Consider the following 57671-nt stretch of genomic DNA (forward strand, 5'->3'; position numbering starts at 1 on the left):
GAAATGAACAGAATCGTATATTTTTGATTGTTGAATGTAATCGTACGTGATCCGAAGTCACCAGAGTCAAAGAACGCATTTTTCAAGTACTCGATATTATGATCTTTGTCTTCAGACATGATTTTCTCTTTTATATTCAATTCCGTTTCATAGGACTGCATTTCTTTTCTACTATTGTTCTTTCCGATATACTTCCGAGTCCGTTTCCGTCTCACTATGACCACTCCATCTGTGTAGTAAGCTAATTATTAACCTTCCCAATTCAGACATAAATATCCAAATCCATAAACAAAATGGTTGCATCAACATACTATAGGGGGGTATAGTAAATGTAAAGGAAAAACAAAGGGTTTGTTATTGATAAATTACAAATCCACAAATGTAATAAGAGTCTGATGAAAGAGGTGGCATTATGACAGAACATGATTCCCCGATCATTCCAAGAACAGAAGATGAACGGAACCGGATTTTAAATCGGCTGAAGCGGATTGAAGGCCAGGTACGTGGTTTGCACAAAATGGTGGAAGATGATCGCTATTGTATGGATATACTCGTACAGATTTCCGCAATCAATTCGGCTTTGAAGCAGGTTGGCTTTTCGTTGATGGAAAGGCATGCGAATACGTGTGTCAAGCATTCTATCGAATCTGGTAATGGCGATGAATATATGGAGGAATTGATGAAAGTCGTAAGACAGTTTTCAAAGTCTTGATAAAAAGAAGGTGTAGACATGAGTGAAGCACTTGAAAGACAAAAACCTATGAAGGAAGAAAAGATACCTATCACGGGTATGACATGTGCCGCGTGTTCAAGCCGTATCGAAAAAGTTCTGAATAAGATGGACGGTGTAGAGGCTTCCGTCAACATGACCACTGAAGAAGCTACAGTAAAATACGATCAGGATGCTGTGGAGACGAAGGATATCATTGAGCGTATCCAAAAGCTTGGTTATGATGTTCCGACAGAGGGTCTTGAATTAGACATCCATGGTATGACTTGCGCTGCGTGTTCAAACCGCATCGAGAAAGTGGTCGGTAAAATGGATGGGGTCACAAGCATCCATGTCAATTTGACGACGGAGACAGGAAAAGTGGAAATCCAACCTGGTCTTGTGTCTCAACAAGATATCGTTGAAAAAATCGAAAAGCTGGGATACAGTGCCGAAGTCAAACAAGACAGACACGCGAAAGAGGAGAAAAAAGATAAGGAACTGAAGAAAAAGCAACGGATGTTATTGCTTTCGATTCTTCTTTCAGCACCATTATTGTATACGATGGCGGGGCATCTACCATTCAATACAGGTATTCCTGTCCCCCATATCTTGATGAACCCCTGGCTCCAGTTTGCATTAGCAACTCCTGTCCAGTTTTATATCGGTGGTCCGTTTTATGTTGGAGCTTACCGGGCACTCAAAAACAAAAGCGCGAATATGGATGTGCTTGTGGCATTAGGTACGTCAGCAGCATACTTTTATAGCTTGCTCGAAGCTTTGCGATCGGCTTATTGGCCAGGATATGAACCCCAATTGTATTTTGAAACAAGTGCGATTTTGATCACATTGATTTTAGTAGGGAAGTATTTCGAATTCCTTGCGAAAGGACGTACGACTCTTGCGATCAAATCATTGCTGAATCTGCAGGCGAAAGACGCTACGATCATTGAAAACGGAATCGAAAGGAAAGTTGCGGTCGATCAAGTACGGGTAGATGATCATTTACTTGTAAAGCCTGGAGAGAAGATTCCTGTTGATGGTGAAATCGTGAAAGGACGTTCTTCCATTGATGAATCGATGATTACAGGTGAATCGATTCCTGTTGAAAAAAATAGTGGAGATAAAGTGATCGGATCAACCATCAATAAAAATGGCAATTTGACGATAAAAGCTACGAAAGTCGGAAAAGATACAGCACTTGCCGGCATCATCAAAATCGTTGAGGAAGCGCAGGGCTCCAAAGCTCCGATTCAACGGATGGCTGATGTCATTTCTGGGATATTCGTGCCGATCGTCGTTGTGATCAGTGTTATCGTATTTTTCATCTGGTTTGTATTCGCAGCACCAGGAGAATTGACAACAGCTCTGGAGGCAGCAATTGCGGTACTCGTCATTGCGTGTCCTTGTGCTCTTGGTCTCGCAACCCCGACTTCCATCATGGTTGGAACAGGTAAAGGGGCTGAACAGGGGATTCTTTTTAAAGGCGGAGAGTTTTTAGAAGGGACTCATCGGATCGATACGGTTTTGTTTGACAAGACAGGTACGATTACAAAAGGAAAGCCGGAAGTGACAGACTGGATACCATTGAAAGAGGACGATGATTTATTAAGCCTGCTTGTTTCAGCTGAAAAAGGCTCGGAGCATCCTCTTGCAGGCGCGATTGTCGCTTATGGTGAAGAACAAGAGGTTTATATGCTTGAAGCAGATAACTTTGAGGCTGTGCCTGGACATGGAATCATAGCTGACCTTTCAAACAGGAAGGTGTTGGTTGGAACACGGAAGTTGATGGAACAAAACCTCATCCCGACCTCTGAGTATGAAAACAGAATCAAACAGTTGGAGCATGAGGGGAAGACAGTCATGCTGATCGGGATCAACAATGAACTGGTGGCTCTTGTTGCTGTCGCTGATACAATCAAAGAAACCTCTGAAACAGCGATCGGACAATTGAAAAGCATGGGTATAGACGTCTATATGATAACCGGTGATAATGAACGCACTGCCAAAGCAATTGCAGATCAAATCGGAATTGAAGGAGTCTTTGCTGAGGTACTCCCGGAAGATAAGTCGGAGAAAGTACGTGAATTGCAATCGCAAGGCAAGAAGGTGATGATGGTAGGCGATGGAATCAACGATGCGCCTGCACTGGCACTGGCTGATATTGGAGTGGCGATTGGAACAGGTACCGATGTCGCCATCGAAACGGCAGATATCACCCTTGTCGGAGGGGATTTGATCCTTCTAACAAAAGCGATCGTCCTAAGTAAGAAGACGATGAGGAATATCCGTCAAAACTTATTCTGGGCATTGTTTTATAATTCAGCAGGAATTCCCGTCGCAGCCCTCGGCCTGTTGGCACCATGGGTTGCAGGGGTGGCGATGGCCTTCAGCTCAGTTTCAGTCGTAAGTAACTCCCTTCGATTGAAGAGAGTGAAACTATAAAAACCATTATTCAAGGAGGTAATAACATGGAAAAGACACTTGATGTAAAAGGAATGACATGCAACCATTGCAAACAGGCTGTGACGAATGCATTGCAAGAGTTGGATGGAGTGACACGTGTTGAGGTCGATCTAGATAAAGGAAAAGCACGCGTTGATTACGACGAAGGCAAGGTTACAGAAGCGCAAATGAAAGAAGCAGTTGAAGATCAAGGATATGATGTAAAATAAAGATGAGGAAACCGTCCAGCAGGGCGGTTTTTTCTTGTGGTGGGGTGTTATCAATGCAAACTCAGAATATATCGGTGCAAAGTACGGAAATATCGGTGTAAAGTACAAAAGTATCGGTGCAAAGTTCGGAGATAATGATGCAAACTCAAAATATATCGGTAGAAATCCCAATCTGAGCATCTACCAATACTGATCATGGCTAGAAACGTGGATAACCATAAATGAATAGATTGGGTTAAAGGACGGTGAGTCATATGTCTAATTCAGAGTGGGATTATTATGGTGGCTATTCAGGATGGGGGGAATGGGTGCCGCGCTTGCCGATAACAACCCCTCCCAATAATGTAACCCAATTGAAGCATTCCGCGAAAAGTTTCCTGCTTCCCGCAAAGGAACTTCAAGGTTTTTTGGAAACTGTGGTTGAAAAAGAAGGATTTGCAGAGCAATTGAAAAAGTCAGCAGAATTGAACCAGAATGAAAAAGTACGTAACTTGATCAAGTCAACCGGTGTGGTGACTGATTTCACCATAAATTTAAATCCGGACCGTATTCTTATCACCTTTCAACCTGAAGCAGCGGATGCGTGTTTTAATATTAAGCTCTCTTTGTGCTGGTAAAATGCAACTTTAGACCTCGACAACCAAAATAATTTGGGAAAATCCATGATGAAATACACGATTTTTCGGCATGAAATTCATCTTACTTTCCCAATACAAGGGTGCTCTAGGCTGTGGTAGGATAAAAGTACCTTAAAAATAATTGGAAAAGGATGTGGGAATATGTCTAGAATGATTGTAACCGTAAAAAGAGGGAAGAAGTGGGCAAATATTTTAGACGGGAATTACCGATCCTCTAGTACGCACCTTACACAGCAGGACGCAATTGAAGTTGCTAAACACCGTGCGCAGCAAAAAGGGTACGAACATGTCATTTACCGTAAAGATGGCACCATCCGTGAAATCAACAAGTACTTACCTCTTACCATCCAGCAATAATGGGAACACGATCATTGTTACGAATAAAAAGAAAAAAGGAATGATCCAAAGGGAAAACACCTTTTGAAGATCACTCCTTTTTTTGTTTATTTTGGTTTGTCGAATTCCTTCCTGATGCATTTTTATAACAAGGCTTGTTTGTTTAATGATGTTGAATTTTGGCTGAGTTTGATTGATGCAAAATTTGCGCGGAAAATAGAGTCAGGCGAGACCTTGTTACATGGTACTTAGTTAACGGACACCAGAGCCGTTATTTTGGACAAAATCACTGTTTCTGAATTTTAACGGACACCAGAGCCGTTATTTTTGAACAAAGCAGCTGAATTTCCATGATATTTACGAAATAAGGGCCCTGGTGTCCGTTAGGGCTGTAAAATTCCAATATTTTAGTCAAATAAGCATTCCTGTGTCCGTTAACGTGTTGGCCCCTGCAGAAAGGGGGTTCGCAAAAAAACTAGAAAATATAATTGAGCTTACAACAATGGGAAAAGCATAAACAACAGCAAATCGAAAACAAGATGGGATAACAAAGGCAACCAGATGTTTTTCGTTTTCTCATAAAGGATTGCCCACGCAAATCCCGCAAACACTGCTGCCAATACAAGCAAGATGCTCCCAGATCCTAAATGCGCTCCTCCGTACAATAGAACAGATACAATTACCCGAAACCTTGCAGTCCCGTGCAATCGATTTTGGACATATCCTCTCCAAAACCATTCTTCGGCTGGAATGATGATTACAAATACGAGGAGTGTGTGCCACCATGTTTCAGGGGAAATCATCGTATACAAATTTTCCAGTTGTATGAATAATGATGGGATGGAGAGTGTCACCAGCAGCTTACCTACAGCAAAAAAGCAGTAGATGAAAACTCCGCTTCCAACAGCAACCAACACATTTTTTATACTGAGACCGTTCCAGCTGATTTTTCCTTTTAGAATTGAGAAAATCAATAGACCAGCCTGGACGAGAGGAAAGAACACCCAAAATGACTCGCTTGCCTGGAAGGCTGCGCCAAGGCCTATCCATGCCATCAAAACGCTAAGGAATACGGATGTGTTTCTAGTCATTATTCTTTCACGCCTTTTTCAGGTAACAGGTGTGGTTTCTTCTTTCTCTTCAAAAATATATAAATCCCGAAAAGAATGATGGCTCCACCTGTGATTTGCTCGATTCTGACGGATTCAGACAAAATGAAATACGCCAGGATCGAAGCACCGATCGGCTCGCCTAAGATTGACATTGAGACAACGTTCGTACTCACATATTTCAAAGCCCAGTTGAAAATGGTATGACCAAGGAGTGTCGGGAATATTGCCAGGAGCAAGAAATACACCCAATTTTCCGTACTGTATGGCGCGAGCGAGTAACCCAGTGACAAATCATAGATGAATAGAGTGCCAGTCGCCATACCGTATACTAGAAACGTATAGGTCATCAGATGAAGCCGTTTCCGTACAGTCTGCCCGAATAAATAATAGACTGTAACAGCAGCTGCACCTAATAAGGCAAGAAGATCCCCGAACAGAGCCATGCCACTGATCCTGAAATCCCCCCAGCTGATCAGGATGCTGCCGCCGATTGCTAAGGCTCCTCCGATGAATGCTTTTAAGGAAAGCTTCTCTTTGAAAAAGATGTAGGTGCCCACAAAGGCGAAAATAGGCTGAAGTGCCACAAGCACCACAGAGCTTGCGACGGAAGTGTAATTCAATGACTCGAACCATAAGATAAAATGGAAAGCGAGAAAGATTCCTGAGAATAAGCAGAATAGCATATCTTTTTTATGTATTTTCTTGAAATCATCCTTGAAATAGAGAAGGATGAAAGGCAGCATCAGTAATGTTGTGAATAGTAAGCGATATGTAGCGATCACAGGTGCAGGTGCTGTTGATAGCTTGACTAGAATCGCAGAAGTAGAGACAGATAACACACCAATACCTATGGCGATATAAGGATTTATGATCGGTTCTTGTTTCAATGGATGACCTCCGTACCAGTTTTTCTCACTAGTAGTTTATCACTCTCTTTTTCTTATAGAAATACACAATTTGAATGAATACCAAAATACACCTAAAGAGAAGTCGAGAATTGTCGATATAAAGCGTAAAGAAGGTATAAGGTCAATGTTGGGGGCATACGTTTATGACTCTGTCACAAGTTCGGATAGGTGTTGGAACAATCTTGCTCGTCATGTTTTCTCTTTCACTTTTTATTGGAGACTCAACACCTCATTTTACATCTATCATCATAGCTATTTTTGGTATACTTCTTCTTTCGAGCATATGGATATTGTTTCGAGAAGCAGCCCGTAGGAATCAACTCACTAAAGTTCTAATCAATTGTGTTAGTGCAAGTATTGTATTCTATGGTGCATCTGAACTCATAAAGGTTTTCACTGGAAATGATCACCTGGAACCCATTTCAGATACACTTTGGGTCATACATATTTTACTTCTCTCATATGGATTGGTTTTTGTATTGACCAAGGTACGATCCAATTTTCAGATGGGCTATTTGTTGTTTGATCTACACATTACAATAACAGTATTAGGAGCCATTTCTTTTGTGACATATGAAAAACTAGCTGGAAATGGTATGCCTATGCACATGGTCTTTTATCCCTTAGGCGTTCTTTATGTATTATTCATCCTGGCCACATTATTTTTGATTGTCGACAAGCCCATCAATCGAAAGTTTCTGAATGGACTTTTTGTTGGATTGTTGATCTGTCTGGCCGCGGATATCCTTTTGATTTTTGATCTACAGGACGGTTATCAGTTGCGTGAGAACTACTTATTGCTTGATGGTTTAGGTATCTTTATGATCGCATCTGCTTTTTGTCGAAAAGAAAGCCGTTTGCTCAACCAATATCCGGACCGGTTCACCTTATCCTATGCTCACTGGGAACTGATTCGTCCGATCATCCAATACGCCGGTGTCTTTATTCTTTTGTATGAATTTCTTTTTGTCTATCGTGAGAATGATATATTGTTTGGAAGTTTGATTGTCACTTTCATTCTCGTAATTTGTCGGGACATCATCAGTATCATCCAGAATCAATCACTTGTAAAACATCTTAAATTGTTCAATCAGCATCTGGAGAAGAAAATCGGTGAACGTACACAGGAACTGACGGATTCACATAAGGACCTGGAGGATGCTTTTAAACAGATCGATTATATTGCTCGCCATGATACATTCAGCCGACTGCCGAACAGACGCTATCTTGAACAAATGATCGGGTGGAAAATTCTCGACTCCAGTCAATCACGTACGATGGTTTCATTGATATTTCTGGACTTGGATCGTTTGAAGCATGTAAATGATACACTCGGGCATTCGATCGGGGATCAGTTATTGTTACACGTGATTGAAAGAATCAAAAACTGTCTACCGCCTGAAGCATTCATGGCACGACATGGCGGTGATGAGTTCGCTATTTTAATGGATACTCTTTATTACGAAGATGAAATCAAAGAGTTGACTACCGCAATAATGGAGACGATCGAAGTCCCCTTTCATATTAGTGGGAAAGAATTGTCGATCACGTTGAGTATGGGGGTTTCGATCTATCCTGAACATGGTGAATCGGTAGAAGAATTGATGAAACATGCTGATCTCGCTATGTATAAAGCAAAAGAAGACAGAAGGAGAAAAGTGGTTTTTTATTCACCTGAAATGGATCAAGAACTTGTTGGGAAAATGAAGCTTTTGACAGACCTCCATAATGCAATCAAACGTAATGAATTCCTGGTATATTATCAGCCGCAATTTGATATTCACACAGGGGGTCTCTCAGGCATCGAGGCACTTGTACGCTGGGAACATCCGAAACTCGGAATGATATCTCCAGGAGAATTCATCCCGCTGGCTGAGGAGTTTGATTTGATCGTTCAGATTGATGACCTTGTGATGAAAACTGCAATCCACCAGTTCAATGAATGGGAAAAGGAAGGAATTGCTCCGCCGCGACTAAGTGTGAATTTATCTCCAGAGCAATTTACACAAGGAAATCTCTGTTCGAAAATTTCAGTACTTTTAAAGACAGCCGTTTTTCCTGCTGAGAAATTAGTGATTGAGATTACAGAAAGTGTTGCGATGAATAACGAGGAACGTCTAACAGCTCAATTGCAAGAGATTGCAGCAATGGGCATCCAGATTTCGATTGATGATTTCGGAACCGGTTACTCATCATTAAGTTATGTGAAAAATTACCCGCTGAACCAATTGAAGATTGCACGGCCTTTCATCATGGAGGTTCCAGGAAACTTTAATGATACAGCGATGCTGAAAGCAATCATTGATTTATCTCATCACTTCAACCTATCGGTTGTCGTTGAAGGCGTTGAAACATTCGAACAGTTGAATTTCCTGAAATCCATCCATTGTGAAGAAGTACAAGGATTCTATTTTTCACAACCGCTGACAACAAAAGATCTGGAACACAGTTATCTACTACCATTCAAACAAAGTGTATAAAAGGTGAGGGGCAGGACAAATGAAGGCACCGCTTCGTCAACATCCCGTGGCTTTCAGCGGGCACGGCCTCAGCCTCCTCAGAAAGCACAGACCGCTTTCTTCCGGGATCTTCGACCGTGCTGTTCTCGCAGGAGTCTACGGATGTTGACTACGCTTTTCATGTTGTGTTTATTATATTTTATTGTTCGTGGTTTCTGTTGGCAGTTATCGTTTTGTCCCAGCCTCTTCAGGTTATGTTCAGAAACTGAAATTGTCGACGACCTGTCAATTGGGCTGGCATTTGGACGGCTGATGAATACGATATTAAAGGCAATGAAGCACTGTTGATGGTTTTCATCCTCTTTTTCCACAACGAAGAGTAAATAAATGAATTATGGGAATAAAGGAATTAACAAGGTATAAGAAGAGGAAGGATTTATAAGATGGAAAAATCGAAACTTTACGATGTGTTGGATACGATGCGGCTTCCGAATGGTGCCTACCTGGCAAGTCCATCAAAGCATTATTCCTATGTATGGATCCGTGATGTATGTTATGCAGCTCTTCCATTCCTATATAACAATGATGGCCGATTTGAGAAAGCGTATTATGCATTATTGGATCTATTCAAAACGTATGAATGGAAGATTGATATCCACCGGTTCCAGAAACCTGTGCATCGCTATGAGTATATCCACGCCCGCTATTCTACAGATCTCAAGGAACTTCCTGTAGAGTGGGGCCATGCCCAGCATGATGCGATCGGAAGCTTCCTTTGGGGAATCGGTGCTGGTTTAGCCCGTGGGAAAAAAATGATCCGGGATGAAAAAGACCGTGAAATGATCCAGAAACTTGTCGACTATTTAAATTGTGTCCAGTATTGGTCAGATAAGGATAACGGTATGTGGGAGGAATATCAGGAGCTTCATGCTTCCAGTGTAGGAGCATGTGTGGCAGGGTTGAAGCAGGTTCGTATGCTGGTCAATGTTCCAGATGAGCTGATCAAGAAGGGAGAGGAGTCTCTCAAATTCTTGTTGCCCAGGGAAAGCGAAACGAAAGAAACAGATCTTGCGTTATTGTCCTTGATTTATCCTTATCAAATCGTTTCAAGGCAAACAGCTCTTGAAATTTTAGCAAATGTAACTGGACAGCTGGAAAGAAAATATGGTTGTATCCGTTACGCCGGGGATCAATATTTCAATGAAGGTTCAGAAGCGGAATGGTGCTTCGGGTTTCCCTGGCTTGGGTTATGTTATGGACATTTAGGAGATATGGAAAAAGTCGAAGAATATGTAAGGAAAACGGAGTCCATTGTGCCTGCTGATGGTAGAGTTCCTGAACTTTATATCGGCGGCAGTTTCGAAGCGAATGAAAATACACCACTTGCCTGGGCTGTTGCGATGAGCATCCTGTTAATCGAATACGCAGAAGCATTAGGTAATGAAAAATACGATACCAAAGAAACTTCCCTTGGCTAAGGGAGGTTTTTTTATTCCACGAAAAAACAATCACCATCTCCTATAATGATATACTTGTACTAAACGTATTGGGGAGGGGAGCATGATGGCTTGGTTAACCTGGCTTTTCACTTTCATCATTCTATTATTCATTTTTCTATCGCTCGCCTATATGGTCAGAACCTATCAAGTGAACAAACGTTTGAACCAACACATACGTCTGCTTAATTGTGGAGACAGCGGGCAAATCTTTTTCCTCCGCAGTCTTCAAATGGTGCTGCTCATCTTTTTCCCTTTATTCGTCTTGTTTGATGACTTGCCGAATCTTCCGAGTATCCTGTATATCGTCATGCATTTTCTTTTATTTTTAGCGCAGATCTACTCGACGATCTATATTACTGTGGGGACGGACGGATTTAGGTCGGGAATCTTTTCTTACGACTGGGGAGAAGTTGACCGAGTTGATATCATCACCGGTCTTCATGAAGATAATCATAAATACCCTTCCGGAGGGATTATCCGATTCATTGTCGGCGCGAAAATCTACAGCGCAGAATTGAAAAACACAGAAATTGATGAACTGGAAAATTTCATAGAAAAACATGTCGAAATATACAGAAATTAACAGCAATATTTCAATTGAGAGAATTTTTGAAAATATCTAAAATTATACTTTCTTCTTGTGTAGAATCTGTTACAATAGAGTCAATCCAAAATAGGAGGGAAGCAAGTTTGGAAAAAATAAAACTAGGTCAACCTCCCCACTGTCACAAGGTTTCGTTCGATGGTAAAGCATTCAAGATCAAAGGTTTGGAAAATGTAGTTGTTCCATTATCGAAGACTGAAACTGCTCAAATCGATGTTCTCAATGAAGAAACAGGAAATTTGAAACTTGTCGGAAAAGACACTATTTTGGCTCAGTTAGAACTTCCACTCAGGTACTGCGAAGTCGGGCAAGGGTGGGTATTAGACAAATTATCAAAAAAGAAGAAGAAATCAGGATAATAACAACACCAGGGCTGACGCAAAAGTGTCAGTCCTTTTAATACTTAAAGAAAGCATAAAAATAGAAGCACAACCAGGACTCTACCTGCGCCAAGGCTTGGTATTGCCAAGTCTTCTTTATCAATAAGTATTAAAATCGGAAAAAAGGACAAGGATAGTAATAGAACATCCGTGCAAACGTAAAATAAGAATAGTCTTTTTTGTATGATAGACAGGCATATGCTCATGATTTCTGTAAGAACTAGAAGGAGTGATACAGATGGAAAAAGATATGAAGAAGGAAAAGAGGCAGCAGGAGTTAGAGTCTAATAGTGCTTTGAATCCTGGCTTCGGTACGATCGAATCTAATGAAGCTGACAACTATTTCATGGATGGATCAATGGGAAATTCAATTGTAGATTTTGATGAAGCTGACACAGCCGTTGATGATATCGATGATAAAGAAATCATGCAGTATACGAAAACGGAAAAAAGGAGATGACAAGATGAAAAATCAAAACTATCCTGTAGCCAATGTTTCTAAGGAAATGCTCGACAAAATCCAGAACTATGAAAGAGAACTGAAAAAAGAAAGCGATGAAGATATCATCCTCATCGCATACCAAAAAGAACGTAGTTAAAGTGGAATGACCTGGAAGGATCGAACAGTCCTTTTGAGGTCATTTTTTTAGGCTCTTTTTTAAAAGATTGTTGCTTTTGAGTCATTTTTAAAAACTCACCTTGTGCAAGTTGATTGGAGGGCAAGGTGCGAGACTCCTCGAAAATGAAAATCGCATGTTCTTCGTGCGATGTAACGCTGCCGAAGCTTTCCTTGTCCTGCGGAATCAGCGTCCCTACTACCTGAATAATCTCCTCGCAAGGCATGCGACGAGGAAGCTCGCTTCGACAGGACTTTCTTTTAGACGCAGGAGCACAAATACTTCCTTGAAAAATGTCGTAAGGCGACGAGTGGGCTCACCACACGCCCTGCGGAAAGCGAGCATCCTGGAGTGGAAATCAACCACTTTATAGAAAACTCGGCGAGACCAAGCCTTTTGTAGGTCGAGCCTTAGTTGCCCTTTTACTGAAGAAAGTATTTTATACTCCCTCTTTAAGTGCAAGAGCAACAAAATTTGCGAAAACAGCCTTTTTTATTGCCATTGTTGAAAAGAAAGAGTAATGATATGATCATTCTTTATAATTTATTAAAGAGCTTTACCAAGTAAGTATCATAGCTATTTGTAAGTAGTTTGACTGCGTATGTTAATCTGCTTACATAATTTGAATTTGTAAATACTTTCTTCAGTATAAGTGCAACAATGGCTCAGCCTGTGCAAAGGCTAGGCTTTGCCAAGTTTTCTTCATTTTCACATGGCGTTCCTCTTGGGTGTAATCACGGATGGAGATAGTTCAAAGCAGTATGGACATTGATGGTAGGTTTTTTCAACCAAACTAAGGATCTGTTCTTCATCTGTACAGTCTTCACGAACATCGCTTTCATAATTAGGAATTCGACATGCATCGCATACATATGAAGAGTGATGGACCACTTTCGTCTTGTGGTTGATAATGTATTTAGACACAGTGCACCTCCTAATTCATTTTTCCTTTTAAGCTTGTTGCATTTGTTTGTGTGGAACTTTATATATATATTCGTAAAAATTGGATATTTTTCGGGTATGAAGTTAACATTTGGAAGATAGACAGACGCCTAGCACTCTAAAGAAATTAAAGACATATGATAGTCTGAAACCCATATAGAAGGGGGAGTATGTCTTTGAATAATCGGCAAAACCCACTTTCCTCAATGATTCAAAATATTCTAGGTGGATTCGGTTCACAACAGCAAGGTCCGCCATCTGGTCCGCCGTTTCCGGATGGAGGTGGTCCACCGCCAGGGCCTCCACCGAAATTCATCCCAAATCAATCACCATCAAGTTTTCAAGCTGGACCTGGGGCTGGAACTTTTGCGGTAGATCCAGGCGCACTAAGGCCATGTATGCGCAAGTATGTTTATATCTGGCTAACCGGTGGATATTCATTCTGGGCATGGCTTACATTTGTAGGAAGAAACTCTGTAGCTGGATACCGGTGGACAGGACGTAGATGGGTCTATTTCGGTATTGACCGTCGACAAATCGCTTCATTTGTCTGTTATTGAGGGAAATGTACTGACCAGATAGCCGAGCATTGCTTTATTCGGAGCTTGAATGATGTGACCCTGCGTTGAAAAGTTCCAGACGTGTAAAGGATGCAGCCTATTTGGTCATTTTTTTCATTTTAAGAAAGTATAGATACCTCAGGCTGCGCTAAAAGTTTGATTTGCAAAGTTTTGTTCATTTGTCTGGCATGTTTTTCAATACATGAAACTCTTTCATCTGGAAAAAGATACATATAATCGAGAACCAACGGCAAACAATCATGGAGGGCTTCGCAGCATGGTACAAAAACTTATCGTTTTCATTGTCATCATAAATATTTTATCGGGTTGCGGGACAGCTGATGCTGATCAAATCCCTACTGACTCTCCTGTCACGGTCATAGAAGTTAAGGCTGAAAATTGGAAGTTCAATAAAGACATCTATAAAGTATTTGCAGATCAACCCATCACGATCAATTTCAAAAGTGTGGAAGGGAAGCATGTGTTTGCTATAAAAGGAATGGAATCGATAAAAATCAAAGGAAAAGGTTCCATTAAAGAAACGTTTGAACCTGGGGAATATCAGATCTATTGCCCTATTGCTAACAAAAAAGGCCACACTGAAATGGTTGCTACACTGATTGCTGTGGAAGAAGAATAAAACAGCAAAAGGGGCTGACTGGTCGTCGGCCCCTTTAAGTGTCATTAGAATGATCAATTATTGCTATACTGTTGTTTGAATTGCTCTGCCAGACAATAAAACGATTCCTGGTCATTGCGTTCTAGTGCATCATCAATTTTCTCTCTGAGCATTTGTCTCTGGTGTTCAAAAAACGACTCATCAAGCAGAAGTTGGGCGGCAAGGGATACAAAATACTGTTCAGCTTTTCTCTGTCTCAATTGTGCCTGTTCTTTCATCTTAGCTTGAAAAGATGAGGTATGCTTATTCATGAGGATTCCTCCCAAACCCTTTTAGTTATTATCTAAGATATGCACCATGATGTCAATTAGTTTTCAGAATATTACATTAATTTATTTTTTTACTTGAATGATTTGTTTATTTTTATTTTTGATTTCGCCGCGCAAGAAGTTTGAAGGGATCGAAGTGACTGGTCGTTGAGCTAGCATCACTTCCGGCAACCACTTACTTCCTTAACATTGCGAACCCGTTAACGGACACAGGAGATCTTATTTGTCCAATATGACGGAAATTTACAAACTTAACGGACACCAGGGACCTTATTTCGCAAATATCATAGGAAATCAGCGGTTTTGTTCACAAATAACGGCTCTGATGTCCGTTAACATAAATCATGGCCTCTTGTTTATACCTTTTTCCGTATGATTGTCGTGAATTTCTTTTAAAAGTCCTAGACCTGCCAAAAAAATACTTTCTTTATTATCAGTGCACTAGCTGGCGGTTTCGGGAGGAATACACCGCACGAAGGAAAATTTCGAGGAACTACGCTAAAGGCTTGGCTTTACCCAAGTTTCTTCATTCAGTAAGAATAATTAAGTACAAGTAGTTAAAAAATAAGGTCAATTAATAGGACCGGGGGTAGATTTCATGGAACGAAAACCATATTATGTCACTGTACAGGCTGGTATTCAAAATGCTGAAATCCGGAGTAGCAAAGGTGAGTCCAGCTATGATTTCGAAATTAACGCAACGGAAGATGAAGCCGCTTTTTTAAAGGATTTATTTGACGAGGATGACCGAGCTGATCGTACAGGGTATATTCACTCTCACTGGTTTTCGAATGTCATTGATTCAGGTGACCGTGACAATATGATCTATGATCGCCTTCTTAATGAAATCTATCTGACCATTTACGATTTAGGGACAGAGCAGACAAAGAAAGATATTGAAGAAATGGGTATACTCGAAAAGCTCAGGGAAGTGAAACCTAGCCATAATCCTACGGACCCCGAGCTCCTCCAATAACCAATAGTGTCTGACTCTCTTTACGGTATTGATTAAGCTGGACAGAGAGGTTCGGGCACTTTTTTTGGTTATCACTTTTCAAAGTCCTCTAAAAGAGCTTAAACAATGGGAAAACATCTAAAAAAGCAGTTCTTTCATGTATACTTAAGATGGATATACATGAAAGGATTGATCTGGATGATTAGAGGAATATTGTTCGACTTGGATGGAACGCTCTTGAATCGTTCAGACTCGTTGCATCAATGTATCAGAGCGCAATATGAAAGAAATTGCGCCATCTTGAATGACATAGAGTCTCAACAGTATTTGAACGATTTTATAACATTAGATCGAAATGGCTATAACCATAAGAAAAATGTTTATAAAAGTCTTGTTGAAAAATATGGACTGGATAAACAGGCGAGTGATCTTTTATTAGAAGATTATTATTTTCATTTCCACAATCATTGTTTACCAATCAAGGGTTTTGATCGTTTGATCCACTATCTGAACCAGTCTCCATGTCAGCTTGGATTGATAACCAATGGGGAAACGGAATTCCAACAAAATACAATTGATGCTCTTTCTTTGGCTGATGTTTTCCATTGTATCTTAATATCGGAACAAGAGGGACTGAAAAAACCTTCACCTGAGATCTTCCAACGAGGATTATCCATGCTGGGTGTTCGAGCAAGTGAAACGATTTTTGTGGGAGATCATCCTACAAATGATATAAAAGCGGCAAAAAAATCTGGGATGGGGACCATTTGGGTGTACAACAGTCATTACGAAAAGCCGTCTGAAGCAGATTTTACAATACATTCATTGACGGAGATCCCTGATATCATAACGTCTCTCAACAAGGAGGATAATGATGAAAATAGGTAATGCGTTTCTTGCACTAATATTGCTGCTGGTCGGGTTTCTTTTCGGCTTAGGGTATTGGATTTCAAAAGGATTATTAGGATAATGGGGATAGATCATTTCTTATAATCGTCAGGAGTTCTTGAAAATGGATAAAGCAGTGTATGAAAATCGTGAACGGAATTCGAAGAACGCCATTACGATCATTACCATAATAGGTTGGCTGTTAGTCATCTTTAGTCTCTTCCACTTACATAACATAAATGACATCTGGTCTTTCACACTGCTGGTCGGGTTTTTATTCATTACCGAGCTATACCCGATACCGGTCTGGAAGAGCAGCACGTCACTTAGTTTTCCACTGATTTATACGATCGTTCTCATTCATGGAACCTGGATGGGTCTCGTAACGCTAGTTGTCGTCAGTTTTACAGTCAACTTGCTCAAGAGAAGGCGTATTGAGCTTGTTTGGTTCAATCCAGCTCAACTCGCATTGACGCTGGTGCTCGCTCATTTTTTAACAGATGCAACACTTTTTTTGACAGGGATAGGTGCAGAGAACCCTGGTTATTATTACTATCAATTATTGATATTCACTCTTGGTTTTTATATCATCAACAATTTGTTAATTGATATGATTTTACTATTACGACCACAAACCTACCTTTTTAAAGATTGGAAGAACAAGATGATCAGGGAAACCGTGATCGTCATCATTTCAATCATTTATCTTGTAATGATGCTTGTTTTAGCAGAGCAAAACAGGGGCGGAGTAGTGGACTTCTTTTCATTCCTGTTCTTCTTTTCTCCTCTGGTAGCAGCGTCAATCATCAGTGCGTTCATTTACCGATTGAATCGGGAGAAGAATCGTTTCAAGGCACTGGTATCCCTTACGAAAGAACTGAACAGGACACTTCCTTCCGAAAATTGGGTTTATTCTGTAGAAAAGTGGATCGATGAATTCATTCAAACGGATGCAACCTTGTTTATTGTAAAAGAGCATGACGAATGGAAAGGTTCCGTGAAGAAAGGCAGTATCAGTGAGGGAATCGAGAAGTCATTCGAGCAAGAGTGGTTCAAACGATTGGATGAAGCGGTTTACTTTTCATCTCGAAAAGATGTTCCGGAAGGATTGAGTGGTTATTTGGCATCATCCATTCGTTCTGTGGTCATCACCCCTCTAAGGGTAGAAAATGAAACCGTGGGCGTTTTATTAGTCGGGAAAGAAAATAATAAACTATACCAAACGACGGATATTCAATTTTTGTCTACTTTAGCAAATCAACTTGCTGTTATAATAAAGACGAGGAACTTGTTTGCGGAAAGAGAACAGCGAATCGTTTTGGAAGAACGAAACCGTATCGCCAGGGAAATTCATGACGGAATCGCACAGTCCCTTGCAGGTGCAGTCATGAAGCTGGAATCATCGAAACGATTGAAAGCAGGGGAAAAAGAGAAAATGCAGCTTGTCAATGAAAGCATCCTTAAACTGAGAGGGAGCCTTCATGAAGTACGGGAATCCATTTATGCGTTACGGCCGACGCCTAGCGAAAAGTTTGGGATGGTTGAAGCGGTTCGCGCAAAAGCGGAAGAAGTAATGGACGATTTCGACCTGAGTGTATCGATACGGACTCGTGGTGATACGAAAGAAGTTTCCCCCCATATAGAAAAGAACGTCTACGAGGTTGTAGCAGAAGCTTTACAAAATGCAGGGAAACATTCAGATGCTTCATCGGTGGATGTAATGATCAGGTATTGCAGGGAACATGTGATTATCCGGATCACAGATGACGGAAAAGGGTTTCTTTTGTATGAAGCCTTGTTAAAAGCGAAGGCTCAAGCTCATTATGGCATCATGAACATGAACGATTTAGCGGATCAAATTGATGCCTCGCTGAAAATAAATAGTACACCAGGGAAAGGAACTGAAATCCTTATGGTTGTACCAGTATCAAATTGATGTGGAGGAGACTCAACTATGATCAAAGTTTTGTTAATCGATGATCATGCGATTTTGAGAGATGGATTGAAGAATATCATTGCTATTGAAGAGGATATTGCTGTTGTTGGAGAATTGACCTCAGGTGAAGAGTTTCTAGAAACGATCGAAACGACTGAACCTGATGTGATTCTGATGGATATCAATTTACCAGACAAAAATGGAATTGAGCTTACTAGTATAGTAAAAAGAACATTTCCGAAATGTAAAGTTTTGATTTTGACGATGTACAAGCATGATGAGTACTTCATGTCTGCTTTAAAAGCAGGTGCAGATGGATATATCCTGAAAGATGCGCCTTCTGAAGAGGTCATTGAAGCGATCCATTCGGTAGCTGAAGGGAATTCGATCTTACACCCGAGTATGGCTAAAAAGCTAGTGGATTATCATCAAAAGAAAAATCAGACTAGCCCAAATGGAAAAGATTTAACTGATCGAGAGAAAGATGTGTTGATCTGCCTTGTGGAAGGATTGAGTAATAAAGATATTGCAGAACGCCTGTATATCAGTGATAAGACGGTTAAAATCCATGTGAGCAATATCTTGAAGAAGCTTGAAGTGAAAAGCCGATCCCAGGCGATCATCTATGCCGTTCAAAATCAAATCGTCCCATTACCTTAAAACGAATAATCGAAAGACAGACCTGAATAGAGATAGTTAATTCTCTGTTCAGGTTTTTTTGCTGTGGTTCCGGTTTAGGTGCGCTGCTTTTCAAGGACATTTGACGAGCAAAGGGGGAAGAGGATAGGAAGGTGTGCTGAATATATGAAAAAAGAAAAAGGATGAATGGATGTATTCAGGAAGGTGTGCTGAATACATGAAAAACGAAAAACCACGAGCTGATGTATTCAGGAAGGTGTACTGAATACATGAAAAATAAAAAAACACGAATTGATGTATTCAGGAAGGTGTGCTGAATATATGAAAAAAGAAAAAGGATGAATGGATGTATTCAGGAAGGTGTGCTGAATACATGAAAAAAGAAAAACCATGAATTGATGTATTCAGGAAGGTGTGCTGAATACATGAAAAACGAAAAACCACGAGTTGATGTATTCAGGAAGGTGTGCTGAATACATGAAAAACGAAAAACCACGAGTTGATGTATTCAGGAAGGTGTGCTGAATACATGAAAAATACAAAAACACGAATTGATGTCCTCAGGAATCGGTTCCATGTCAATGAAAGGGATACGAGGTAACAAAGTAGAACGATTATCACTCGTTTTTCGAAAACGATAAAAAAAGAAACAGAATCCATTTATACCACCAAAAACGCTTCTTCAAAAATTACTTCACTCTTCCAGCAAGAACCTTAAACATCACGACCTCAAAAGACCACCTCATTTAATTTGTGACTATTGGAATAATTCTGATTTTTATGTTGAAATCATATATGATTTTATATATTATGAATTTATGAAAGCGCTTAACTCTAAATCCATGAATAAGCAACAATTTGCGTATAAGCTTTTGCGTGCTCGTATTCTTGATGGGACATATGGACCTGGATATCGGATTGTGATCGACCAGATTGCTAGGGAAATAGAAACCAGTGCTATTCCAATAAGGGAAGCACTCCGGCAGCTTGAGTCGGATGGATTGATCCAATTCAAACCTTACAGCGGTGCCATCGTTACACCTATCAATGAAAACGAATATTTGGAGACGTTATCGGTTCTCGCGGTTATCGAAGGTTATGCTACTGCAATCAGCGGTCAACACTTTCCGATTGATCGAATTTCTGATCTTGAGAAAACCAATCAATCTATGAAACAAGCGCTGGAGGAACTTGATTTCGTATCTTTCGGTAAGTATAACCGAGCGTTCCATGGACTTACATACGAGTATTGTGAAAACAAATACCTCGTCGAAAATATCAAATCAACATGGAAACGCCTCGATTCAATCCGGAGAGCAGGCTCTGCATTCATGCCGGTCCGTGCTAGAGAATCAGTCTTGGAGCACGAAGAGATCATACGCTTACTCGAACAAAGGGCAGACCCTGGAAAGATCGAAGCCTTCGTTCGGGAACACAAACTGAATACTGTCAAATCGTTTTATCATCAAAGGCATTGATCAGAACTTTGAAAATGAAAAGGAAGGAGCTGTACTCATTCTTCGTTTTACACTGTTCACGATTTGCAAGACCCGCCTGACTATTCAGGACTGAACACATTCAAAAAGGAGATGTAGTGATGTCAAAGTTAGATGAGTTGAAACAACAGTTAAGAGGATCGATCGCCCCGATCATCACCCCGTTCAAGGAAGATGATGCTGTTGATCATGATACGTTGAAAGATTTGATCAACTGGCATATTGAAAGCGGATCACATGGGATTTCAGTGACTGGTACCACGGGGGAACCTAGCTCTCTGACACTCGAGGAAAGAGTAGAAGTCATGGAGACAGCAATGAAAACAGTGAATGGCAGGGTTCCATTCGTGCCAGGGACAGGTTCTACCAATCACCAAGAAACGCTATACCTCACAAAGAAAGCGAAAGAAATTGGAGCGGACGCAGCAATGGTCATCGTTCCATACTACAACAAGCCCTCACAACATGCGCTTTACAAACATTTCAAAACGATCGCAGACACCGTAGATATTCCAATCATCATTTATAACATACCAGGACGTACAGCAGTCAATATGGACGTGAAAACAATCGCAAGACTGAACGAGGATTGCGAGAACATCATCGGAATCAAAGAATCAAATAAAGATTTTGAGCATGTCAATCGTGTGCTGCTCAATTGCGGCAGGGACTTCTTGCTCTATTCTGGAATCGAACTGCTCTGTTACCCGATGCTCGCAATCGGCGGCGCGGGATATATCAGTGCAACTGCGAACATCATGCCAGGAAGGGTAGCGGATGTGTATAACTACTGGGCGAACGGAGATGTCGCAAAAGCACAGGAACTTCACTATGACTTGATGCCGTTGAATGATGTCCTGTTCAAGGATACAAACCCAGCTCCTCTCAAAGCGGCACTCGGAATGATGAATCGCATCCACCCGAACCTGCGCTTGCCTATGGATCTGCCTAGCGAGGAATTACAAAAGGAAATTCGCTCAGTATTGGATCACTATGGTTTATTATCTAAAAATGTTGGGAGTCATGCGTAATGAGACATGCACGTTTTATCGTTGAAGGCAGAGAACAATCTGGAACAGTCGTCGATGGAAAAATCCAATCCTCCTCTGGAAAAGTATATGAGGAAAGTGAAATCGATGTATGGTTAGCACCATTCAAGCCGAATAAGATGGTCGGACTAGCATTGAACTATGCGGATCATGCTGATGAATTAGGGCTCGAAAAGCCGAAGGAACCAGTGTTGTTCATCAAGCCGAACTCTTCGATCGTCGGGCATAAGTCTCCTGTCTACTATCCGGATGGTGCGACATATATGCACTATGAAAATGAATTGGCAGTGGTCATCGGTAAAGAAGGACGCAATATCAAGAAAGAAGATGCAATGGATTATGTCAAAGGATATACGATCGCCAATGATGTGACTGTACGGGATTTCGTCAACAACATGTACCGCCCGCCGGTAAGGGCAAAAGGACATGACACGTTCGGGCCGATGGGGCCATATTTCGTCGATAAGGAAGACATCCCGGATGTGAACAATGTCGAGTTGCGTTCTTACGTAAATGGAGAACTTCGCCAGCAAGGGAATACGAAGGACTTGATTTATGGAATCGAAGAACTGATCGAATTCATCAGCTCCTTCATGACACTTGAGGAGAACGACGTCATCTGGACTGGAACGCCGAAAGGGATTTCTCACGTTTATCCAGGGGATCATGTACGTCTCGAAATCGATTACCTGGGGGCTTTGGAAAACGATATTTTAGATGGCAGAACAGATCAGGTTACGGCAGGAGGTACCGGGAATGCAAAAGCCAACAGTTAAAGACCCGATCAAGCTTTATATCAACGGTACATTCCAGGATGCAAGAAGCGCCCAAACATTTGAAAACCTCAGCCCGTTGACAGGGAAAGCGTTGAACCATGTTGCTGAAGGTGATAAAGAAGATATCGAGTTCGCTGTCGATGCAGCGAAGGAGGCTTTCCGAAATGGCCCATGGGGATCGATGAAAGTCAATGAACGTCTGGAATACATCTATAAAATTGCGGATCTCATCGATGAGCATATCGAAGAAATCGCTCACCTTGAATCTCTTGATACAGGGCTTCCGATCAAGCAAACGAAAAAAATGACCTCCCGTGCAGCGGCTAACTTCAGGTTTTATGCGGAAATGGTGAAGAACCGGATGGTCGGCGATGCATATCAGGTGGATGATGAATTCTTGAATTATACCGTTCAAAAGCCTGTCGGTGTGGCTGGATTGATCACGCCGTGGAATGCACCGTTCATGTTGGAAACGTGGAAGGTGGCGCCAGCCCTAGCAACTGGGAACACGGTTGTATTGAAACCAGCGGAATGGTCTCCTCTTACAGCAAATAAGCTGGCAGAAATCATTGACGAAGCAGGCTTGCCGAGCGGAGTGTTCAACGTCGTTCACGGATTCGGAGAAACCGCTGGCGCTTCGCTTGTGGCACATCCAGATGTACAACTCATTTCTTTTACAGGTGAAACGACGACTGGATCTGAAATCATGCGTAATGGGGCAGCAAGTTTGAAACGCTTCTCCATGGAGCTTGGCGGCAAATCCCCGATCATCGTTTTTGAAGATGCGGATATCGAAAGGGCCCTCGATGCATGTGTGTGGGGGATCTTCTCCTTCAATGGAGAACGTTGTACTGCTAACTCGCGTCTGTTCCTACAGGAATCAGTAGCAGATTCCTTCATCGAACGGTTGAAGGAAAGAGTATCGAATATCATCGTCGGTGATCCGATGGATATGGAGACAGAAGTTGGTCCGCTTGTCCATAAAGAACACTACAACAGAGTGAAAAATTACCTTGCGATTGCAGCTCAAGAAGGAGCGGAGCTTTATCATGGAAAGATTCCACCAGGACTTGAAGATGGCAATTTTGTAGCACCGACATTGCTTTTGAATGTGAAAAATGACATGCGTGTCGCCCAAGAAGAAATCTTTGGTCCAGTCTTGTCTGTCATCACATTTAAAACAGAAGAAGAAGTCATTCAGCAGGCGAATGATATCCGTTATGGTCTTGCTGGATACGTGTGGACGAACGACATGAAAAAAGGTCATCGGGTCGCTCAAGCAGTAGAGGCAGGCATGCTGTGGGTGAACTCACAGAACGTCCGGGACCTTCGTATCCCATTCGGAGGTTCGAAACATTCGGGTATCGGGCGTGAAGGCGGACATTACGCATTCGAATTTTACACAGAAATGAAAGTGATCCATGTTTCGATGGGGGAGCATCATATCCCGCAGTTCGGAAAGAAATCATTGACATCCTCATCGTCACAGCAACAATGAACGAAAACCTCCGGCGAATGACACAACTGATACGCAGCCAGACTGATTTGTCGGTGAATGTATGAACAATTGAAATGATCAATTATTCAGGAGGGATCGGATTGGGTGCACGTAATGGTAAACAATATATAGAAGGCTTGAAGGCCGCTGACAATAATGTATGGATTCATGGTGAACGAGTAAAGGATGTCACTGAACATCCAGCATTGAAAAATGTCATCAAATCAATGGCTGACCTATTGGACCTTCAACATGAAAAGCCGGATGAGATGCTCTATACCTCTCCAACATCAGGTGAAAAGGTAGGATTGTCCTTCATAGCGCCGAAAACGAAAGAAGACCTGATGAAACGGAGCGGAATGTTCACTGAGTGGGCTCGTTATACCGGCGGAATGATGGGCCGGACACCAGACTACTTGAATACAAGTGTAATGGCATTCGGTACTGCTGGAAAATTTTTTGCGGAACAAGATCCGATGTTCGGTGAGAATGTCCGTAAGTATTATGATTATTGCCGAGAGAACGACGTTACATTGACACACACATTGATCCATCCACAGGTCAACCGCTCGAAGATGCAGCATGAGCAGAAGGATCCTGGTATTTCAGCGCATATCGTTGAAAAGAACAAAGATGGAATTGTCGTCAATGGTGCTCGTCTTCTAGCCACACAAGGTGGGATCACCGATGAAATCGTCGTCTTCCCATCGACATTGAATAAAGCTTCCACTGATGATGATCCGTATGCAATGGCTTTTGCGATTCCTAACTACACAAAAGGCTTGAAATACGTTTGCCGTGAATCGTTCGACGTTGGACGTAACCAGTGGGATCATCCTTTGAGTGCGAGATTCGAAGAAAGTGATGCGATCGTCATTTTCGATAATGTATTCGTTCCTTGGGAGCGTGTATTCGTGGCTGGAAACTCTGCAATCTGTAATCGGACGTATGTCGAAACCAATGCAATGGTCCATATGACACATCAAGTCATTGCAAAAAATACAGCGAAGACCGAATTCGTCCTTGGCGTGATACTGAGCATGATCGATGCAATCGGAATCGAGCGGTTCCAGCATGTTAAGGAAAAAGCATCTGAAGTGATGATCATTCTCGAAACGATGCGCTCTCATATGTTCCGTGCCGAACAGAATGCTTCCCTCGACAAGTATGGCAATATGACACCGGATTTTGCACCGTTGAATGCGGCTCGGAACTGGTATCCGAAGGTGTATCAGAGGATGGTCGAGATCGTACGTATCCTTGGTGCATCTGGTTTGATGGGGACACCTACACAGGATGACTTCAGCAATGAAGATATCGGAGAACTCGTCCATCGCTATACACAGGGCGGACAGATCGATGGGTATGAAAAAGTCCAATTGTTCCGTCTCGCTTGGGATATTTCCCTAAGCTCATTTGGAGGCCGTCAAGCTTTATATGAATATTATTTCTTCGGAGACCCTGTCAGGATGTCGAACGTTTATTACGATGTCTATAACAAAGAGCCGTATAAAGAAATGGTCAAATCATTCCTTGATCGAGTCAAGCCGACTACGAATCAGAACGTGAACGTATAAGGGGGCGGAGAAATGGACTTCAACATCATTCGTATTGCAAGAGTCGTCATGAATGTGACAGACCTTGATAAGGCAAAAGCCTTTTACGTTGATGCTCTTGGATTCGTAGAAACGGAACGTGATGATGAGCATCTTTACTTGCGGGGATTGGAAGAACATGTACACCATAGTCTCGTCTTAAAAAAAGCGGATGGGCCAGGCGTGCAGGCAATTTCCTATAAAGTGATGGAAGATCGTGATCTGGATACATTATTCAAGCTTTTTGTATCCAAAGGCATGAAGCCGAAGTGGTTAGAACAAGGTACGCAAAGAGCAGTTGGAAGAACGTTGAGGGTTCAGGATCCTTCTGGCTTGCCGCTTGAATTCTTTACGGAAATGGAAGGCGTCGAACGTTTGCTTCAACGTTTCGATCTCTATCGTGGTGCCCGTGTCCAACGCATCGATCATGTCAATTGCATGGTCCAGAATGTTGAGGCCGCAAAGAACTTCTACATCAATGAATTAGGGTTCAGATGCTCAGAGTATACGGCCACGGAGGATGATCGGGTATGGGCTGCATGGCTGCATCGCAAACCTACCGTCCACGACCACGCATTCATGAACGGGAAAGGTCCGAGACTTCACCATATCGGATTCACACTAAGTGACCCGATGAGCGTCATCCATTGCTGTGATGTCTTGGCTTCAATGGGTTACGCGCATGCGATTGAACGTGGACCTGGCCGACATGGCCTATCCAATGCCTTCTTCTTATACTTGAGAGATCCAGATGGTAACAGGATTGAAATGTATACAGGGGATTATTTGACAAGCGACCCGGATTTCAAACCGATTCGTTGGGATTTGAACGACCCGCGGAGAGCGACATTCTGGGGTCATGCTGCACCCGATAGCTGGTTTAATGAAGCGACCGGTGTACTTGACGTACATACCGGTAAAGAAGTTGCCCAAGCAGAACCAGTTCTACAACAACGTAAGCCTGATTTCGTAACATGATGAAAAAAAGATGGAGGCTGACGATCCAGAATCTCAGCCTCTTGTTCTTTTAAAAAGGTTCTTTTCTAAAAGATTGTTGCTTTTGAGTCATTTTAAAAAAATCACCTTGTGCAAGTTGATTGGAGAGCAAGGTGCGAGACTCCTCGAAAATGAAAATCGCATGTTCTTCGTGCGATGTAATGCTGCCGAAGCTTTCCTTGTCCTGCGTGGTCAGCGTGCCTACTACCTGAATAATCTCTTCGCAAGGCATGCGACGAGGAAGCTCGCTTCGACAAGGGCTTTCTTGTAGACGCAGAAGCACAAATGTTTCCTTGAAAAGGAGACTCCTGAGGTCGCAAGGCAACAAGGGGGCTCACCGCACGCCCTGCGGAACCGAGCATCCAGGAGCGGAAATCAACGACTTTTAAAAAAAACTTGGCGAGACCAAGCCTTTTGTAGGTCGAGCCTTATTTGCCCTTATACCGAAAACTTTCTTTAAGTGCAAAAGCAACAGTGTTTGCGAAAACAGCCTTTTAAAAAACGAGTTTGCACCTGTATTAAAAAGGGAAACTTGAAGTAAGTTTTTATGTTTGAACGGCAGATTTGCAACAGACCAAACCCTTGCACCTTTCATGACAAATGATATGATTGGATTAGCAACAGGTTAACATTGAAAGGAGTTTTTGACTTGGCAAAACAAGAAATACCTACAGAACTTTCACCTGAACTCGTTGAATTTTTCCAGGGTGAAAAACTAGTGAACATCGCAACAGTTGATGCAGAAACCGGGGCTCCTAATGTAAACGCGATCTCCTGGGTGAAAAGTGTCGATGAAAAGCGGATTCGTTTTTCGGTGACGAACAATTCACGTATTGTTGATAATATCAAGGCGAATCCAGGGGTTGTCCTGAATATCATCGGTTTGGAGACGGTATATTCGATCCAGGGTAAAGCTGAAATTCTTGAAGATACGATGGAAGGCGTCAACCTTAAACTTTCTAAAATCGAAATCACTGTGGATGCCGTTTTTGAAAGCATGTTCTGGGGAGCTAAGATCACCCAAGAACCTGCCTATGAGAAGACGTATAATCCTGAAAAAGCTAAAGAATTGGATGATGCCGTCTACGCGGCGTTGATGAAGTAGAAATTCCAGGGCTGACGAGCAAATGTCAGTCCTTTTTTAAACACAAGAAACCATAAAGGTTAGGATATGTTCAAATTAGAGGACATCTGTTCCGCTATTTGTGACAAATAGGGTTGTTTTCAAAAAATAGAGGACAACTGTTCCGCTATTTATCGAGCCCGGTTTTCTCTCGTTTCAGGCATATAAGGTCACTGGTGTCCACTAATTTTCTTAAGATAAAGGTTTAGGGTCTATTAAAGTCACTGGTGTCCTCTAATAATGGAAAAAGAAAAATAGAAAGTAAAAAATCAAAACGTATATATTTGATAGGTTAAAAAACCTGGTTTTTGTCGTATGATAATAGTAGATGATACATAGAAGAATGAAGGAGTACATTCATGGGTACTTACTGGGAGCAACTAAAATATTTTTTAACAGAATTGACGCAGGAAGATATTTTGCGATGGTTGGATGAGTATCAGAACCTGGGTCCATTTCCGGGAATCCTATTACCTATGCTTGAAGCATTTTTGCCAATCCTGCCACTCGTCTTGTTCGTTGCTGGGAATGCAGCGGCATATGGATTCTTCTGGGGAGTGTTATTCTCATGGATAGGAACTGTCTTCGGGTCGATCCTTGTCTATATGCTGGTAAGAAAATATTCACAAGCAAGATTCTTCAAGTTCATCACACGGAACGATAAAACACAGTCGTTACTGGGTTGGGTTGAAAGGAAAGGATTTGGCTTGTTGTTTGTGATCTACTGTTTCCCGTTTACACCATCGGCTCTGATCAATGTCATTTGCGGATTGTCAAAGCTGAACACCTTGACTTACGTCCTTGCTGTCAGCCTCGGAAAGCTTGTGATGGTGTTCTTCATATCTTATATCGGACATGATTTCTTCTCGATCATCAAAGAACCGATGAAAATGATCATCATCAGCGTGGTGATCTTCGTGTTGTGGCTGGTAGGGAAATTGCTGGAAAGGAAATTGCACCGCCCTTTAAAAAAGGTCTCCCAGTAACAAGAAGCATATTCGATTAATAAAATGAGGTAATTCAATTTGAATTATCTCATTTTTTACGTTAAGTTTTCGCAAATTTCAATTCATCAAGAATTTAAGACTATGATATAGCAAAGCCTCATCAAAAAGTTGTAATAGAGAGAGGGGAAAGGGATGATCGTTTTAAAAACGAAAGAAGAAATTGAAATGATGCATGAGGCAGGGCGGTTACTCAGTGATTGTCATCGTGCAATCAGGAATCTCATCAAGCCTGGAATTACAACGAATGAAATTGATCTCTTTGTCGAACAATTTTTAAGTAAACACGGTGCGACTCCTGAGCAGAAAGGATATCAAGGGTATCAGCATGCAATATGCGCCTCTGTCAATGATGTCGTCTGTCATGGTATTCCCTCAACTGATAAATTGAAAGAAGGCGACATCGTCTCAATCGATTTTGTCGTGAACTTGGACGGATGGTTAGCAGATTCAGCCTGGTCGTATCCAGTAGGTAAAATCGATAAAAAAGCTGAGGACCTATTGAAAACTACTGAAGAGGCGTTATACAAAGGCATTGAGCAAGCGAAGGTGGGAAACCGGATCGGACATATCGCCAATGCGATTGAAACTTACGCAGTGGAAAAAGGATACTCTATCGTTCGCGATTTCATCGGTCATGGGATTGGTAGAGAAATGCATGAACCACCGATTGTTCCTCATTATGGTCCAATCGAACAGGGTCCTGTATTGAAAGAGGGTATGGTTTTAACAATTGAACCGATGTTGAATTGCGGAAGTCATTTCGTGTATGTGGAAAGGGATGGGTGGACCGCCCGAACTGTTGATGAAGAGTTATCTGCCCAATATGAACATACAGTTGCCATCACCAGAAAAGGGCCGATTATCTTAACAAATCAATATCGATGAGCTGAAACTGCTGCTTGTATACAGCAGTTTTTTTATTAGGCTGTTTATTACAATGTTAATTCTAGAAAGATTGAACATAATCTAAAACAGTACTAAGGTACCATCGGAATATCCATCTGAAAACCACGCAATAATATTTTTATAAAGTTACTTGACAAAAGTAAGTTAATGGCACTATAATTACTTACATAAAGTAAGTTAAGAACAATCAAAGATAAAAGGAGAGGTTAGGAATGGATTTAGCACTACTATTAATTCGTCTCGTATTCGGTTTGACTTTTGCCGCACATGGAACCCAAAAGTTGTTGGGATGGTTCGGTGGTCATGGTTTGGAAGGTACAGCAGGGTTTTTCGAATCACTCGGTTTGAAACCTGGAAAAACGATGGCTCTTATGGCTGGTCTAGGTGAAGTCGTGGGCGGATTGTTGATTGCATTCGGATTTCTTACAGAAGTCGGTGCAGTTCTAATGATCGTCCCGATGCTTGTCGCAATTTTTAAGGTTCATGGCCAAAACGGCTATTGGGCGACAGAAGGTGGTTATGAATACAACCTTGCAATCATCACAGTTGCAGTAGCACTTGTTCTTGCGGGTCCAGGAGCTTACTCGATTGATGCTTTGATGCTCGGGTAAAAATAAATATGGAAAAGAGTTGATTCTTTTGAATCAGCTCTTTTTTTTTGTTTCATCTAGCTCAGCCTGCGCAAAGGCTGAGCTTTGCCAAGTTTCTTTAACATGAAAGCGCTATGGAATGAATGACGTCTAATATCGGTAGATCATGAATATGGTGTATATGACATTGTTTATAGGGAGGTATTAACCGTAATGAGCAGCTACAGAAAATCCTGGCATCCCTATATCGGACCGAATGATCCTTGTCCGCCCATAGAAATAAAATACTACGAAACTCCGCCAAATCTTTATTTAGGCTTTCAGCCTCGTGGACTCAAGCAATTCGATCCATCTACAGCTTTGTTTAAGGGTACGTTGTGGCCAGCGTTATATGCGCCATACAGCAATCCTTATAAAAAGAAACGAGAGGAGGGGGAGTAGGTGGCGCAATCGAAACAGATGCCAAAAGAGTTTTATGACTGGATGAAACAGCTTCAAGAAATTGATTTCGTCCTTGTCGAGTTGACGTTATATCTTGATACACATCCTGAAGATTTTGATTCCATCAAGCAGTTCAATGAATTTGCTGAAAAAGGAATGAAGTTGCGTCAACAGATCGAAAAGAAATATGGTCCGTTGATGCAATTTGGTCAAAGCTACTCCGGATATCCATGGAATTGGGATGACCCTCCATGGCCGTGGCAGATGTAATCAACCTACTACTTGAAGGAGGTATGCGCTGAATCATGTGGGTCTATGAAAAAAAACTACAATATCCTGTCAAGGTGAGTAAATGTAATCCGATGCTGGCGAAGTTTCTGATTGAACAGTATGGTGGAGCAGATGGAGAATTGGCTGCAGCGTTACGTTATCTGAACCAACGATATTCGATTCCTGATAAAGTAGTCGGATTGTTGACGGATATCGGGACAGAGGAATTCGCGCATTTAGAGATGATTGCAACGATGGTCTATAAGCTTACGAAAGATGCCACACCGGATGAAATGAAAGAAGCAGGTCTTGGAGCCCATTATGCAAATCATGATAACGCATTGTTTTACCACAATGCAGCGGGGGTTCCATGGACGGCGAGTTATATTGCAGCTAAAGGAGACCCGATAGCTGATTTGTATGAAGACATTGCCGCTGAAGAAAAAGCAAGGGCTACATATCAGTGGATCATCAATTTGAGTGATGATCCGGACCTGAATGATAGCCTCAGCTTTCTGAGAGAACGAGAAATCGTTCATTCACAACGCTTTAGAGAGGCGGTTGAAATTTTAAAAGAAGAACGTGATCGTAAGAAGATTTTCTGATCATATGACTAAAATCAAGGAAGAAGGAGGGAATCCGGCCATCGCAGGCAAGAGTTCTCTCCTTTTCGTCATTAATAAGGAATTAAACGTTTCCGGTTTGTTCCTCAGAGCGTTTTTCCTTCGTTTCAGGTTCTTTTTTCTGTCCAGAAAGGAACCAACCAGCAATTGCAATAGCGACTAAAATACTGTAGAAAGTGAATTTCCATGGGACACTGTGTGCAAAGTGCTCTGAGATGATCCCTACTTTTTTGTGGGCAAGTGTAAGGACAACCAGCTTTACACCGACCCAGGTAACGATAAGATATGCCGCTGTTTCAAGCCCTGGACGTTTCTTTAAAATCTTGGATATATAGGTTGCGGCCGTCCGGATCAATAATAAGCCGATCAATCCGCCAAGGAAAATAACAGCGAATTGTCCGCCATCCATGCCACCGATCTGAGGAAGTGGTGTGCCCGGTAATGCTAAAGCCAATGCAACCGCTGCTAAAATGGAGTCGACTGCAAACGCAATGTCTGCAAGCTCTACTTGGATAACTGTTTTCCAGAACCCTTTTGCACTTACTTTTTTTTCTGTTTTTTCCTCTTCATGACCTTCATTTTTTATACGATGCTGTTTATAAATGTGTTTAAGACCGATGAACATGAGATAAACAGCACCGAGTGCCTGGATTTGCCATACGTTTACGAGAAATGAAATTGCGAATAAGGCAGCAAATCTGAAAACAAAGGCACCAAGGATACCGTAAAAGAGTGCTTTTTTACGTTGTTCTTTAGGGAGGTGTTTTACCATTACAGCCATTACAAGCGCATTGTCGGCTGATAGTAGACCTTCAAGCCCGATCAAAATGAGCAAGGTCCAAGCGTACTCCAACCAAAGTGAATCCATAATCAAATTCTCCTTTCGAAAGAAAGACTCGAATCCCTCAATGGCATGAGTCCGAAAATACAAAAAAGACCCTTACCATTAGAGGCAAAGGTCTTGCTAACAACGTAAGTTGCCAATAACGCCGAGAGGAAGTGTCCTCTGAATTGACGACGAGATTGTAAAAGCTACTCCCCTTTGAAATTCTATGGTAATCATCAGGATGAACAAGCCTTCTTGTCAATGGTTTTTCTCAGAAGTATCTATCCTTTAAATTACCCAAACAATCAATCGTTAAACACGGTTTCGGCGTCCTGGCCGTTCCAGACTGGAAGGATGATTTCAGCAATTGTGCCGACATCCACCGTACTTTTGAATGAAATTTTTCCACGATGGTTCTCAATGATCTTATAACAAATCATCAAACCCAATCCCGTGCCCCGTTCTTTTGTTGTGTAAAATGGCTGCCCCAAAGTCGACAGCCTTTCTTCTTCAATTCCGCAGCCTTCATCCTGGAAACAGATCCGCAGTTGACCATCCTTCCATGTTTCTGCACTGATGAAAACATTTCCACCTGTACTCATTGATTCAATCGCATTTTTCAATAGATTGATGAAGACTTGTTTAAGCTGGTTTCCTTCCCCCTGGATCAATACGTTTTCAATCTGGTAATCTTCATGAATGTTCACCTTGTTCATGGTGGCTTCAGAATACAAGAAAGAAACGACTTCTTTTATGAGTGAAACAGGATTTTGTTGTGACATTTTGGATAATTGTGGTCTTGAAAGCATAAGGAATTCCCCGACAATATTGTTCACTCGATCCAGTTCTTCAAGCATGATGTCACAATACTCACCATAACGGTGCTCGGTGACGGTTTGAATCAATTGGATGAATCCCCTCAGGGAGGTGAGGGGATTACGGATTTCATGAGCGATTCCTGCAGCCAACTCCCCAAGTACAGATAACTTGTCAGAACGGATGATCATCTCATCAAGCTTTTTCTGTTGCGTAATGTCCTTTATGACAAGGACTGTACCATTCTTTTCATCATTTGCAGTGATTGGTGTAATCGTGATGTCCGTTAGAATCGGTTCACCTTGTTTGCGCTTGATCAGTTGCTCACGTTCCTTGTAGATGGTTTGCTCTTTCATGGATTGCTCCAGTTTTTCTAGAAAGTTACTATACGTAACTGAAGATTCAGGGAAAAGGATGGAAACGTGCATGCCGATCAGTTCTTGTTGTGCATATTCTAAAAGCTGGATTACCGCATCATTGGCGAATGTAATACGACCAAAAGGGGATAAACTTAATATCCCGTCTCCAGCTGTATTTAATATCAGTTCATTCTGCCGATTCGTCGCTTCGACTTCTTTTTCTGCTTTTTTGCGTTGGCTTATGTCAGAAACCATGAGAAGGATGGCATTCTGATGTTCAAAATTGATTGGAAGTCCGGTCATTTCTACTTCTAACGCTTTACCATCTATACGAAGCAGTTTACACTCCATCGTAAATGAGGGGATGTCCGTGTTGGCGATCTTCCTCATTTGGGTGGTGACATCACTTTGGATATCCTTATGGAGCATTTCCAGTATTGATTTTCCCATGAGACAATCCTCTGACTCTGCAGTGAATAGTTCCAAGCAAGAAGAATTTACATATTTCAATTTATTTTCTACAAGAACGGCAATTGCAATAGGTGAATTCTCTACAAGAATCCGGTACCGTTCCTCACTAAGTTCTAAATCTTTTTTGTATTGAAGCTGTTTCGTGATATCACGGGCGACACCATATACTCCAGTTATCTGACCATTGATGACGATTGGTACAGCGGTCACCCTAAGTTCTTTCCGTTCATTTCTCTCGTTCTTGATCGCACATGGGAACGTCAAGGATTCGCCTCGTATCACTTGTTGGAACTTATGCAATGCATCGAGTTGGTAATCTGGTGTGATATAAGGTAGAAAGGTACGCTGTTTCATTTGTTCTTCCGAATGACCTGTAATTTCACTTGCAGCATCATTGACACTTGTAAAATATCCGTTCTCATCCAAGGAAAATACAGGATCAGGATTATATAGGAAAAGAGATTTGAAATGCTGTTCACTCGTTTCGAGCAAAAGCTCTTTTTCTTTACGATCAGTGATATCGATGCAGTTCCCGATCACCTGTACAACTTGATCATCAACGATCACCGGGTTCAATGATGCCAGGTAAGAGACATTGAATACAGTGGCTTCGTAAGACACAGCCTCACCCTCCCAGGCTCTTTCATACATCATCGACTTCTCGGTCGCTTTTTCTTCAGGTAAAAAATCCTTAAGTTCATAGCCGACAATTTGATTCTGATCAAGGTTCATCTTTTTCAAAAGCTGGCCCTCGCAAAATGTATGGATGAACCGGCCACTATCTATTTTTGTAAATGTGAAAATAAAACCATTCTGCTGTTGGATGATATGTTGGAGATGTTGTTTTGATAAAGCATCGACATGTAGTGTAGACATTCTATTCATACACCTCTCTAAAAAGTGAGTATGATTGATAGTTTCCACCTTTATGAAGGAACTCCTTTAATTTCAGTTATCCAGCAAACTAAATGAGTCTAAAGATATCCTTTTGTATGTATGAAAAAAGAGCAAAGCACTGTTATGCCAAGCTCTTCACAGAATTCGTATGTCATCATTCCTATTTTTCGTCGAACCCTATTTCACTCGTGCAATTGTCAGTCCATCACCAAGCGGGATTAGAATGCTTTCAAGCTGAGGGTGGTCTGCCACTTTTTGATTATAGGTTTGTAAGGCTTTGGTATCGTCATCCTCCGCACGCTCATGGAGCACTTTACCGTTCCAAAGGGTATTGTCTGCGATGATCAAAGCACCTTGGTTAGCAAGACGGATGCAGTAATTCAAATAGTTGCTGTAGTTTTCTTTATCAGCGTCGATGAAAAACAAGTCATAAACAGCATCACCGTGAGTCAGTTTCTCCAAAGATTCGAGTGCAGGACCGACTTCATATTGCACACGTCCGGTGAAACCGGCTTCTTCAATGTGTTTTTTTGCCACATCTGCATAAGACTCATTCAATTCAAGAGAGGTCAGTTGGGCTTTTTCGTTTCCTCTCAGCAGGCAGATCCCGCTATATCCACCTAAAGCACCCACCTCAAGGAGGTTTTGAGCACCCGATATTTTCACAAGCATTGTCAACAGTTTGCCTGACTCCGGTGAGACGGATATCGTCGGCATTCCGACCTTAAGCATATTTTCCGTGATTTTTTCAAGGTCTTCGTCTTTTTGAACAAAAAGTGTTTGGATGTAAGTCTCTAAATTCATATTTTGCCATCCTCCCCTATTTGGATATAAGGTGCTTCTTTATTTTCAATACTATAGATGATGGTGAAGCCGAATACGATGCCAGCAAAGAAATGGAGTTTTTCATTGCCGTAAAGCAGGTTTGCAAATGGAATCAAATCGCCCCAGCCAAAAAGGGAGAAATAATAGGCAGGAAAAAGCAAGACAAGAAGAGAAGGAATTCCGAATATAAGCAGCTTTTTCCAGTTGATCTTCAAGTTTCGGCTGTTTTTCAAGGAAATATCGCTCAATGGAACTGCCAGCGCCATTCCAAACAAGATTGGAAACAGGATTGAATAATAAAAGATTGGAGTGAGCAGGAAATTCTGTTCTGCTTTCACATGGAGCAGTCCCTCAATCTTAAAACCAGCAATCAAGAAAGCGCTGTATATGATCAAATATATGAAATAACGGATTGTGGATGAATGTTTCATTCGAAAGACCTCCATTATGAGTTCTTTTTTGATAGTAACTGAAAGCCAGATATGAAGTTATGCGAGTATATCCTCTTTATAGGAAACGACTCCTACGAAAACAGATTTTTAAAAAGTCTTTTTTTGGAAACTTGGTTGCTCTTGCACTTAAAGAAAGTATAAAATACTTTCTTCAGTATAAGGGCAACTAAGGCTCAACCTACAAAAGGCTTGGTCTCGCCAAGTTTTCTTTAAAAGTCGTTGATTTCCGCTCCAGGATGCTCGCTTTCCACGGGCGTGCGGTGAGCCCACTCGTCGCCTTACGACCCTTTTCAAGGAAGCATTTGTGCTCCTGCCTCAACAAGAAAGTCCTGTCGAAGCGAGTTTCCTCGTCGCATGCCTTGCGAGGAGATTATTCAGGTAGTAGGCACGCTGATCCCGCTGGAGTCTCGCATCTTGCTCTCCATCAACTTGAACAAGGTGGTTTATTAAAAACAACTCAAAAGCAACAATCTTTTAGAAAAGAGCCATTAAAAAAGCGATTAAGAAAGGGTGATCATGATGATCGTGTCTGGCAATCTATTCATACGTCCGTTGAAAAAAGAAGATGCCGGTCATTTAGTCAAATGGTTGAATGATCCAGAAGTTTTGCAGTGGTATGAAGGACGAGATCGCCCGCATGACCTTGACAAAGTCTATGAACATTTTTATGAAAGTGATAATCAGGTCATCAAGAATCTTGTAATGTGGAATCAGACTCCGATTGGTTATGTTCAATATTACCCTTTATCGGAAAAAGAGAAAAGAATTTATGGCTATAAACGTAATGAATCTTTTTATGGAATGGATCAATTCATCGGAGAGCTGTCGTATCAGGGCCGCGGGATCGGAACCTTGCTCGTCGGCACAGTTGCAACGTTTCTTTTCGATAAGCTCGATGCCGCAAAGGTAGTCATGGATCCACAATTGCGCAATCCACGAGCACTCAGATGCTATGAAAAATGTGGCTTCCGTCCTGTACGACTCTTGAAATCCCATGAAATGCATGAAGGGAAAAAAGAAGACTGTCTATTAATTGAAAAGATCAGGAGTTGGTAGAGATTGAATGAATGGAGGCAATCGCTAGAAAACGCGATCGAACAGCGAAACTGGAGTCAGGTGATCATATTATTAGAAACAGAGAAAACGAAACACGCAGGTACAGCGCCTGCAGCAACCAAACGCAAAGTCATCAAAGCGATCTTAAAGCAATGGAAAGCTCAGCCTGAAGTCCTATGGGCCGGAACGGAATACTTAGGAAACTCAGAAAGCCCTTCTGCAAAAGAGGTCAGTGCCCATCTGATTCCTGTAGTTTATGAGTCCTATCCTGAAGAGTGTAGCAAACTTCTACATGAAATCGCAGATGATCGAAACTGGGAAGTGAGGGAATGGGCTGCCGGCGGCTGTGGTGAAATCCTGGCTGAACGTTTTGAGAAATTCTATCCTGTCATGGAAGCGTGGAAAGAGGATGATTCAGAAAACGTTCGACGAGCTGCCGTACTAACCGTCATGTATGCGAGCAAATCCTTAGATGGATCCTATGCAACCAAGCTGTTGAAAATCATTGAGCCTCTTATGAAAGATGAGTCGGAGTACGTGAAGAAAAACCTGGGGGCATTTGCAATCGGGGATGGGTTATTGAAGCGATACCCTGAACATGTCCTCTCATGGTTGGAGTCGCTTGTCGGTTCTGATGATGAGACTGTTTGCTGGAATATTGCGATGGTTTTTTCTGCAGCAGCGGCAAGATCTTATTACGAAGAAGGGGTAAAGCTGTTGAGCGAATTGGAAAATGATGAACGGAAAATGATACAACGAGCAGTGGATAAAGCGTGGAGGAATTTGGATAAGGCGATCACAGTAACGTAAAAAATTTCGAATTAATTTCCAAAAAGTAGTTGAATCCTACCCCTGAATCTGTAAAATAGTCTTAATACCTATCGAGTTATAAAACGAGAAAGATTTATTGATGAGGGGGATGGAGATGATCAGAAAGCTGATAGAAAAAGATCATGAACAGGTGATGTCGTTTTTAAGTGAGGAACGAGCTATTAATCTGTTCATCATCGGAGATATTGAAAACTTCGGCTATGAATCGGATTTTCAACAAATTTGGGGGGAATGGAACGAAGCGGACGAAATGATCGCGATCCTGCTCCGTTATAAAGAAAATTTCATTCCGTATGCGAAAGGACCATTTGACGTAGAGGGATTTGCAAAAATCATTATATCAGACGGAAACTTTCGCATTTTATCTGGAAAAGACGACATTCTTGAGCAATTCGCAGGTTATATATCTTCGAGTAAGAAAAGAAGCATGTATTTCGCGGAAATGACCAACGGTGATATGCTGCCGCGAGCTTTTGATCGAGAAGATATACGGATTGCAGAAGAAGAAGACGTTGAAGCGATCTTTCTGCTACGGGAAAGGATCGAAGAATTCACCGGTTCCATATCTTCTCGTGAGAGCCTGCTCCATACGATCAGAACCAAAACGGGTCGAACATACCTAGTCAAAGAAGGGGATGTTGCTATTTCCAGTGTGTCCACGACGGCTGAAAATTCGATGTCAGCCATGGTCGTCGGGGTATGTACAGACACAGCCTACCGCAATGAAGGTCTTGCTTCCAGGTCCTTAAGTGCCCTTTGTGAAGACGTATTGAAAGAGGGAAAGACCTTATGTCTGTTTTACGATAACCCGGCTGCAGGATCGATTTACAAGCGGTTAGGCTTCAAGGATATCGGTCGTTGGACGATGTGGCATAATACGGAAAATCAGGCTTGATTGGTTGGGATTTTTCAGGTAATATGATATTAATTACGATTGGAATTAGGAGGTGTAAGGAATGCTTACAGGATTGTTTCGTATTTTGGATTGGTTGACAGTTGAAGTCCGTTCCATTACGCATGATTTTGCGTTCGACGGGAGAAGTATGTCCATTTTTCCAAATACGAAATTGATCAACACGTAAGCAAAGCCTTACCCCTTTCATCCTCTTAAAAGTTCGGATTACCATGGGCAGGTCAGCTTGCTCATGGTTTTTTGTTGTCTGAAAAATAGGCTTTTTCGCAAAACAAATATGAGTTTGTAAAAGGAGACTAATTTCATGATCGTGACATCATTAAATAATATCGCTAAAACGTACGCAGGTACTTGGATTTTTGAAGATATATCACTACAAATTTATGAAAAAGACCGAATTGCACTCATCGGACCGAACGGGGCTGGAAAATCAACATTGATGAAGTGCATTGCGGGAATCGAACACGTCAACAAAGGCAATATTTCATACAAAAAAGAGTTATCCATCGGCATGCTGGATCAAATTCCTGATATCGAGGATGGATTGACCGTCGAAGACGTGCTAAAGCAATCGTTTGTTGAAGTGTACGAAATCGAACAACAATTGAAACAGGTTACTGAAAAAATGGCGGATCCTGATGAACAAGAGCATCTTGAAAAGCATATCAACAAATTCAGTAAACTGCAGAACCGCTTGGAAGAAGTAAATGGTTACGCAGTCGATTCGAAAATCAAAGGGGTTTTGCATGGACTTGGGCTGGAACTTTTGAGCGATAAGCCTTTCCGATCCTTGAGCGGTGGGGAACAGACGAAAGTCGGACTCGCTGCAATCTTGCTTGAAGAACCCGATCTGCTTTTACTCGATGAGCCGACGAATCATCTCGATATGGAAGCACTCGACTGGTTGGAGGAGTACATCCGTCATTATGATGGGGCGGTCGTCATCATTTCTCATGACCGTTATTTCCTCGATGCGGTTGCTACGAAAACAATTGAGATAGACTCAGGTATCATCGAGGAATATAAAGGGAATTATTCAACTTTCGTAAAAGAAAAAGAAAAACGTTTGATGCTGGAATTCCAGGCATATCAGGATCAGCAGAAGAAAATCAAAAAAATGAAAGAAGCGATTAAACGGATGCGGGAGTGGGCGATACGGGCTGACAATCCGAAGATGCACAAGCGCGCTCGGAATATGGAACGGGCACTGGAACGGATGGATAAGATCAATCGTCCCAGGCTCGAACGGCAAACAGCAGACCTAGGGTTCAAATCCGCCAAACGAAGTGGGAAGGATGTAGTCATTTTCGAAGACATCACAAAGGATGCCGGAGACCGCATGTTGTTTGGAAATTTGAGTATGCTGCTTCAATACAGGGAACGTGCTGCGATCATCGGTAAAAACGGGGTCGGCAAGTCGACGATCCTCCGTTTGATTTTAGGGGAAATCGAAGCTGATCATGGAAATGTACGTATCGGAGCATCGGTCAAGATCGGTTACTTGTCGCAAAAAGGACTGACAGGTTACGAAGACTGGACCGTCCTCGATGCCTATCGGGATATCGCAAAGGTTGATGAAGGAGAAGCCCGCTATCGGCTTAGCCGGTTCCTGTTTTTCGGAAAAGACGTTTTTCAACAAGTGAACAAGTTGAGCGGTGGGGAGCGGACACGATTACGATTAGCGCAAATGATGTCCGAGAACTATAATCTGTTGCTGCTTGATGAGCCGACGAACCATCTCGATATCGAATCGCGAGAGGCACTGGAAGAGGCGCTGGAAGGGTTTCAGGGTACAATTCTAGTCGTGTCGCATGACCGGTACTTTTTGAACAAACTGATCGATCGGACTTACTGGCTGGAAGACCAGCATTTGAAAAACTACATCGGCAATTATGATGCCGCAAAAGACAAAAGAATGCAACAGAATTGAGTATAAGGGAGGGGCTGGCACATGGTGTCGGTCCTTTTTTAGTACTTAAAGAAAGTCAAAATACTTTCTTCAGTATCAGATCAACTAAGACTTGACCTTCGCAAGGCTTGGTATCGCCATGGTTTGGCGTTCTGAGTACATGAAAAAGCGAAAAACGGGATTTGATGTACTCAGGGAAGCGTTCTGAGTACATGAAAAAGTGAAAAACGGGATTTGATGTACTCAGGGAATCGTTCTGAGTACATGAAAAAGCGAAAAACGGGACTTGGTGTACTCAGGGAATAGTTCTGAATACATGAAAAAGCGAAAGTCGGGATTTGATGTACTCAAAGAGGTTTTCATATGTTAGTTCGGGCACGAAAAGCATGAAGTAAGTGAATTGTTAATAATTTACATTATAAAACTCTAGTTTGTGAAAAACGAATCTTTCTAACCTAGAAAACAGCGAAAACGCAAAATGACCTACAGAAAGCTCCCTAGTCGCGGGATGAACCATGAGATATCCCAAGACCTCCCCCCTGACACTGGAAAAAATTCTCACCTCCCCACTGTTGCATACAGAACCTATGTTCGCATATAATAATAAAAAATGGAGGGGTGAGCATGAGAAGGATGTTAATTCGATCGTTTGAACAAAAGAAGCCTGTTGAAATCGTTTATCTATCCAATGATGGCACGATTACACAGCGTATGGTCTGGATCACATCGATCACAGAAACGACGATGACAGGATATTGTTCCTTAAGAAAACAGACTCGGACTTTCAGCATCGATCGGATTCTTTCAGCACGCATGCTTCCATTGCGGAAAAATAGAAATAACAACGCTGGATAAGGAGGGGCATAGATTCATGTATGCGACAAAAGAGGAAAGCCTGCTTATCGATCGTTTCATTCTATACCCGATGTTATTGACAATCCTCAATCGGGATATACAAATTTTCCAACGTTCTCCATTCAAATTCACCCAGCCTTATGTTCTCTGGATTGAAAATAGGATGACAGAAATTTCAAATGAACTTCATCACATCCGAAAAGAAATGAAAGCGAAGAACATCAAAGTATCTTTTCATCAGAGGTATGAGGATACATCAGAATATAACATCATCGTCCGCGGCTATCATGAAGTCATCAAATATTCCAACTTCCACCTTCGGAATCAAGCGGAACTGACACTCCAACGACTTTTCTTGGACCAAGCATGGAAAGAACCGAGCACAGGCAATTTACAGTGACGGTGCTTCAATGCTTCAGAATCAGTTGTACAAGGTGGTGGCTTCGGAAGCAATACACCGCATGAAGGAAAAGCAATTGCTTTATCGAGGAACTATGGCCCTCCCTACGTCGGGGTTTATCTTTGCCTGGTTTTCTTTAACAAACCTTAAAACCTACAAAAGCATACAAAAACATGAGATAATAGAAACTATGATTGTGAGGATTCGGAAAGGGGAAATGTACATGTCGGTCCGATTTTTGGTCGGAAGATCCGGTAGTGGCAAAACGACAATCTGTTTAGACGAAATGAGGGAACAGTTACATACTAACCCAAGAGGGAAGCCACTCGTCATGCTCGTACCTGATCAAATGACCTTCCAAATGGAATATGAACTGGTAAAAACACCTGGACTTGGCGGAATGATACGTGCACAGGTGTTTAGTTTTTCCCGCCTCGCTTTGAAGGTTCTCCAGGAAGTGGGGGGATTGACACGTTATCACCTGAATTCCACAGGAATGAATATGTTATTGCGAAAAGTCGTTGAAAAGCAAAAGGATCAACTCATCTTGTTCCACAAGTCATCGGAACAAAGCGGTTTTTATGAACTGCTAGAAGAGATGATTACGGAGTTCAAACGCTATTGTTTAGGGGCAAGTGACATAGAAGAGTTGGAAAACACACTGATGGGCGAGCAAGATGATCGTAGCCTTTTAATAGATAAACTGCATGATTTACATATCATTTACAATCAACTGGAAGAATTACTTGCTGATAAATACGTAGATTCAGAGGATTATTTGCGTTTGCTGGAGGAACGGATGCCGGAGTCAGGGTTTTTCGAGGGCTGCGAGGTGTGGGTCGATGGATTTCACAGTTATACGCCGCAAGAGCTTGGTGCGCTGCGGACTTTGATGAAAAAAGCGGATCGCATGACGATCACGTTGACGATGGATGATACGAACGATAATCCACCATCGGATCTGGATCTGTTCCGAATGACGGTGACTACTTACCAAAAGCTGAAGGAAATTGCTGAAGAAGTGGGTATCGAAGTCGAAACAGTCCAAAAGCTCGAACAGAAACCACGCTATGAAGAATCGCCTTCGATCAGACATCTGGAAAATTATTATCATGAGCGGCCAGTCGTCCCTTTTTATGGTGATGAATGTTCTGTCCAGCTCAGCGGTGCGGTCAATAGAAGGGCAGAGATCGAAGGGATTGCAAGAGACATTCAAGAGCTCGTCCAGAAAAAAGGGTATCGGTATCGTGACATTGCAGTTCTTGTGAGGGATCCGTCTTCCTATTCGGATTTATTGAATACATTATTCGAAGATTACGAGATTCCGTATTTCCTTGATCAAAAGCGATCGATGCTGCATCATCCATTGATTGAATGTATCCGATCGAGTTTGGATATCATCCTTCAAAACTGGCGATATGACGCTGTATTTCGCTGTGTCAAGACAGATTTGCTCATGGATCAGGATAGTGCGACCCAGGATTTCCGTGAGCAGGTCGATTTGATGGAGAATTATGTGTTGGCACATGGAATCCATGGTAAAAAGAAGTGGACAAGCAATGAGAATTGGATTTATCGGAAGTTCCGTTCACTGGATTTCAACTTCGGAAGTCAAACTGATGAAGAACTGGCTAAGCAGCGCCTCATAAATGACGCGAGACAAAAGGTAGCGGATCCGTTATCGAGATTGGAACGGGATTTGAAAGCAGCTGAAAATGGAAAGGCACTATGTGAAGCGTTGTTCCTTTATCTTGAGTATCTGCAGGTACCTGCAAAACTTGAGGAATGGCGTTATCAGGCAGAAAAAGATGGAAACCTGAGCCTTGCGAGAGAGCATGATCAAGTGTGGAGTGCGGTCATCGATCTATTGGAACAAATGGTTGAAATCGTCGGGAATGAACCGTTGAGTCTCGAATTGTTCAGCAAGATGCTTGATACAGGTCTTGAGTCGATGCGTTTCGCACTCGTACCTCCGGCTATTGATCAGGTATTGATTGGAAGCCTGGATCGTTCCAGGTTTTACAAAGTGAAATGCAGTTTCATCATCGGTGTCAATGATGGTGTTTTGCCAGCAAAACCTACAGAGGATGGAATTCTATCTGAAGATGACCGTGAAGCGCTTGTAACAATCGGTGCAGAGATGGCTCCGACTGCACGCGAAAATCTGCTGGATGAGAATTTCCTCATCTATATGGCTTTGTCGAGTGCATCGGATCATCTATATATCTCCTACCCGTTAGCAGATGAAGAAGGGAAGTCCCTTGTTCCGTCGATTCTCATCAATCAGCTGAAAGAATTGCTTCCGAAGCAATCTGAACGTCTATTGATGCAGGAACCGAGTGAAAGCGATGAATCAAATGCCCGGTTCATCGTCCGCCCTGGAAGGACGCTATCATTCCTGACTGTACAATTGCGTCAGTGGCAGAAGGGCTATCCGATTGCAGAGGATTGGTGGCATGTATACAACTGGTTCGTCGAGAGTGAAGAGTGGGATGCAAAAGCGAGACGGACGATCCACAGTCTCTTTTACCAAAATAAAACGGAAAGCCTTAAGGGTGAAACGAGTAAGGAGTTGTATGGCGATCACCTGAAAGCGAGTGTCTCGAGGATGGAGAAGCATCAGTCCTGCCCATTCTCGCATTTTGCCAGCTATGGTCTGAAACTCGAGGAAAGACAGATGTTCAGACTTGAGGCGCCGGATATCGGACAGTTATTTCATGCTGCGTTGAAGGAGGTCTCTGATTATCTGCAACAGCGGGGTATTGATTGGAGAGAGCTCTCTGCAGCGGATTGTTACCGTATTGCTGGAGAGATGGTCGAAAAGCTTGCACCACGCTTGCAAAGCCAGATTCTATTAAGCTCGAACCGCTATCAATATATCAAGAGGAAATTGAAAAATGTCGTTGGAAGAGCTTCTTACGTACTCAGCCAACAAGCGAAGGCGAGCGGGTTTTCACCAGTGGGTCTTGAGCTCGGGTTTGGCAACTCAGATAAAATCCCGCCTTTGAAATACACGCTGCCGAATGGGACGACGATGGAAGTGATCGGTCGGATTGATCGGGTCGATGCAGCCACCAATCAAGATGGATTGTTCCTCCGTGTCATCGACTATAAATCAAGCCAAAGAGGATTGAATTTGTCTGAGGTATATTACGGAATCGCACTACAGATGCTTACCTACCTGGATGTGGTGATCACCCATTCGGATCGTTGGCTTGGTAAAACCGCTGACCCGGCAGGTGTGCTGTATTTCCATGTACACGATCCCGTCCACTCATCGAAAAAGCTTTTGACACTCGATGAAATCGAAAAAGAGCTTTTCAAGAAGTTCAAGATGAAAGGCTATGTGCTTGAGGATGAAGACGTCGTCCAGCTGATGGATGAAAGTATAGATGGACACTCTGAAATCATCCCTGTAGCGACAAAAAAAGATGGCAGTTTCCGTAAAGGATCATCACTCATGAACAGAGAGCAATTCAATGAGGTACGTTCATATGTCCGTTCGATGATCGGTTCAATCGGGACGGATATCACGAACGGAAATATCGATATCGCGCCATATGAAATGCAAAAACGGACACCTTGTACGTTCTGTTCGTTCCGATCGGTGTGTCAGTTCGATCACTCATTGGAAGAAAACAACTATCGACTATTGAAGAATATGAAAGACGATGACCTGTTTGATCGAATTAGAAAGAAGGGGGGGGATCAGAATGCGTGAAGTCATTCCAAAGCCTGAAGGGGCACAATGGACCGATGAACAATGGCATGCCATCACAGCGAGAGGGGAAGATATCCTGGTCGCAGCTGCAGCGGGCTCAGGAAAGACAGCTGTTCTCGTGGAACGGATCATCAGAAGGCTGACGGACCAGGACGGTGTCGATGTCGACCGGTTATTGATCGTGACATTCACCAATGCAGCAGCAGCTGAGATGAGGAAACGGATCGGAATCGCGCTCGAGAAAGCATTGAAGGAAAAGCCTGGTTCCCTTCACTTAAGACGACAGCTGACATTGCTGAACAGAGCTTCGATTTCCACCCTCCACTCTTTCTGTATCGAAGTTTTACGAAAGTATTATTATCAGTTGGATCTGGACCCGAATTTCAGGATTGCAGATGAGACAGAAGCAGAATTGATTCGTCAGGAAGTCCTGGAAGAACTTTTGGAAGAGGAATATGGGCGTGAAGATAATGAGCCGTTCTTCGAATTAGTCGACCGGTTCAGCAATGACCGTGGTGATGATGAAATCCAGAACATGATCATCCGCTTGTTTGATTTTTCCCGCAGTTATCCATGGCCGGAACAGTGGCTGGAACAAATGGGTGGAAAATATTCGAAAAGCGAACAGGTGGAAACAATCGAAGAGCTTTCGTGGACGAATGAATTGGTCCAGGATGTCCAGTTGCAGTTGCGCGGAATGCTTGAATTGTTGGAACAAGCGAAGCAATGGGCACTCCTTCCAGGCGGTCCAGGTCCCTATTACGATACGTTGGTCGAAGATGAGCAGATGGTCCGTCATCTAATTGAAGCCGGCGCTGTGTCATGGCAGAAGGTGTATGAGACGTTCCAGGAATACAAATTTTCACGTTTGAAGGCGTGTAAAGGGGACGAGTACGACGAAGCTCTGAAAGAACGGGTCAAATCGATAAGAGATCGTGTGAAAAAGCAAGTGGAAGGTCTTCAGGTAGAGTTGTTCAGCCGTTCTCCGGAATCGTTCATCAACCATATCCGGGAACTCGCTCCAGTAATGTGGACATTGATTAAGCTGGTAAAAAGCTTTTCAGTCCGTTTCAAGTCCGCAAAGAAAGAAAAAGGACTCGTGGACTTTTCCGACTTGGAACATTTTTGTCTTGAGGTCCTGACAGGGGAAGGGTCATCAGAAAAACAGTTGATTCCTTCCCAGGCAGCACAGGAATACCGCCAAAAATTCATTGAAGTCCTCGTCGATGAGTATCAGGATACGAACCTTGTCCAAGAGTCGATTGTCCAACTCGTCACGAAGGAGAAGGAAGATGGATCGAACCTCTTCATGGTCGGGGATGTGAAACAGAGTATCTATCGTTTCCGTCTCGCTGAACCGACTTTATTTTTAGATAAATATAAGCGTTTCTATGAATCGGACACTGGGGAAGGTGTGCGCATCGACTTGTCTAAAAATTTCCGGAGCCGCCGGGATGTAATCGATAGTACGAACTTCCTGTTCAAACAGATCATGAATGAAACTGTGGGTGAGATCGAGTACGATGAAGCTGCGAAACTGCGTCTAGGAGCGGACTATCCTGAGAATGAACAGGCGGCCACAGAATTGGTTCTGATCGATCGAAGCGATGAGGATGAGGCAGACGATGATATTGAAAATCTCGAATCGATACAGCTTGAGGCTCGCTGGATGGCCAACCGGATCAAACAATTGATCGGTCATAATGAAGAACAGCAGCCTTATCAGGTGTATGACGGGAAGTTGAAACAATACCGCCCGATCGAATACCGGGATATCGTAATTCTTTTGCGCTCGACTTCTACCACAGCCCCTATTCTTCAGGAGGAGTTCAAAAAGCAAGGTATTCCTGCTTATGCGGACTTATCAACAGGCTATTTCGAAGCGGTCGAAGTGTCGGTCATGCTGTCGTTACTTCAGGTCATCGATAACCCCTATCAGGACATCCCGCTTGCTTCAGTACTTCGTTCTCCGATCATCGCATTGACGGGTGAGGAACTGGCGGGAATACGGATTGCTGATAAAAAAGGCTCGTATTATGAAGCGGTCATGGCTTTTATGAAACAAGCGGAGTCATCGCCTGTTTTGGAGAAAGTGGAATTTTTCTATAAAAAACTGCAAGAATGGCGGACGAAAGCACGTCAAGGGGATCTGTCCGATCTTATCTGGCAGATCTACCGCGAAACGGGTTACTACGATTATGTAGGTGGAATGCCGGGAGGACAGCAGCGCCAGGCAAACCTGCGGGCTTTATATGATCGAGCAAGACAATATGAAAATACATCATTCCGTGGATTATTCCGTTTTCTAAGATTCATAGAACGGATGAGAGATCAAGGAAAGGATCTAGGAACAGCAAGGGCCCTGGGCGAACAGGAAGATGTTGTCCGGATCATGACGATCCACAAGAGTAAAGGGTTGGAATTTCCGATCGTATTCCTTGCGAACCTGAACAAACGGTTTAATGAAATGGATTTGAAAGGTGGATTCCTCCTTCATAAAGAAATCGGATTCGGAGCAAAATTCATGAATCCGATGCACAGGATCAGTTATCCGACATTGCCTCAACTTGCTATCCAAAAACGCCTCCGGATGGAGATGGTGGCCGAAGAGATGAGGATCCTTTATGTTGCATTGACACGTGCCCAGGAGAAACTGATTCTGCTCGGGGCAGTTCGGGATCTTGATAAACAAGTGACGCAGTGGGAACACCTCGTCTCTCGAAAAGGGTGGTTATTGCCTGACTTCGAGAGGGCATCAGCGAAATCATATCTGGATTGGATCGGTCCTGCTGTCATCCGCCATCCGAGCATGGAGTTATTACGAAACAAGGTAGGAAACGGTACTGTGATTGATGAAGACCTCACCCAGTCCGAGCACCGATGGACGCTATCCCTCTTACCATCCCGGGATATCGTCGTGACGGATGAAGGGAAAGAAGAGGATAAAAGTGCACGTCTTGAACAGATCAAATCATGGGAGCCGGTTAATGCGGTCGGGGTGAGCGATGTGACAGAATCCTTGTCCTGGCGATATCCGTATCAACTCTCGGAAAGACATATGTCCAAGCAGTCTGTCACGGAATTGAAACGAAACCTGGAAACGCGAGACGAATACGGCGATACATCGTTTGTCCGGCAATTCCATAATTCACTCGGAGAACGTCCTAATTTCATGCAGGAAAAATCATTGGACGCCGCAGAGCGTGGAACGGCGATGCACCTTGTCATGCAGCATTTGACAAAGCCTGAAAACATATCGAAGGAAACGATTGTTGAGACTGTCGCGAAGCTTGTCAATGACGAACTGCTGACCGAAGAGCAAGCAGATGCGATTGATGTTGGTTCCATCGAGCTCTTTTTCAAATCTGAACTCGGTGAACAGATACAAAATTGTACATCTGTCCATCGTGAAGTTCCGTTCAGTCTTGCGTTACCTGCTGGAGAGGCCTATTCTGATTGGTCCGGCCCCCTTGATGAACACGTCCTCGTCCAGGGAGTGATGGATTGTGTGATCGAAGAGGACGATGGCTTCATTTTGCTTGACTATAAGACAGATGCTATCAAAAATCGATTCGAGAATTTCGAGAAGGCACGTCCAGTTCTAGAGCGACGATATCAAGTCCAACTTGAACTGTACGCAAATGCGATTGAACAGATCTGGAAAAAACCGTGCAAACAGAAAAATCTATACTTTTTTGATGGTGGACATCTACTCCGTCTGCCATGACAAGGGGGAAACAATGAGATTACTTCATACTGCCGATTGGCATCTCGGAAGGACGCTTGAAGGAAGAAACCGACTTCCGGAGCAGGAACAATTTTTAGAAGAATTGTGTGACATCGTCAAGGACCAAAAAGCGGATGTCGTGTTGATGGCTGGTGATGTATTTGACACGGTCAATCCCCCTGCGGCAGCTGAACAATTATTTTATGAATCGATGGCGAAGTTGACGAAGGATCAACAATGTAAGGTGATCATCATCGCAGGGAACCATGATAATCCTGATCGATTGAGTGCCTCCGGTCCACTCGCCGCAATGCATGGAATCACCATCATAGGGTATCCGACGATCCAACCACTCTGTTTTGGAATCGAGTCAACTGGAGAAAGATTGAAACTAGCCGGACTTCCATACCCATCAGAGTCCCGATTGAAAGAGGTTCTGTCTGATTCCTTTGATGAGGAAACATTGAGGAATGCCTATGATATCCGTATTGAAAAATTGTTCGATGAACTGTGCGGGAATTTTGATACAAACAGTGTGAATATTGCGATGAGCCACATTTATGTTGCTGGAGGGCGTGAAAGTGAGTCGGAGAGACCGATTCAAGTAGGAGGGGCTTATACAGTATCGGCGAATGCCCTTCCTTCAAACGTTCAATATACGGCACTCGGACATCTGCATCGTCCCCAAACGATCCATCGGTCCAACAGTCTGGCAAGGTATTCAGGTTCACCGCTTTGCTATAGTTTTTCTGAAGCAGGGCAAACGAAATCAGTCACCATCCTTGATATCGAACCAGGCTCTGAGCCAAAAATGGAGGAAATCTTGCTATCCTGCGGTAAACCATTGGTACGATGGAAAGCAGATGAAGGCTTGATCCAGGTCCATCGCTGGCTTGATGAAAAGAAGGACCCTAATGCGTGGATCGACCTGGAAGTTCATGTGAAGGATACATTGAGCATGGAACAGATCCACCATCTTCGGACTGCCCATAGTGGATTCATCCATATCCGGCCAGTATTTGAAGAGATGGAAGAGTTGAGTAAGAATACAAGGACCTCTGATCTTCCGATTGATGAGTTGTTCACACGCTTTTATGAACGACAGACGAACGGTGGAACGCCTGATGAACAGACAGTGAAATTGTTCATGGAACTGATCCACGAAAACGAAGGGGGCGTATAAGAATGAGACCTATACACCTCTCTGTAACAGGTTTACATAGTTTCCGCGAAAAGCAAGATGTCGATTTCCAAACCCTCTGTGAAGGAGGCGTGTTCGGGATTTTCGGACCGACTGGAAGCGGAAAGTCTTCCTTGTTAGATGCAGTCACATTAGCCCTTTATGGGAAAATCGAACGTGCAGCGAATACGATCCAGGGGATCATGAACCATGCAGAAGATCAACTGCATGTCAGCTTCACATTCGAATTAGGGAAAGAACATTCGGCAAAACGTTACCGGGTTGAACGCACCTATAAAAAAGGAAAGAATGAATCGATCCGGACGAGTACTTGCCGTCTGATCGAAGTTATCAACGAGGAAACGACGGTCCTTGCTGATAAAGAAAGGGATGTGACGTCTCAGGTGGAATGCATCTTAGGGTTGACCCTCACAGATTTCACACGTGCGGTCGTCTTGCCTCAAGGGAAATTTGCCGAGTTCCTCTCGCTTAAAGGTGCAGAAAGACGGCAGATGCTGCAACGTCTCTTTCATTTGGAGAAATACGGTGATCATCTGAATCAACGTCTCAAACGGAAAACTGAAGATACCACCATGGTTTTAAAAGAGATTGCAGCTGAACAGCAGGGATTAGGAGATGCCTCGAAGGAAGGAATCATCGAACTTCAGAACAAACTTGAAGATGCACTCCAGATAGTAAAACGTCGAAACCTCGAATTGGATAAGAAGGAAGTGCAATTCGAGCATTACCGCCAAATCTGGGGTTGGCAGGAAGAGCTTGATGAAGTAAAACGGAAACTCGCTGCTCTGGATGAAAAAGCGCCTGAAATCAAGGTGCTTGAAGAGAAACTGAAGCTATCGAGAGAAGCAGATTCCTTGTTTCCGGTCGTTGAAGAGCTTGAATCGATCCTTAATGAAAAGCAATCGTGGACATCGAAGAAGGCTGGACTCGAACAAGAAACCGGACAATCGAAGAAACTCGTAGAGGAAATACAACATCAGTTCCGTTCGATCCAGAAGGAACGATCTGATCATGAACCTATTTTGTATGAACGGCTTCAACAATTGAAATATGCAAAAGAACTCGAAGGCGACTATGAACGGGAAGCACAATCCCTCTCGCGTGAAATGACTGAATTTGCTGAAGCAAAACAAGAACTGGATAAAGTAGCAACAGAACTTGATAAGCTCAAAGCTACAAAACAAAAAGCAATCGATCGACAAGCGGAAATCAAGTCAAGCATCGAAAAGAAAACGGTTCCGATTGATGAACGAAATCGATTACGGGATGCACTCGCATTGAAACACGAAATCGACCACTTAGACGGAACGAAAGCTGAATTGAAAAATGAACAAAAGAAGATAACGGAGATTGAACAGAAACTGAAAGTTGAAATAGAAAGACTTGAAAAGCAGAGGAAGAATGTAAAACGGAACATCAGTTATCTGCTGCAGCATACCGAGTCGATGTTCAATCGTGTTTGTGAACATGAGCGGGTCATCGAACGTGCCAAACATTCAATCGAACAATCCTTGAAGGATGCGATCGAAAGGCAGAAGGATGAGGAAGTCCATACATTAGCTGTTCAGATTGCTCAAGAGTTGAGAACTGGAGAAGCTTGTCCTGTGTGTGGAGCAAAGGAACACCCTGCTCCAGCTGGAGAAACAGGGGACAGCGAAGATCATCGAGAAGCAGTTGCTGAATTGGAAACGTTCTTCAAAACATTGAAAGATGAAGAAGTAGCTGTCCATTATTGTAAAAAAGATCTGGAACATCTCTTTGAAGCGGTACAAGATTATGTGCAAAAAGGTGAGTTCAGTGATAATGAAATCGCAGCAACCACTTTCGATCCAATCGAGAACGGTCTCCAAACGATGGAAGACTTGAAGAATTATTTGCGATTACTTCAAACAGAAACAAAAGGATTTAAGCAAGATGTGATTGAACTTAAAGAAAAACGTGTAGTATACACGGCTTCATATGCAGATTACGATAAAAAGTTGGTGGAGAACACCGTAACCTTGAATACGTGCAAGCGTGATGCTTCCAAGGTCGAAGAGAAGTTGAAAGAAGTTTATCGAAAAGCTGAAGAGCATGGAAAGCGCTGGAACGATGCATTCAACACCTATGAAATGGATCAACTCCAACAATTGCAAAAAGAAATGGATCAGAAAGAACAAGAAGTTGAGGATTTGAACCGGCGATATGACAGAAGTATATCTTATTTGGTCGAGGTAGATGGGACAATCACACAAAACACTGAAGACTATCAGTCACTTAAACAGAATGTAACTGAGCTCACTTCCAGCGTGTCGAGTAAGGAAAAACGGTGTAAAGAGCTCAAGGAAAAACTTGAAGATATTTGTGGCAATGAAAAAGCAGAGAAGCTTCATAAGGATGTCCAGGCTCAGTTGGACGAATTGAAACAAAAGGAACAACAAGTCCAGGAGCAGACTGAACTTGAAAGTAAGAAACTTCAAAAGTTGGAACAGGACCTTGAAGTTGCAAAATCGACCTTACAAAACATTGAAGAACGATTGACGAAAGCCCGAGAAAAATGGGAGCAAAAAGTGAAGGAAATGCCATTTAAAACGACTGAAGAAGTTAAAGATGCGCTTATCCCGGCTCAAAAACAGAACATTTGGGAAGGTGAGATCAAGCAATACCACAAACAAAAGCAGAATCATCAGCATGATCAAAAACGACTGCTTGCCCATTTGAATAACAAAGAAGTCAGTATCAATGAATGGGAACAAGTCCAAGAAGAGCTGAAGCATGCCAAACTGGAGAAAGAAGCGGCGCTTTCTGAAAAAGCAAAACTCGAATCAGCTTTAACTGATATGAAAGCAAGAGCAGAAAAATTCGCAAGTTTAGAAGAAAAGCGTCTGAAAAAAGAAGAGCTTTCTGAGAGGCTCGGAAAATTACAAGCAGTCTTCCGTGGGAACAGCTTTGTCGAATTCATAGCTGAAGAACAATTGAGCCAAGTGGCACGGGATGCGTCACAACGACTCGGTGAATTGACAAGACAGCGTTATGCTTTGGAAGTGGATTCCACAGGTGGATTCGTCATACGTGATGATGCCAACGGAGGCGTCCGTAGACCTGTCACCTCATTGTCAGGAGGAGAAACCTTCTTGACTTCCCTGGCGCTTGCATTGTCTTTATCAGCCCAAATCCAGTTGCAAGGTGAATATCCATTGGAATTCTTCTTCCTTGATGAAGGATTCGGGACGCTTGATCAATCACTGCTGGATACTGTGATTTCTGCTTTGGAACGCCTTCAAATGCAGCAAGTATCAGTCGGAGTGATCTCCCACGTACCTGCGCTCCGTGCTCGGCTGCCAAGAAAATTGATCGTTACCCCGGCGACACCATCAGGAAAAGGAAGCAGTGTAGCAATCGAGACTTTATGAGTTTGTCAGGATTGGCCGAAAACGGTCAATCCTTTTTTTACATTGAAGGAAGTCTTTATACTTTCTTCAATGTAAGGGCAACTAAGCTCAGCCTGCGCTAAGGCTTGCCTTTGCAAATATTCTTTATGGTTTTGTTGAAATCCAGTAGTTCGTAACGGACACCAGAGCCCCTATTTGTGAAAAAGAACATAGTTTGGTAATGATTATGAAGTGGCCTCTTATGTCCGCTAATTTGAAAACATGATGTTTAAAAGGAGGTCTCTCATGTCCGTTAAGATGTTCATCACATTACCTGAGCTCTTTCAGTGATAAGGGGAACATGCGTGAGATAGTTTTTGTGTAACCAAAACGACTATATTTTTATACTGGTTTAATGAAAAATACGCTATATTCAGTACGATTTTTGGAGAGGATGGTTTTATATCACAAAAACAGAGGAGCCTTTTCTAATGGAAATATTCATGGATTCAGTCAAAGTGATCGGCCGTATCATCACTATCCTCCCCTTCATGTTGTTCATCACTCTTTATATGGGAAAAAGATCGATTGGAGAACTCCCGGTGTTCGATTTCCTTGTTATTTTAGTTTTAGGAGCTGTCGTCGGAGCCGATATTGCTGATCCGAACATCAATCATATTCATACGATTGTCGCGATGATCATGATCGCTCTTCTCCAAAAATTAATCGTCTATCTGAAAATGAAGAACCGTAAGCTTGGAAAGATAATGACCTTTGAACCCGCTGTTGTGATTTATAACGGGCAATTTCTCTATGAAAAAATGAAAAAGGAAAAATATGCAATTGATAATATCCTTCAGATGCTGCGTGATAAGAATGTCTATAACATAGAAGACGTGGAAATTGCGATCATAGAAGCGAACGGTGATTTATCTGTAAAAATGATTCCTTCTAAAGAGGGTGTTACGAGAGAAGATTTGAAGATTGAAGGAGAAACCGCGAACTTTGAAATACCGATCATTTTGGATGGGGAAATCCAGTTGGATCTATTGAGGTGGTTGAATAAGAATGAACTATGGTTAGAAGAGATGCTTGCAAAAAGGGATATTACTGATGTGAAGACTGTCTTCTATGGAGCATATAACCGGAAGGGGGAGTTATTTCTTTCACTAAAGAACGGAACCAATCCGGATATTCCTCCTATTGCTCATTGACAACAAGTTCCTGTCGTAAGACTTTAATCCTGTAACTGAATTTTCTGATGTAAAAACAAGGATATTGCAAAAAAATATCGAAGTTTAGCAGAACCAGATGCCAATGTATTCTAGTCAACAAGAAATGAAAAATAATTTTTGGCAAAATTCATTGGAAAAATATGATATCATTTGAGAAATCTGATAGGATAGATTATGTCATCATGTTCGATACAAGAGGGGGAATATCGGTTGGAGCATCAGGTACAGGTTTGGAAAGGGTTGTTCAGTCCGCAAGAAACATTACATACATTAAGAGAATCCACATCCATCAAAGGTTATAGATTCAGAGTTTTGATCCTATTATTGTGCAGTTCGATCGTATTCGGTTTTCTTTTATACATAAGTGCACCTGAATGGTTGAAGATGCCAGAAGCAACCGCCATGCAATTGACGGCTGAACAAAAACAGGCAGCTTCGATTTTCATCGGCATCGGTGGAGTGATCAGTGGTTTAGCCTTACCATTCCTACTGATTGGAGCATCTGCATTATTATTCTGGGGATTCTTCCGGGATATCGGTTTTAAAAAGTTATTTGTTTTACATACGTATTTGTACGTCATCATTTTGATAGGAATAGCCGCGAACATTCCTTATATGCTAGCTTTCGGTTCCACTGAAATGTTGTCGCCATTCGGAGTCGGCCCGTGGGTCAATGCGATTACTGATAATGTATTTCTTACAAGCTTTTTCGGATGGATTACGATCTTCTTCATCTGGCATATCTATGCATCAATCAAACTGTTGATGGAAGCTTCGTTGAAATCGAAATGGTATGTATGGACTGTTTCGTTAGGATTACATCTACTATTCATCGTGATCGTCGCTGTCATCAATACCATGTACCATATGCAATTGAACGGATAGAATTGGGGGGCATCATGTTGAACCGGCACATGAAAAGAGCATTGATAGGACTACCGATCCTATTATTCATCATATTGAATACGTACCTGTTCCTTTTGAATGAATCATTGTTTGCCAGTGAAAAGCCATATGACCTGACGAAGATTGAACAACGTGATTTAAGGGAAACCATTGAAGCTGCGGGAATGTTCATACCGAAGGAAATACAGGAATTTTACTATGAACCTCACCGCGGGAATATTGAAGAAGTACTCGTTGAAGAGGGGGAAGAAATCTCTTCAGGAACAGAAATTTTAAAGTATCAAACAACAGATATTGAAAACCAAATAACAGCATTGGAAAATGAAATCGATGAGCTCGAGACAGAAAAGGATCATTATGAAGATCGTGAAACCATTTTACAGGAACAAATTCGTTCTGAGTCCAATAAAGAGGAAGAAGAGAAGAATGAGTCGACCATCTTCATGCTTGAACAACAGGAAGCGGATGCTGCTTATCAAGCTGATCGTGTTGATAGTCTCATCTCCAGCAAGGAAAGTGAAATCAGCCTATTGGAATCTCGATTAGACGAAAAAGTAGTCAAAAGCAATGTTGCAGGTACTGTCAAAAAGGTGAATAGGAATGCAGCATCGAGTGACCAACCCTTGGTCGTCATTTCAAGCGAAGATAATGTCCTTGTGAGAGCTTATCTTTCCGAAGACGAGGTTGTGCTATTAAGAGAAGGGGATGAAGTAGCAGTAAGCTCTCCCCGTGGTGAAGACAGAAAAGGGCAGATAGTGAAAATCGGCACACCTGATGAGGAAAATGAAGATCTGAAGTTCCCGGTGGATATCGAGGTTGAAACAGAAGCGGAAAACCGAGCTCCAGTAGGAAGCACGGTGAACATTACGTTTAAACCAGTCGCTGTTGAAGATGCAATAGCTGTTAAACATGAATGGGTCGTCCATGATGATGGTGAAGACCTTGTCCTGGTTGTGAAGAATGATCATATTGACAAAAGGAAAATCAGTGTCGGTTTCGAAAATGAAACCTATAAAGAAGTGACTAAAGGATTGAAGGCTGGAGAAACGATCGTTATGAAGCCGAATGTACTGTTAGTTGATGACATGGAGATTGAAACGAAAGATACCGGAAAAAAGAAGAAAGACAACAATGGTGAACCATCTACTGATGACCAAAATGGAGAAGAGCCTGCAGGAGGAGAGAATCCAGCTACAGACTCAAACGACCCGGAAATTGGACCAGATTCGAGTGAAGGTGATTCAGATAGTGTAGAACTTGATACAGAAAATGATGGGACCGAATAAATTTTAAAACCGGAATACTCACAAGAAAAGCATGTGGTTTCGTTAAAACCACATGCTTTTCTATACTTTCAGTAAGTTGGATTAGTAGTATGTTGATAGTTTATGATTTCAAGGGTTTCGTAGTGTTGTGAGCGGTCGTCCCAGCGTGACAAAATCCCTCGAGTCTTCGCTGGTACATATGAGATGGAAAGATCTTCACGGACGAACTGTCATTCAAAAGTCAAAAGTCATCCTGGTTTTTGCAGATTGGGAATCAGTCAAAAAGGTGACGTATACAAAACGAGTTGATGTTTCAAATTAGAAAAGCCATAACAAAAAGAAAAGGTGGCGTACATGAGATGAATCAAATAACTTTAAATAGATATGAAACAAAATATGATGCTGTTCTAAAGAACTTTTTCTTACCTGATGAACAAGCGCAATTTACCGGAATGCCATTAGAAATGCTCGTCAAGGCAAA

The 57671-nt window shown here is 42.4% G+C and carries 56 protein-coding genes (2 of these 56 running past the window's edge); 46 read left to right on the forward strand and 10 right to left on the reverse strand.

Translation table 11 applies throughout. The features are described 5' to 3' along the window. On the reverse strand, positions 1-215 hold the 5' portion of the coding sequence (locus N8M93_RS12650; protein ID WP_261132361.1) for a spore germination protein. It extends 1330 nt beyond the left edge of the window; only the first 215 of its 1545 coding nucleotides appear in the window; the start codon lies at positions 213-215; its stop codon lies off the left edge, out of view. A gap of 197 nt (positions 216-412) precedes the next feature. Here N8M93_RS12650 and N8M93_RS12655 point away from each other — a divergent pair, with 197 nt between their 5' ends. The 6 genes from N8M93_RS12655 (at position 413) to N8M93_RS12680 (ending at position 4379) form a co-directional block, all read left to right on the forward strand. After that, positions 413-712, forward strand: a complete 300-nt coding sequence (locus tag N8M93_RS12655) for a metal-sensing transcriptional repressor (RefSeq protein WP_261132363.1) — start codon at positions 413-415, stop codon at positions 710-712. 48 nt (positions 713-760) lie between these two features. Then, on the forward strand, positions 761-3154 hold the full coding sequence (locus N8M93_RS12660; protein ID WP_261132693.1) for a heavy metal translocating P-type ATPase: 2394 nt from the start codon (positions 761-763) through the stop codon (positions 3152-3154). A 26-nt stretch (positions 3155-3180) separates the two neighbouring features. Continuing rightward, positions 3181-3384 (forward strand): copper chaperone CopZ, encoded by a 204-nt coding sequence (gene copZ / locus N8M93_RS12665; RefSeq protein ID WP_261132365.1) that lies wholly within the window; start codon positions 3181-3183, stop codon positions 3382-3384. 34 nt (positions 3385-3418) lie between these two features. After that, a complete protein-coding gene (locus tag N8M93_RS12670) occupies positions 3419-3577 on the forward strand; it encodes a hypothetical protein (RefSeq protein WP_261132367.1) in 159 nt (52 codons plus the stop codon). Between the two features lie 61 nt (positions 3578-3638). Next, positions 3639-4001 (forward strand): hypothetical protein, encoded by a 363-nt coding sequence (locus tag N8M93_RS12675; protein ID WP_261132369.1) that lies wholly within the window; start codon positions 3639-3641, stop codon positions 3999-4001. Positions 4002-4163: 162 nt separating this feature from the next. Beyond that, positions 4164-4379: a DUF2188 domain-containing protein gene (locus tag N8M93_RS12680; RefSeq protein WP_221563614.1), complete on the forward strand. Its 216-nt coding sequence runs from the start codon at positions 4164-4166 to the stop codon at positions 4377-4379. 473 nt (positions 4380-4852) lie between these two features. Here the strand turns inward: N8M93_RS12680 and N8M93_RS12685 are convergent, their stop codons facing one another. Both N8M93_RS12685 and N8M93_RS12690 read right to left on the reverse strand, forming a co-directional pair. Next, the gene (locus N8M93_RS12685; protein WP_261132372.1) at positions 4853-5449 is read right to left on the reverse strand and encodes a CPBP family intramembrane glutamic endopeptidase; all 597 of its coding nucleotides are present in this window, start codon (positions 5447-5449) and stop codon (positions 4853-4855) included. Then, positions 5449-6357, reverse strand: a complete 909-nt coding sequence (locus N8M93_RS12690; protein WP_261132374.1) for a DMT family transporter — start codon at positions 6355-6357, stop codon at positions 5449-5451. Before N8M93_RS12690 ends, N8M93_RS12685 begins: the two co-directional genes overlap by 1 nt. 164 nt (positions 6358-6521) lie before the next feature. On the opposite strand from N8M93_RS12690, the gene N8M93_RS12695 reads away from it, so the two are divergent. The 6 genes from N8M93_RS12695 to N8M93_RS12720 all read left to right on the forward strand — a co-directional run bounded on the left by N8M93_RS12695 (position 6522) and on the right by N8M93_RS12720 (position 11919). After that, positions 6522-8858, forward strand: coding sequence for a bifunctional diguanylate cyclase/phosphodiesterase (locus tag N8M93_RS12695; protein WP_261132376.1), 2337 nt, complete (start codon positions 6522-6524; stop codon positions 8856-8858). Between the two features lie 422 nt (positions 8859-9280). Further along, positions 9281-10315, forward strand: a complete 1035-nt coding sequence (locus tag N8M93_RS12700) for a glycoside hydrolase family 15 protein (protein ID WP_261132379.1) — start codon at positions 9281-9283, stop codon at positions 10313-10315. Between the two features lie 85 nt (positions 10316-10400). Next, positions 10401-10919, forward strand: coding sequence for a hypothetical protein (locus tag N8M93_RS12705; RefSeq protein ID WP_261132380.1), 519 nt, complete (start codon positions 10401-10403; stop codon positions 10917-10919). Between the two features lie 107 nt (positions 10920-11026). Beyond that, positions 11027-11299: a hypothetical protein gene (locus N8M93_RS12710; protein WP_221563624.1), complete on the forward strand. Its 273-nt coding sequence runs from the start codon at positions 11027-11029 to the stop codon at positions 11297-11299. A gap of 259 nt (positions 11300-11558) precedes the next feature. After that, on the forward strand, positions 11559-11780 hold the full coding sequence (locus tag N8M93_RS12715; protein WP_261132383.1) for a hypothetical protein: 222 nt from the start codon (positions 11559-11561) through the stop codon (positions 11778-11780). A gap of 4 nt (positions 11781-11784) precedes the next feature. Continuing rightward, positions 11785-11919, forward strand: coding sequence for a hypothetical protein (locus N8M93_RS12720; protein WP_261132386.1), 135 nt, complete (start codon positions 11785-11787; stop codon positions 11917-11919). 726 nt (positions 11920-12645) lie between these two features. Here N8M93_RS12720 and N8M93_RS12725 read toward each other — a convergent pair. Beyond that, positions 12646-12861, reverse strand: coding sequence for a hypothetical protein (locus N8M93_RS12725; protein WP_261132387.1), 216 nt, complete (start codon positions 12859-12861; stop codon positions 12646-12648). Between the two features lie 188 nt (positions 12862-13049). Here N8M93_RS12725 and N8M93_RS12730 point away from each other — a divergent pair, with 188 nt between their 5' ends. Together N8M93_RS12730 and N8M93_RS12735 are read left to right on the forward strand one after the other, a co-directional pair. Beyond that, positions 13050-13439, forward strand: coding sequence for a transporter (locus N8M93_RS12730; protein ID WP_396125561.1), 390 nt, complete (start codon positions 13050-13052; stop codon positions 13437-13439). A gap of 277 nt (positions 13440-13716) precedes the next feature. Then, the gene (locus N8M93_RS12735; protein WP_261132391.1) at positions 13717-14079 is read left to right on the forward strand and encodes a hypothetical protein; all 363 of its coding nucleotides are present in this window, start codon (positions 13717-13719) and stop codon (positions 14077-14079) included. A gap of 53 nt (positions 14080-14132) precedes the next feature. On the opposite strand, the gene N8M93_RS12740 is transcribed toward N8M93_RS12735, so the two are convergent. After that, positions 14133-14369, reverse strand: a complete 237-nt coding sequence (locus N8M93_RS12740) for an IDEAL domain-containing protein (protein ID WP_261132393.1) — start codon at positions 14367-14369, stop codon at positions 14133-14135. A gap of 616 nt (positions 14370-14985) precedes the next feature. Between N8M93_RS12740 and N8M93_RS12745 the strand changes: the two genes are divergently transcribed. The 10 genes from N8M93_RS12745 to hpaD all read left to right on the forward strand — a co-directional run bounded on the left by N8M93_RS12745 (position 14986) and on the right by hpaD (position 26197). Beyond that, positions 14986-15363: a hypothetical protein gene (locus N8M93_RS12745; RefSeq protein ID WP_261132394.1), complete on the forward strand. Its 378-nt coding sequence runs from the start codon at positions 14986-14988 to the stop codon at positions 15361-15363. Between the two features lie 159 nt (positions 15364-15522). Further along, the gene (locus N8M93_RS12750; RefSeq protein ID WP_261132396.1) at positions 15523-16230 is read left to right on the forward strand and encodes an HAD family hydrolase; all 708 of its coding nucleotides are present in this window, start codon (positions 15523-15525) and stop codon (positions 16228-16230) included. A 124-nt stretch (positions 16231-16354) separates the two neighbouring features. Next, the gene (locus N8M93_RS12755; RefSeq protein ID WP_261132398.1) at positions 16355-18166 is read left to right on the forward strand and encodes a GAF domain-containing sensor histidine kinase; all 1812 of its coding nucleotides are present in this window, start codon (positions 16355-16357) and stop codon (positions 18164-18166) included. Positions 18167-18184: 18 nt separating this feature from the next. Further along, positions 18185-18826 (forward strand): response regulator transcription factor, encoded by a 642-nt coding sequence (locus tag N8M93_RS12760; RefSeq protein ID WP_261132400.1) that lies wholly within the window; start codon positions 18185-18187, stop codon positions 18824-18826. Positions 18827-19647: 821 nt separating this feature from the next. Then, positions 19648-20283, forward strand: coding sequence for a GntR family transcriptional regulator (locus tag N8M93_RS12765; protein WP_261132402.1), 636 nt, complete (start codon positions 19648-19650; stop codon positions 20281-20283). Positions 20284-20402: 119 nt separating this feature from the next. After that, positions 20403-21332: a 2,4-dihydroxyhept-2-ene-1,7-dioic acid aldolase gene (gene hpaI / locus N8M93_RS12770; protein ID WP_261132404.1), complete on the forward strand. Its 930-nt coding sequence runs from the start codon at positions 20403-20405 to the stop codon at positions 21330-21332. Further along, positions 21332-22126 carry a fumarylacetoacetate hydrolase family protein gene (locus N8M93_RS12775; RefSeq protein WP_261132406.1) on the forward strand — a complete coding sequence of 265 codons (795 nt, stop codon included), beginning with the start codon at positions 21332-21334 and terminating at the stop codon, positions 22124-22126. The genes hpaI and N8M93_RS12775 overlap by 1 nt, the downstream gene beginning before the upstream one ends. Then, positions 22107-23624, forward strand: a complete 1518-nt coding sequence (hpaE, locus tag N8M93_RS12780; protein ID WP_261132408.1) for a 5-carboxymethyl-2-hydroxymuconate semialdehyde dehydrogenase — start codon at positions 22107-22109, stop codon at positions 23622-23624. Before N8M93_RS12775 ends, hpaE begins: the two co-directional genes overlap by 20 nt. Positions 23625-23725: 101 nt before the next feature. Continuing rightward, entirely contained in the window at positions 23726-25201 is a 1476-nt protein-coding gene (gene hpaB / locus N8M93_RS12785) for a 4-hydroxyphenylacetate 3-monooxygenase, oxygenase component (protein ID WP_261132410.1), read from the forward strand. Between the two features lie 12 nt (positions 25202-25213). After that, positions 25214-26197, forward strand: a complete 984-nt coding sequence (gene hpaD, locus N8M93_RS12790; protein ID WP_261132412.1) for a 3,4-dihydroxyphenylacetate 2,3-dioxygenase — start codon at positions 25214-25216, stop codon at positions 26195-26197. A 49-nt stretch (positions 26198-26246) separates the two neighbouring features. On the opposite strand, the gene N8M93_RS12795 is transcribed toward hpaD, so the two are convergent. After that, on the reverse strand, positions 26247-26498 hold the full coding sequence (locus N8M93_RS12795) for a hypothetical protein (protein ID WP_261132414.1): 252 nt from the start codon (positions 26496-26498) through the stop codon (positions 26247-26249). 366 nt (positions 26499-26864) lie between these two features. Here N8M93_RS12795 and N8M93_RS12800 point away from each other — a divergent pair, with 366 nt between their 5' ends. The 7 genes from N8M93_RS12800 (at position 26865) to N8M93_RS12830 (ending at position 31157) form a co-directional block, all read left to right on the forward strand. Then, on the forward strand, positions 26865-27320 hold the full coding sequence (locus tag N8M93_RS12800) for a pyridoxamine 5'-phosphate oxidase family protein (RefSeq protein WP_261132416.1): 456 nt from the start codon (positions 26865-26867) through the stop codon (positions 27318-27320). 377 nt (positions 27321-27697) lie between these two features. Further along, positions 27698-28324 (forward strand): TVP38/TMEM64 family protein, encoded by a 627-nt coding sequence (locus tag N8M93_RS12805; protein ID WP_261132418.1) that lies wholly within the window; start codon positions 27698-27700, stop codon positions 28322-28324. 153 nt (positions 28325-28477) lie between these two features. Then, a complete protein-coding gene (gene map, locus N8M93_RS12810; RefSeq protein WP_261132420.1) occupies positions 28478-29230 on the forward strand; it encodes a type I methionyl aminopeptidase in 753 nt (250 codons plus the stop codon). Positions 29231-29463: 233 nt separating this feature from the next. After that, positions 29464-29862 carry a DoxX family protein gene (locus N8M93_RS12815; protein ID WP_261132422.1) on the forward strand — a complete coding sequence of 133 codons (399 nt, stop codon included), beginning with the start codon at positions 29464-29466 and terminating at the stop codon, positions 29860-29862. A 192-nt stretch (positions 29863-30054) separates the two neighbouring features. Continuing rightward, complete coding sequence (locus N8M93_RS12820; protein ID WP_261132423.1) at positions 30055-30282, forward strand: spore coat associated protein CotJA; 228 nt, start codon at positions 30055-30057, stop codon at positions 30280-30282. 18 nt (positions 30283-30300) lie between these two features. Continuing rightward, the gene (locus N8M93_RS12825; protein WP_261132694.1) at positions 30301-30552 is read left to right on the forward strand and encodes a spore coat protein CotJB; all 252 of its coding nucleotides are present in this window, start codon (positions 30301-30303) and stop codon (positions 30550-30552) included. A 35-nt stretch (positions 30553-30587) separates the two neighbouring features. Beyond that, complete coding sequence (locus N8M93_RS12830; protein ID WP_261132425.1) at positions 30588-31157, forward strand: manganese catalase family protein; 570 nt, start codon at positions 30588-30590, stop codon at positions 31155-31157. A gap of 82 nt (positions 31158-31239) precedes the next feature. Here the strand turns inward: N8M93_RS12830 and N8M93_RS12835 are convergent, their stop codons facing one another. From N8M93_RS12835 to N8M93_RS12850, 4 genes are all read right to left on the reverse strand, one after another. Continuing rightward, positions 31240-32043, reverse strand: coding sequence for a TerC family protein (locus N8M93_RS12835; protein WP_261132427.1), 804 nt, complete (start codon positions 32041-32043; stop codon positions 31240-31242). A 263-nt stretch (positions 32044-32306) separates the two neighbouring features. Further along, positions 32307-34523 carry a PAS domain S-box protein gene (locus N8M93_RS12840; protein WP_261132429.1) on the reverse strand — a complete coding sequence of 739 codons (2217 nt, stop codon included), beginning with the start codon at positions 34521-34523 and terminating at the stop codon, positions 32307-32309. A 198-nt stretch (positions 34524-34721) separates the two neighbouring features. After that, complete coding sequence (locus N8M93_RS12845) at positions 34722-35348, reverse strand: O-methyltransferase (protein ID WP_261132430.1); 627 nt, start codon at positions 35346-35348, stop codon at positions 34722-34724. Then, a complete protein-coding gene (locus tag N8M93_RS12850) occupies positions 35345-35800 on the reverse strand; it encodes a hypothetical protein (RefSeq protein WP_261132431.1) in 456 nt (151 codons plus the stop codon). Before N8M93_RS12850 ends, N8M93_RS12845 begins: the two co-directional genes overlap by 4 nt. Positions 35801-36340: 540 nt before the next feature. Here N8M93_RS12850 and N8M93_RS12855 point away from each other — a divergent pair. The 15 genes from N8M93_RS12855 to N8M93_RS12925 form a co-directional block, all read left to right on the forward strand. Next, positions 36341-36877, forward strand: coding sequence for a GNAT family N-acetyltransferase (locus tag N8M93_RS12855; protein WP_314728284.1), 537 nt, complete (start codon positions 36341-36343; stop codon positions 36875-36877). Between the two features lie 3 nt (positions 36878-36880). Continuing rightward, complete coding sequence (locus N8M93_RS12860) at positions 36881-37687, forward strand: DNA alkylation repair protein (protein WP_261132435.1); 807 nt, start codon at positions 36881-36883, stop codon at positions 37685-37687. A gap of 115 nt (positions 37688-37802) precedes the next feature. Then, positions 37803-38603, forward strand: coding sequence for a GNAT family N-acetyltransferase (locus N8M93_RS12865; RefSeq protein WP_261132437.1), 801 nt, complete (start codon positions 37803-37805; stop codon positions 38601-38603). Between the two features lie 61 nt (positions 38604-38664). After that, entirely contained in the window at positions 38665-38790 is a 126-nt protein-coding gene (locus N8M93_RS12870; protein WP_261132439.1) for an RAxF-45 family protein, read from the forward strand. Between the two features lie 135 nt (positions 38791-38925). Further along, entirely contained in the window at positions 38926-40551 is a 1626-nt protein-coding gene (abc-f, locus tag N8M93_RS12875) for a ribosomal protection-like ABC-F family protein (protein WP_261132440.1), read from the forward strand. A 603-nt stretch (positions 40552-41154) separates the two neighbouring features. Continuing rightward, positions 41155-41385, forward strand: a complete 231-nt coding sequence (locus N8M93_RS12880; protein ID WP_261132441.1) for a hypothetical protein — start codon at positions 41155-41157, stop codon at positions 41383-41385. 16 nt (positions 41386-41401) lie between these two features. Next, a complete protein-coding gene (locus tag N8M93_RS12885; protein WP_261132442.1) occupies positions 41402-41785 on the forward strand; it encodes a hypothetical protein in 384 nt (127 codons plus the stop codon). A 223-nt stretch (positions 41786-42008) separates the two neighbouring features. Further along, the gene (gene addB, locus N8M93_RS12890; RefSeq protein WP_261132443.1) at positions 42009-45506 is read left to right on the forward strand and encodes a helicase-exonuclease AddAB subunit AddB; all 3498 of its coding nucleotides are present in this window, start codon (positions 42009-42011) and stop codon (positions 45504-45506) included. Further along, entirely contained in the window at positions 45499-49233 is a 3735-nt protein-coding gene (gene addA, locus N8M93_RS12895) for a helicase-exonuclease AddAB subunit AddA (RefSeq protein ID WP_261132444.1), read from the forward strand. The genes addB and addA overlap by 8 nt, the downstream gene beginning before the upstream one ends. A 13-nt stretch (positions 49234-49246) precedes the next feature. Continuing rightward, a complete protein-coding gene (locus tag N8M93_RS12900) occupies positions 49247-50416 on the forward strand; it encodes an exonuclease SbcCD subunit D (RefSeq protein ID WP_261132445.1) in 1170 nt (389 codons plus the stop codon). Between the two features lie 2 nt (positions 50417-50418). Beyond that, positions 50419-53826, forward strand: a complete 3408-nt coding sequence (locus N8M93_RS12905) for an SMC family ATPase (RefSeq protein WP_261132446.1) — start codon at positions 50419-50421, stop codon at positions 53824-53826. A 449-nt stretch (positions 53827-54275) separates the two neighbouring features. After that, a complete protein-coding gene (locus N8M93_RS12910) occupies positions 54276-54998 on the forward strand; it encodes a DUF421 domain-containing protein (protein WP_261132448.1) in 723 nt (240 codons plus the stop codon). A 231-nt stretch (positions 54999-55229) separates the two neighbouring features. Beyond that, the gene (locus tag N8M93_RS12915; RefSeq protein WP_261132449.1) at positions 55230-55904 is read left to right on the forward strand and encodes a hypothetical protein; all 675 of its coding nucleotides are present in this window, start codon (positions 55230-55232) and stop codon (positions 55902-55904) included. Between the two features lie 14 nt (positions 55905-55918). Then, on the forward strand, positions 55919-57211 hold the full coding sequence (locus N8M93_RS12920) for an efflux RND transporter periplasmic adaptor subunit (RefSeq protein ID WP_261132451.1): 1293 nt from the start codon (positions 55919-55921) through the stop codon (positions 57209-57211). A 338-nt stretch (positions 57212-57549) separates the two neighbouring features. Next, positions 57550-57671 carry the 5' portion of a GNAT family N-acetyltransferase gene (locus N8M93_RS12925; RefSeq protein ID WP_261132453.1) on the forward strand. 355 nt of this gene lie beyond the right edge of the window, so only the first 122 of its 477 coding nucleotides appear in the window; it begins with the start codon at positions 57550-57552; its stop codon lies beyond the right edge, outside the window.

Origin of the sequence: Bacillus sp. Marseille-Q3570, from assembly GCF_946151055.1 — a bacterium.
Taxonomy (GTDB): Bacteria; Bacillota; Bacilli; order Bacillales; family Fictibacillaceae; genus Pseudalkalibacillus.

Excerpts from the sequence above, each read along its gene's own strand:
- N8M93_RS12655 (WP_261132363.1), top strand. The coding sequence starts at position 413 with ATGACAGAACATGATTCCCCGATCATTCCAAGAACAGAAGATGAACGG.
- N8M93_RS12660 (WP_261132693.1), top strand. The coding sequence starts at position 761 with ATGAAGGAAGAAAAGATACCTATCACGGGTATGACATGTGCCGCGTGT.
- copZ (WP_261132365.1), top strand. The coding sequence starts at position 3,181 with ATGGAAAAGACACTTGATGTAAAAGGAATGACATGCAACCATTGCAAA.
- N8M93_RS12675 (WP_261132369.1), top strand. The coding sequence starts at position 3,639 with ATGTCTAATTCAGAGTGGGATTATTATGGTGGCTATTCAGGATGGGGG.
- N8M93_RS12680 (WP_221563614.1), top strand. The coding sequence starts at position 4,164 with ATGTCTAGAATGATTGTAACCGTAAAAAGAGGGAAGAAGTGGGCAAAT.
- N8M93_RS12685 (WP_261132372.1), bottom strand. The coding sequence starts at position 5,449 with ATGACTAGAAACACATCCGTATTCCTTAGCGTTTTGATGGCATGGATA.
- N8M93_RS12695 (WP_261132376.1), top strand. The coding sequence starts at position 6,522 with ATGACTCTGTCACAAGTTCGGATAGGTGTTGGAACAATCTTGCTCGTC.
- N8M93_RS12700 (WP_261132379.1), top strand. The coding sequence starts at position 9,281 with ATGGAAAAATCGAAACTTTACGATGTGTTGGATACGATGCGGCTTCCG.
- N8M93_RS12705 (WP_261132380.1), top strand. The coding sequence starts at position 10,401 with ATGGCTTGGTTAACCTGGCTTTTCACTTTCATCATTCTATTATTCATT.
- N8M93_RS12715 (WP_261132383.1), top strand. The coding sequence starts at position 11,559 with ATGGAAAAAGATATGAAGAAGGAAAAGAGGCAGCAGGAGTTAGAGTCT.
- N8M93_RS12720 (WP_261132386.1), top strand. The coding sequence starts at position 11,785 with ATGAAAAATCAAAACTATCCTGTAGCCAATGTTTCTAAGGAAATGCTC.
- N8M93_RS12730 (WP_396125561.1), top strand. The coding sequence starts at position 13,050 with ATGTCTTTGAATAATCGGCAAAACCCACTTTCCTCAATGATTCAAAAT.
- N8M93_RS12735 (WP_261132391.1), top strand. The coding sequence starts at position 13,717 with ATGGTACAAAAACTTATCGTTTTCATTGTCATCATAAATATTTTATCG.
- N8M93_RS12740 (WP_261132393.1), bottom strand. The coding sequence starts at position 14,369 with ATGAATAAGCATACCTCATCTTTTCAAGCTAAGATGAAAGAACAGGCA.
- N8M93_RS12745 (WP_261132394.1), top strand. The coding sequence starts at position 14,986 with ATGGAACGAAAACCATATTATGTCACTGTACAGGCTGGTATTCAAAAT.
- N8M93_RS12750 (WP_261132396.1), top strand. The coding sequence starts at position 15,523 with ATGAAAGGATTGATCTGGATGATTAGAGGAATATTGTTCGACTTGGAT.
- N8M93_RS12755 (WP_261132398.1), top strand. The coding sequence starts at position 16,355 with ATGGATAAAGCAGTGTATGAAAATCGTGAACGGAATTCGAAGAACGCC.
- N8M93_RS12760 (WP_261132400.1), top strand. The coding sequence starts at position 18,185 with ATGATCAAAGTTTTGTTAATCGATGATCATGCGATTTTGAGAGATGGA.
- N8M93_RS12765 (WP_261132402.1), top strand. The coding sequence starts at position 19,648 with ATGAATAAGCAACAATTTGCGTATAAGCTTTTGCGTGCTCGTATTCTT.
- hpaI (WP_261132404.1), top strand. The coding sequence starts at position 20,403 with ATGTCAAAGTTAGATGAGTTGAAACAACAGTTAAGAGGATCGATCGCC.
- N8M93_RS12775 (WP_261132406.1), top strand. The coding sequence starts at position 21,332 with ATGAGACATGCACGTTTTATCGTTGAAGGCAGAGAACAATCTGGAACA.
- hpaE (WP_261132408.1), top strand. The coding sequence starts at position 22,107 with ATGCAAAAGCCAACAGTTAAAGACCCGATCAAGCTTTATATCAACGGT.
- hpaD (WP_261132412.1), top strand. The coding sequence starts at position 25,214 with ATGGACTTCAACATCATTCGTATTGCAAGAGTCGTCATGAATGTGACA.
- N8M93_RS12805 (WP_261132418.1), top strand. The coding sequence starts at position 27,698 with ATGGGTACTTACTGGGAGCAACTAAAATATTTTTTAACAGAATTGACG.
- map (WP_261132420.1), top strand. The coding sequence starts at position 28,478 with ATGATCGTTTTAAAAACGAAAGAAGAAATTGAAATGATGCATGAGGCA.
- N8M93_RS12815 (WP_261132422.1), top strand. The coding sequence starts at position 29,464 with ATGGATTTAGCACTACTATTAATTCGTCTCGTATTCGGTTTGACTTTT.
- N8M93_RS12820 (WP_261132423.1), top strand. The coding sequence starts at position 30,055 with ATGAGCAGCTACAGAAAATCCTGGCATCCCTATATCGGACCGAATGAT.
- N8M93_RS12825 (WP_261132694.1), top strand. The coding sequence starts at position 30,301 with ATGCCAAAAGAGTTTTATGACTGGATGAAACAGCTTCAAGAAATTGAT.
- N8M93_RS12830 (WP_261132425.1), top strand. The coding sequence starts at position 30,588 with ATGTGGGTCTATGAAAAAAAACTACAATATCCTGTCAAGGTGAGTAAA.
- N8M93_RS12835 (WP_261132427.1), bottom strand. The coding sequence starts at position 32,043 with ATGGATTCACTTTGGTTGGAGTACGCTTGGACCTTGCTCATTTTGATC.
- N8M93_RS12840 (WP_261132429.1), bottom strand. The coding sequence starts at position 34,523 with ATGTCTACACTACATGTCGATGCTTTATCAAAACAACATCTCCAACAT.
- N8M93_RS12845 (WP_261132430.1), bottom strand. The coding sequence starts at position 35,348 with ATGAATTTAGAGACTTACATCCAAACACTTTTTGTTCAAAAAGACGAA.
- N8M93_RS12850 (WP_261132431.1), bottom strand. The coding sequence starts at position 35,800 with ATGAAACATTCATCCACAATCCGTTATTTCATATATTTGATCATATAC.
- N8M93_RS12855 (WP_314728284.1), top strand. The coding sequence starts at position 36,341 with ATGATCGTGTCTGGCAATCTATTCATACGTCCGTTGAAAAAAGAAGAT.
- N8M93_RS12865 (WP_261132437.1), top strand. The coding sequence starts at position 37,803 with ATGATCAGAAAGCTGATAGAAAAAGATCATGAACAGGTGATGTCGTTT.
- N8M93_RS12870 (WP_261132439.1), top strand. The coding sequence starts at position 38,665 with ATGCTTACAGGATTGTTTCGTATTTTGGATTGGTTGACAGTTGAAGTC.
- abc-f (WP_261132440.1), top strand. The coding sequence starts at position 38,926 with ATGATCGTGACATCATTAAATAATATCGCTAAAACGTACGCAGGTACT.
- N8M93_RS12880 (WP_261132441.1), top strand. The coding sequence starts at position 41,155 with ATGAGAAGGATGTTAATTCGATCGTTTGAACAAAAGAAGCCTGTTGAA.
- N8M93_RS12885 (WP_261132442.1), top strand. The coding sequence starts at position 41,402 with ATGTATGCGACAAAAGAGGAAAGCCTGCTTATCGATCGTTTCATTCTA.
- addB (WP_261132443.1), top strand. The coding sequence starts at position 42,009 with ATGTCGGTCCGATTTTTGGTCGGAAGATCCGGTAGTGGCAAAACGACA.
- addA (WP_261132444.1), top strand. The coding sequence starts at position 45,499 with ATGCGTGAAGTCATTCCAAAGCCTGAAGGGGCACAATGGACCGATGAA.
- N8M93_RS12900 (WP_261132445.1), top strand. The coding sequence starts at position 49,247 with ATGAGATTACTTCATACTGCCGATTGGCATCTCGGAAGGACGCTTGAA.
- N8M93_RS12905 (WP_261132446.1), top strand. The coding sequence starts at position 50,419 with ATGAGACCTATACACCTCTCTGTAACAGGTTTACATAGTTTCCGCGAA.
- N8M93_RS12910 (WP_261132448.1), top strand. The coding sequence starts at position 54,276 with ATGGAAATATTCATGGATTCAGTCAAAGTGATCGGCCGTATCATCACT.
- N8M93_RS12920 (WP_261132451.1), top strand. The coding sequence starts at position 55,919 with ATGTTGAACCGGCACATGAAAAGAGCATTGATAGGACTACCGATCCTA.